General features: G+C 73.0%; 49 protein-coding genes (1 of these 49 running past the window's edge). 23 read left to right on the forward strand and 26 right to left on the reverse strand.

Features of this window, described 5'->3' with window-relative positions; all coding sequences use genetic code 11:
* Positions 1–104: 104 nt before the first annotated feature.
* Together ACFVX6_RS20645 and ACFVX6_RS20650 are read right to left on the reverse strand one after the other, a co-directional pair.
* On the reverse strand, positions 105–935 hold the full coding sequence (locus ACFVX6_RS20645) for a hypothetical protein (protein WP_389693409.1): 831 nt from the start codon (positions 933–935) through the stop codon (positions 105–107).
* Positions 936–939: 4 nt separating this feature from the next.
* On the reverse strand, positions 940–1,581 hold the full coding sequence (locus ACFVX6_RS20650; protein ID WP_389693412.1) for a papain-like cysteine protease family protein: 642 nt from the start codon (positions 1,579–1,581) through the stop codon (positions 940–942).
* A gap of 239 nt (positions 1,582–1,820) precedes the next feature.
* Between ACFVX6_RS20650 and ACFVX6_RS20655 the strand changes: the two genes are divergently transcribed.
* Positions 1,821–2,819 (forward strand): hypothetical protein, encoded by a 999-nt coding sequence (locus ACFVX6_RS20655; protein ID WP_389693414.1) that lies wholly within the window; start codon positions 1,821–1,823, stop codon positions 2,817–2,819.
* A gap of 26 nt (positions 2,820–2,845) precedes the next feature.
* Here ACFVX6_RS20655 and ACFVX6_RS20660 read toward each other — a convergent pair whose 3' ends face one another.
* Complete coding sequence (locus ACFVX6_RS20660) at positions 2,846–3,277, reverse strand: Rieske 2Fe-2S domain-containing protein (protein ID WP_389693416.1); 432 nt, start codon at positions 3,275–3,277, stop codon at positions 2,846–2,848.
* Between the two features lie 114 nt (positions 3,278–3,391).
* Here ACFVX6_RS20660 and ACFVX6_RS20665 point away from each other — a divergent pair, with 114 nt between their 5' ends.
* Positions 3,392–4,306, forward strand: a complete 915-nt coding sequence (locus ACFVX6_RS20665; protein ID WP_389693418.1) for a carbohydrate kinase — start codon at positions 3,392–3,394, stop codon at positions 4,304–4,306.
* On the opposite strand, the gene ACFVX6_RS20670 is transcribed toward ACFVX6_RS20665, so the two are convergent.
* A complete protein-coding gene (locus tag ACFVX6_RS20670) occupies positions 4,281–4,886 on the reverse strand; it encodes a TetR/AcrR family transcriptional regulator (protein WP_389693420.1) in 606 nt (201 codons plus the stop codon). The genes ACFVX6_RS20665 and ACFVX6_RS20670 overlap by 26 nt on opposite strands.
* A gap of 112 nt (positions 4,887–4,998) precedes the next feature.
* Here ACFVX6_RS20670 and ACFVX6_RS20675 point away from each other — a divergent pair, with 112 nt between their 5' ends.
* On the forward strand, positions 4,999–5,649 hold the full coding sequence (locus ACFVX6_RS20675; RefSeq protein WP_389693422.1) for an NAD(P)-dependent oxidoreductase: 651 nt from the start codon (positions 4,999–5,001) through the stop codon (positions 5,647–5,649).
* Positions 5,650–5,868: 219 nt separating this feature from the next.
* On the opposite strand, the gene uvrA is transcribed toward ACFVX6_RS20675, so the two are convergent.
* A complete protein-coding gene (gene uvrA, locus ACFVX6_RS20680; RefSeq protein ID WP_389693424.1) occupies positions 5,869–8,883 on the reverse strand; it encodes an excinuclease ABC subunit UvrA in 3,015 nt (1,004 codons plus the stop codon).
* Positions 8,884–9,069: 186 nt separating this feature from the next.
* On the opposite strand from uvrA, the gene ACFVX6_RS20685 reads away from it, so the two are divergent.
* The 3 genes from ACFVX6_RS20685 to ACFVX6_RS20695 all read left to right on the forward strand — a co-directional run bounded on the left by ACFVX6_RS20685 (position 9,070) and on the right by ACFVX6_RS20695 (position 11,936).
* Positions 9,070–9,759, forward strand: coding sequence for a maleylpyruvate isomerase family mycothiol-dependent enzyme (locus tag ACFVX6_RS20685; RefSeq protein ID WP_389693426.1), 690 nt, complete (start codon positions 9,070–9,072; stop codon positions 9,757–9,759).
* A 9-nt stretch (positions 9,760–9,768) separates the two neighbouring features.
* The gene (locus tag ACFVX6_RS20690; RefSeq protein WP_389693428.1) at positions 9,769–10,425 is read left to right on the forward strand and encodes an MBL fold metallo-hydrolase; all 657 of its coding nucleotides are present in this window, start codon (positions 9,769–9,771) and stop codon (positions 10,423–10,425) included.
* 194 nt (positions 10,426–10,619) lie between these two features.
* Positions 10,620–11,936 (forward strand): MFS transporter, encoded by a 1,317-nt coding sequence (locus ACFVX6_RS20695; RefSeq protein WP_389693523.1) that lies wholly within the window; start codon positions 10,620–10,622, stop codon positions 11,934–11,936.
* 13 nt (positions 11,937–11,949) lie between these two features.
* On the opposite strand, the gene ACFVX6_RS20700 is transcribed toward ACFVX6_RS20695, so the two are convergent.
* From ACFVX6_RS20700 to uvrB, 5 genes are all read right to left on the reverse strand, one after another.
* Positions 11,950–13,182, reverse strand: coding sequence for a serine hydrolase domain-containing protein (locus tag ACFVX6_RS20700; RefSeq protein WP_389693430.1), 1,233 nt, complete (start codon positions 13,180–13,182; stop codon positions 11,950–11,952).
* A gap of 75 nt (positions 13,183–13,257) precedes the next feature.
* Entirely contained in the window at positions 13,258–14,244 is a 987-nt protein-coding gene (locus ACFVX6_RS20705) for a TerC family protein (protein WP_389693432.1), read from the reverse strand.
* Between the two features lie 266 nt (positions 14,245–14,510).
* Entirely contained in the window at positions 14,511–16,478 is a 1,968-nt protein-coding gene (locus ACFVX6_RS20710; RefSeq protein WP_389693434.1) for a TerD family protein, read from the reverse strand.
* A gap of 137 nt (positions 16,479–16,615) precedes the next feature.
* On the reverse strand, positions 16,616–17,194 hold the full coding sequence (locus ACFVX6_RS20715; protein ID WP_250753038.1) for a TerD family protein: 579 nt from the start codon (positions 17,192–17,194) through the stop codon (positions 16,616–16,618).
* Between the two features lie 86 nt (positions 17,195–17,280).
* Positions 17,281–19,440 (reverse strand): excinuclease ABC subunit UvrB, encoded by a 2,160-nt coding sequence (uvrB, locus tag ACFVX6_RS20720; RefSeq protein WP_389693436.1) that lies wholly within the window; start codon positions 19,438–19,440, stop codon positions 17,281–17,283.
* 243 nt (positions 19,441–19,683) lie between these two features.
* On the opposite strand from uvrB, the gene ACFVX6_RS20725 reads away from it, so the two are divergent.
* From ACFVX6_RS20725 to ACFVX6_RS20735, 3 genes are all read left to right on the forward strand, one after another.
* Positions 19,684–20,568 (forward strand): glycerophosphodiester phosphodiesterase, encoded by an 885-nt coding sequence (locus ACFVX6_RS20725; RefSeq protein ID WP_389693438.1) that lies wholly within the window; start codon positions 19,684–19,686, stop codon positions 20,566–20,568.
* 85 nt (positions 20,569–20,653) lie between these two features.
* Positions 20,654–21,223 (forward strand): methylated-DNA--[protein]-cysteine S-methyltransferase, encoded by a 570-nt coding sequence (locus tag ACFVX6_RS20730; RefSeq protein WP_389693440.1) that lies wholly within the window; start codon positions 20,654–20,656, stop codon positions 21,221–21,223.
* A 139-nt stretch (positions 21,224–21,362) separates the two neighbouring features.
* Positions 21,363–22,670, forward strand: a complete 1,308-nt coding sequence (locus ACFVX6_RS20735) for an MFS transporter (protein WP_389693442.1) — start codon at positions 21,363–21,365, stop codon at positions 22,668–22,670.
* Here ACFVX6_RS20735 and ACFVX6_RS20740 read toward each other — a convergent pair.
* Positions 22,664–23,053: a cupin domain-containing protein gene (locus tag ACFVX6_RS20740; protein ID WP_389693444.1), complete on the reverse strand. Its 390-nt coding sequence runs from the start codon at positions 23,051–23,053 to the stop codon at positions 22,664–22,666. The genes ACFVX6_RS20735 and ACFVX6_RS20740 overlap by 7 nt on opposite strands.
* Before the next feature lie 674 nt (positions 23,054–23,727).
* Between ACFVX6_RS20740 and ACFVX6_RS20745 the strand changes: the two genes are divergently transcribed.
* On the forward strand, positions 23,728–24,696 hold the full coding sequence (locus ACFVX6_RS20745; RefSeq protein WP_389693446.1) for a pseudouridine-5'-phosphate glycosidase: 969 nt from the start codon (positions 23,728–23,730) through the stop codon (positions 24,694–24,696).
* Entirely contained in the window at positions 24,693–25,652 is a 960-nt protein-coding gene (locus tag ACFVX6_RS20750; protein WP_389693448.1) for a carbohydrate kinase family protein, read from the forward strand. The genes ACFVX6_RS20745 and ACFVX6_RS20750 overlap by 4 nt, the downstream gene beginning before the upstream one ends.
* Positions 25,653–25,694: 42 nt before the next feature.
* Here ACFVX6_RS20750 and ACFVX6_RS20755 read toward each other — a convergent pair whose 3' ends face one another.
* Entirely contained in the window at positions 25,695–26,345 is a 651-nt protein-coding gene (locus tag ACFVX6_RS20755) for a hypothetical protein (protein WP_389693450.1), read from the reverse strand.
* Between the two features lie 211 nt (positions 26,346–26,556).
* Entirely contained in the window at positions 26,557–27,243 is a 687-nt protein-coding gene (locus ACFVX6_RS20760; protein WP_389693452.1) for a uridine kinase, read from the reverse strand.
* A 91-nt stretch (positions 27,244–27,334) separates the two neighbouring features.
* Between ACFVX6_RS20760 and ACFVX6_RS20765 the strand changes: the two genes are divergently transcribed.
* A complete protein-coding gene (locus tag ACFVX6_RS20765) occupies positions 27,335–28,780 on the forward strand; it encodes a WGR domain-containing protein (RefSeq protein WP_389693454.1) in 1,446 nt (481 codons plus the stop codon).
* Between the two features lie 84 nt (positions 28,781–28,864).
* Here the strand turns inward: ACFVX6_RS20765 and ACFVX6_RS20770 are convergent, their stop codons facing one another.
* A complete protein-coding gene (locus tag ACFVX6_RS20770) occupies positions 28,865–29,254 on the reverse strand; it encodes a cupin domain-containing protein (protein WP_389693456.1) in 390 nt (129 codons plus the stop codon).
* A gap of 140 nt (positions 29,255–29,394) precedes the next feature.
* On the opposite strand from ACFVX6_RS20770, the gene ACFVX6_RS20775 reads away from it, so the two are divergent.
* A complete protein-coding gene (locus ACFVX6_RS20775; protein ID WP_389693458.1) occupies positions 29,395–30,078 on the forward strand; it encodes a DUF2293 domain-containing protein in 684 nt (227 codons plus the stop codon).
* Here the strand turns inward: ACFVX6_RS20775 and ACFVX6_RS20780 are convergent.
* Positions 30,071–30,877, reverse strand: a complete 807-nt coding sequence (locus ACFVX6_RS20780) for a chaplin (protein WP_389693460.1) — start codon at positions 30,875–30,877, stop codon at positions 30,071–30,073. The genes ACFVX6_RS20775 and ACFVX6_RS20780 overlap by 8 nt on opposite strands.
* Before the next feature lie 34 nt (positions 30,878–30,911).
* Between ACFVX6_RS20780 and ACFVX6_RS20785 the strand changes: the two genes are divergently transcribed.
* Entirely contained in the window at positions 30,912–31,457 is a 546-nt protein-coding gene (locus ACFVX6_RS20785) for a hypothetical protein (protein WP_389693462.1), read from the forward strand.
* On the opposite strand, the gene ACFVX6_RS20790 is transcribed toward ACFVX6_RS20785, so the two are convergent.
* From ACFVX6_RS20790 to ACFVX6_RS20800, 3 genes are all read right to left on the reverse strand, one after another.
* Entirely contained in the window at positions 31,438–32,646 is a 1,209-nt protein-coding gene (locus tag ACFVX6_RS20790; protein WP_389693464.1) for an SWIM zinc finger family protein, read from the reverse strand. The two genes, ACFVX6_RS20785 and ACFVX6_RS20790, sit on opposite strands and share 20 nt — an antisense overlap.
* Positions 32,643–35,528, reverse strand: coding sequence for a DEAD/DEAH box helicase (locus ACFVX6_RS20795; RefSeq protein ID WP_389693466.1), 2,886 nt, complete (start codon positions 35,526–35,528; stop codon positions 32,643–32,645). The genes ACFVX6_RS20790 and ACFVX6_RS20795 overlap by 4 nt, the downstream gene beginning before the upstream one ends.
* A 401-nt stretch (positions 35,529–35,929) precedes the next feature.
* Positions 35,930–37,267, reverse strand: a complete 1,338-nt coding sequence (locus ACFVX6_RS20800; RefSeq protein ID WP_389693468.1) for a helix-turn-helix domain-containing protein — start codon at positions 37,265–37,267, stop codon at positions 35,930–35,932.
* A 155-nt stretch (positions 37,268–37,422) separates the two neighbouring features.
* Here ACFVX6_RS20800 and ACFVX6_RS20805 point away from each other — a divergent pair, with 155 nt between their 5' ends.
* Together ACFVX6_RS20805 and ACFVX6_RS20810 are read left to right on the forward strand one after the other, a co-directional pair.
* Positions 37,423–38,067 carry a hypothetical protein gene (locus ACFVX6_RS20805; protein ID WP_389693470.1) on the forward strand — a complete coding sequence of 215 codons (645 nt, stop codon included), beginning with the start codon at positions 37,423–37,425 and terminating at the stop codon, positions 38,065–38,067.
* Between the two features lie 76 nt (positions 38,068–38,143).
* Positions 38,144–38,407 (forward strand): DUF6343 family protein, encoded by a 264-nt coding sequence (locus ACFVX6_RS20810; RefSeq protein WP_389693472.1) that lies wholly within the window; start codon positions 38,144–38,146, stop codon positions 38,405–38,407.
* On the opposite strand, the gene ACFVX6_RS20815 is transcribed toward ACFVX6_RS20810, so the two are convergent.
* The 4 genes from ACFVX6_RS20815 to rpsA all read right to left on the reverse strand — a co-directional run bounded on the left by ACFVX6_RS20815 (position 38,408) and on the right by rpsA (position 42,311).
* Entirely contained in the window at positions 38,408–38,803 is a 396-nt protein-coding gene (locus tag ACFVX6_RS20815; RefSeq protein ID WP_389693474.1) for a tetratricopeptide repeat protein, read from the reverse strand.
* 129 nt (positions 38,804–38,932) lie between these two features.
* Positions 38,933–39,541, reverse strand: a complete 609-nt coding sequence (coaE, locus tag ACFVX6_RS20820) for a dephospho-CoA kinase (RefSeq protein ID WP_389693476.1) — start codon at positions 39,539–39,541, stop codon at positions 38,933–38,935.
* A gap of 99 nt (positions 39,542–39,640) precedes the next feature.
* The gene (locus tag ACFVX6_RS20825) at positions 39,641–40,579 is read right to left on the reverse strand and encodes a PAC2 family protein (protein ID WP_389693478.1); all 939 of its coding nucleotides are present in this window, start codon (positions 40,577–40,579) and stop codon (positions 39,641–39,643) included.
* A gap of 214 nt (positions 40,580–40,793) precedes the next feature.
* Entirely contained in the window at positions 40,794–42,311 is a 1,518-nt protein-coding gene (gene rpsA, locus ACFVX6_RS20830; protein WP_389693480.1) for a 30S ribosomal protein S1, read from the reverse strand.
* Positions 42,312–42,669: 358 nt separating this feature from the next.
* Here rpsA and ACFVX6_RS20835 point away from each other — a divergent pair, with 358 nt between their 5' ends.
* The gene (locus ACFVX6_RS20835) at positions 42,670–43,518 is read left to right on the forward strand and encodes a class I SAM-dependent methyltransferase (RefSeq protein ID WP_389693482.1); all 849 of its coding nucleotides are present in this window, start codon (positions 42,670–42,672) and stop codon (positions 43,516–43,518) included.
* 19 nt (positions 43,519–43,537) lie between these two features.
* Positions 43,538–46,162 carry an ATP-dependent RNA helicase gene (locus tag ACFVX6_RS20840; protein WP_389693525.1) on the forward strand — a complete coding sequence of 875 codons (2,625 nt, stop codon included), beginning with the start codon at positions 43,538–43,540 and terminating at the stop codon, positions 46,160–46,162.
* Here the strand turns inward: ACFVX6_RS20840 and ACFVX6_RS20845 are convergent.
* From ACFVX6_RS20845 to ACFVX6_RS20855, 3 genes are all read right to left on the reverse strand, one after another.
* Positions 46,152–47,129, reverse strand: coding sequence for a DUF3068 domain-containing protein (locus tag ACFVX6_RS20845; protein ID WP_389693484.1), 978 nt, complete (start codon positions 47,127–47,129; stop codon positions 46,152–46,154). The two genes, ACFVX6_RS20840 and ACFVX6_RS20845, sit on opposite strands and share 11 nt — an antisense overlap.
* Positions 47,130–47,143: 14 nt before the next feature.
* Complete coding sequence (locus ACFVX6_RS20850) at positions 47,144–47,284, reverse strand: SPW_0924 family protein (RefSeq protein WP_327307299.1); 141 nt, start codon at positions 47,282–47,284, stop codon at positions 47,144–47,146.
* 273 nt (positions 47,285–47,557) lie between these two features.
* Positions 47,558–48,880 carry a lytic murein transglycosylase gene (locus ACFVX6_RS20855; RefSeq protein ID WP_389693486.1) on the reverse strand — a complete coding sequence of 441 codons (1,323 nt, stop codon included), beginning with the start codon at positions 48,878–48,880 and terminating at the stop codon, positions 47,558–47,560.
* A 252-nt stretch (positions 48,881–49,132) separates the two neighbouring features.
* Between ACFVX6_RS20855 and ACFVX6_RS20860 the strand changes: the two genes are divergently transcribed.
* Positions 49,133–50,020, forward strand: coding sequence for a DUF4184 family protein (locus tag ACFVX6_RS20860; protein ID WP_389693488.1), 888 nt, complete (start codon positions 49,133–49,135; stop codon positions 50,018–50,020).
* Positions 50,021–50,057: 37 nt separating this feature from the next.
* Here ACFVX6_RS20860 and polA read toward each other — a convergent pair whose 3' ends face one another.
* Positions 50,058–52,781 (reverse strand): DNA polymerase I, encoded by a 2,724-nt coding sequence (gene polA / locus ACFVX6_RS20865; protein WP_389693490.1) that lies wholly within the window; start codon positions 52,779–52,781, stop codon positions 50,058–50,060.
* Positions 52,782–52,939: 158 nt separating this feature from the next.
* Between polA and ACFVX6_RS20870 the strand changes: the two genes are divergently transcribed.
* The 4 genes in view from ACFVX6_RS20870 to ACFVX6_RS20885 are tightly spaced (at most 54 nt apart) and all read left to right on the forward strand, a layout consistent with a single transcriptional unit that may run on beyond the window.
* Positions 52,940–55,228 (forward strand): FdhF/YdeP family oxidoreductase, encoded by a 2,289-nt coding sequence (locus ACFVX6_RS20870; protein WP_389693492.1) that lies wholly within the window; start codon positions 52,940–52,942, stop codon positions 55,226–55,228.
* Positions 55,229–55,282: 54 nt separating this feature from the next.
* Positions 55,283–55,762, forward strand: coding sequence for a PaaI family thioesterase (locus ACFVX6_RS20875; protein ID WP_389693494.1), 480 nt, complete (start codon positions 55,283–55,285; stop codon positions 55,760–55,762).
* Between the two features lie 38 nt (positions 55,763–55,800).
* Entirely contained in the window at positions 55,801–56,202 is a 402-nt protein-coding gene (locus tag ACFVX6_RS20880) for a hypothetical protein (protein WP_389693496.1), read from the forward strand.
* Positions 56,199–56,216, forward strand: partial view of a Tat pathway signal sequence domain protein gene (locus ACFVX6_RS20885; RefSeq protein ID WP_389693498.1) — the 5' portion only. The gene runs 651 nt beyond the window's last position; the window shows 18 of its 669 coding nt (coding positions 1–18); the start codon lies at positions 56,199–56,201; its stop codon lies off the right edge, out of view. The genes ACFVX6_RS20880 and ACFVX6_RS20885 overlap by 4 nt, the downstream gene beginning before the upstream one ends.

Raw genomic sequence — 56,216 nt, forward strand, 5'->3', positions numbered from 1 at the left:
CTTTCGGATCTTGCCGGGTCCCGGCAAGATCCGAAAGAGACGGCCTCGGCCCGGCAGGGTCCGGCCGTCCGGCAGGCGGCCGGGCGGCCGGACCCCTCGGGTGGCTACGCCCGCACCACCCGCTGCCGCCGGGCGCGCCGCGCGGCCACCGCGCCGGCCGCGCCCAGCGCCAGAGCCACGGCTCCGGCGGTCATCGGGAGTCCGGCGGGGGCGGACCCGGGCCGGGCGGCGGAGGCGGAGGCTTCCTCGGCCGTGGCTTCCGTGGGGGCGAAGCCACCGGCCTTGCCGGACTTGCCGTAGGCGGATCCCGGCAGCTTGTCCGCGTAGGCCTTCACGACGCGCGACCGGTAGGCGGCCAGGCTCGTGCCCTGCGCGCCCACGGCCGTCGCCGCGTCCTCGTCCAGGGGCAGGACCCGGTCGCCGCCGGCCACGTACCAGGCGTCGATCTGCGGTTCGCGGAACACGGTCCCGCCGGGGAGTTTCGCCGCGCCGAGCTGCGCGTAGCGGAACTCGTCGTCGCCGGTGGCGATGTTCACCACCTGCCAGCCCGCCGCGGTCTGCGCGGTCCACAGGGCGGCCTGCTGTCCGTCCGAGGAGACGGCCTTGCTGGCGAGGAACTCCAGCCGGGCCACGCTCGCGCCGGCCTTCCCCGCGACGAACTCCGGAGAGAGGTAGTGCACGGGAACCGTCTCGCCCTCGATGCGGGGCTGCGCGGCGGCGAGCGAGACCTTGCCCTCGCGGGCGAAGAAGCGGGACAGGGTGGCGAGGGTGTCGGGGGCCGCCGCCGTCCGCCCCGCGGCGGCGAGGTTCTCGGCGGTGGCGGCCTGGGGCTGCGGAACGGGCGCCGCGGACGCCTGGGTGGGGGCCAGGGCCAGGACGGCGGTCGCGGCGACGGCCGCGGCGGCGAGTCGGCCGTTCATGAGGCGGGGAGCCATGAGGTCACGCCCCGATCCGGTAGAGCGAGTGGGTCCAGGAGAAGGTGCTGTTGTCCACGTACCAGGCGTGGGAGGCCCAGTTGTAGCGGTCGCTGGAGGGCCACGGGTCTCCCCAGTACACCCAGCTGTTCGCGGTGTCGTAGCCGTAGATCACGTGCATGTGGCCACCGCCGTTGGACCACTGGATGCGGGTCTCTATCGGGCGGTTGGCGTTGATCTCGGTCTGGACGGTGGAGTACTGGAGCCAGCCGTTCACGTAGGAGCCGGAGTTGATGCCGGCCCAGCGCAGGCCGGTCTGCACGTTGGCCAGGTTGGCCTGGTTGTTGGGGCAGTCGTAGCCCTGCTGGCGGTTGAAGGCCGCGTTGCAGAACTGGTTCTGGCTGTAGCTGCGGCCGAACCAGGTGGCGATGGTGTTGCCCGCGGCGGCCCAGCACCAGTTGGTCTTCTGCTGGGCCTGCATGGTGATGTTCAGCCGCTTGGACGCCAGGGCCGAGCTCTCGGCGGGTGCGGCGGCAGCGGAGGCGGAGGTGGCGGTCGTGGTGCCCGTACCGGCGGCGGTGGCGGCAGTGGTGGGCAAGGCGAGCAGGGCGGTGAGCAGGGCGGTGATGAAGGCGGCGTGGGTGAGCCGCCGGTTTCTGTTGCGCATCGCGTTCCTCCCGAGGTGGGGAGTGGGGGTGGAGGACCGCGTCCGGACGCTGTGGAGGAGCATCGGGGTGTTGTCGGGAACAGGTCAACACGCTTCAATACGGCGTGACATCGCGGTGTGAACGGTGGGGCCAGAGTGTGAACGTCCGCCGTCACCCCACCTGGACCCACCGGGACCACGGGCGTCACCCGCCGGACCGCCCGCACCCCGTCGCGTGAACGTTCACAGGAGGAGCCGCCATGCGGTCGAGCGCGAACGGCACGTTCTCGGACAGCGCCCCTGCGGACGGCTCCCCTTCGGACAGTGCCCGCGCGGACGGCGCCCGGGAGCTGCCGCACCTGCTGCGCGACGGCCCCTTCCACCTCGCGCTCCGCGCCGCACTCGCCGCCCGCGGCCTGCCCCTGCACCGGGTGCAGCACCGGCTCGCCGCCCGCGGCATCAAGCTCGGGGTGACCAGCCTCAGTTACTGGCAGCAGGGTGCCCGGCGGCCGGGCCGCCCCGAGTCCCTGAAGGCCGTACGGGCCCTGGAGCAGATCCTGGAACTGCCCGAGGGCGCCCTGCTGCGGCTGCTGGCCGCGCCGGAACCCGCCACCCCCGGGACGGCCCGCCCGCCCGCACGCTCGTACCGGGCGCTGTTCAGCGTCGGCGCGGCCGTGGAGGCGCTGCTCGCCGACATGGAGCTGCCCGTCGACGGCGGCCTGCACACCGTCGGCCACCACGAGCGGGTGCGGATCGGCCCCGCCGGGGAGCTGCTCGGCCGCGAATCGCAGCACGTCGTACGGGCCCACCGGGACGGGGTCGACCGGTACATCGCCGTCCACCACGGCGACCCGGGCTGCGATCCGGAGCGGATCCGGGTACGGGCCGTCGAGACCTGCCGGACCGGGCGGATCCGCCGCCACCCCGAAGCGGAGCTGGTCGTCGCCGAGCTGCTCTTCGACGCCCGGCTGCGCGCCGGGGACACCTACGTCTTCGGCTACGGCTTCGAGGACGGCACCGCAGGCCGCAGCACCGAGTACGTGCGCGGCTTCAGCTATACGGGCGGGCAGTACGTGCTCCAGGTCCGCTTCGACGAGGCGGCGCTGCCGGTGCGCTGCCGCCGCTTCACGCGCAGCGGGCCGGACGCGCCGCGCGGGCGGCTCGCGGACCTGAACCCGAGCGGACCGCACCGGGCCGTGCACCTGGTGGAGCAGGGGGTGCGGCGGGGGATCCTGGGGATCGGGTGGGACTGGGAGTGAGCGCCGGTGCGGCGCGCCCCGCGCCGTCAGCCCGCGATGAGCTTGCCGCCCTCGACCTTCACCGGGACCTCCGGCAGCGGGTCGGTGGCCGGGCCGCGCAGCACCTTGCCCGTGGTGACGTCGAAGCGGCTGCCGTGGCAGGGGCAGTTGCCCTCACCTTCGACAATCTTGTCCAGGACGCATCCGGAGTGCGTGCACTGGGCGCTGAAGGCCTTGTACTGGCCCGCCTCCGCGCAGCTGACCACCAGCTTCTTCTCCCGGAACAGCTTCGCGCCGCCGACCGGAACCTCGGCCTCTGCGCCCAGCTCGACGGGCTGGACGGGGACCGCCGGGGTGCCGGAACCGCTGTTGGTCTCGGTGGAACAGGCGGTGAGCGCCGCACCGCCGCCGACGGCTCCGACGATCGCGGCGGCGCCCTTGAGGACGGTACGGCGGGCGGCGGACTGCGAGGCGGACATGCGGTTCTCCCGGAACGAGGGCGGAGCGAGGATGCGGTCGGCCCGGATCGGCCTGGCCGGGCCCTGGCGGGCCCACCCGACGATACCCGCGCCCGATGGGATACCTTCCCCCGCGTGATCGTCGTCGGTGGAGAAGCCCTGATCGACCTGGTGCCCGTCGAACGGCCGCCGGGCGCCCTGCTGCCGCGGCCGGGCGGCGGACCGTACAACACCGCGCTCGCTCTGGGCCGGCTCGGCGCACCGGTCGCCTTCTGCTCCCGGATCTCGACGGACGGCTTCGGCGCCTCGCTGCTCGACGGGCTGCGCACGGCCGGGGTGGACCTCTCCCTGGTCCAGCGCGGACCGGAGCCGACCACGCTGGCGGTGCCCTCGCTGGCCGCGGACGGCTCGGCGGCGTACGGGTTCTACGTCGAGGGCACGGCCGACCGGCTGTTCCGGCTGCCGCCCGCGCTCCCCGAGGGCGTACGGGCCCTCGCGCTCGGCACCTGTTCGCTGGTGCTGGAGCCCGGGGCGAGCGCCTACGAGACCCTGCTGCGCCGGGAAGCCGGGCGCGGGCTGCTGACCCTGCTCGACCCCAACATCCGCCCGGCGCTGATCGCCGACCCGGCGGCCTACCGGGCCCGCTTCCTGTCCTGGCTGCCCCACGTCGGCGTGCTGAAGCTGTCGGAGGAGGACGCGGCGTGGCTGGGCGGCCGTCCGGCCGACTGGCTGGCGGCGGGGCCCTCGGCGGTGGTGCTCACCCGGGGGGCCGATGGCCTGACCGTGTGGACGCGGGAGGGGGCGGAGCACTCGGTGCCCGCGCGCCGGGTCGCGGTGGTGGACACCATCGGCGCGGGCGACACCGTGAACGCGGCCCTGCTGCACCGACTCACGGCCGGAGCGCCGGGGCCGGGGGCGGGACCGGGCAGCCCGGTCGACTGGCCCGAGGTGCTGTCCTACGCCGCCGCGGCAGCCGCGCTGACCTGCACCCGGGCGGGCGCGGAGCCTCCGTACGCCTCCGAGCTCAGCGGAGGGCGGCCCACACCGTAGCCGCCACCGCGGGGGCGAACTCCTCGACCGGCCCGACCGTGTCGGGACCGGAGAAGTGCAGGAAGAAGGCCCGCTGGAAGCAGGCGCCGAGCAGCAGCGCGGCGGCGGCCGCCGGGTCGGCGTCGGGGCGCAGCCGGCCGCGTTCGAGCTCGCGGCGCAGATGGCCGGTGAGGGCCTCCAGCACCACGTGCGGACCCGCGCCGATGCTCCGTACGCCCTCGCGGTGGCGGGTGAGCAGGACGGGATCGGCGAAGAGCGAGGCGGACATGGGCATGGCTTCGGCGTAGAAGAGCGAGGCGTACCGGGCGATCTCGGTCAGCCGCTCCTCGACCGACTGGTCCCCCGGGTCGGTGGTCAAAGCCGCCATCATCGCGCCGGCGTTGGGGCGGCGCTCCATCAGCACGCGGACGAACAGCTCTTCCTTGTTCGCGAAGTACTTGTAGAGCGCGGCCTCCGAGCAGCCCGCCTCCCGGGCGATGGCCTTCGTGGTGGCGCCGGCCAGGCCGGTCGTGCGCATCAGGGTTTCGGCCGCATCGAGCAGGCGTTCCGGGGTGGACCGGCTTGACTTTGGGGTGAGCATTCACTCACCATAACGGAAACAGGGGTGAGTGAGCACTCACCCACCCCATAGTGCGTCACACCACACACGCCATGCCTCACACGTCATGCGTCACATGAATGCGGGAGCCAGGATGAAACTCACGGTGTTCGGAGCCACGGGCGGGATCGGCCACGAGGTGGTCCGACAGGCACTCGAAGCGGGCCACGAGGTGACGGCGGTCGTCCGCGACCCGGCGCGACTGGACGTACCGGCGCACGAGCGGCTGCGGGTGACGGTGGTACGGGACCTGTCCGACGAGGACGCGCTCGTGCGGGTGCTGGAAGGGCAGGAGGCGGTGGTCTCCGCGCTCGGCCCGGCGAGCAACAAGCAGGCCAGGCTCACCCCGATCGCGGGTCCGGCCCTGCGGTCGATCGTCTCCGCGATGGACCGGGCCGGGGTGAGCCGCCTGTCGGCGGTCAGCGCGGCGCCGCTGGGTCCGCAATCGCCGCAGGACGGGGCGCTCACCCGGGTGCTGGTCTATCCGTTGCTGCGCAAGGCGCTGCGGGACGTGTACGCGGACCTCACGGTCATGGAGGCGGCGATCGCCGCCAGCCGTACCCAGTGGACGGTGATCCGGCCGCCGCGACTGCTGGACCGGCCGTTCACGGGGACGTACCGGCGCGCGGTCGACGCCAACGTCCCGGGCGGCAAGGTGATCGCCCGGGCGGATGTCGCCGACGCGCTCCTGACCACCCTGTCCGACCCGTCGACCGCGGGCCACGCCATCGGCGTCGCCGCCTAGGCCGTCTCTTTTGGATCTTGTCGGTCAGGTCCGCGTCGTTCGGTGCCGTGCCTCGGCGCGCTGCCGGGGCTCCCGCGTACTGGACGTACTCGGGTGCCCCGGCAGTGCGGCGAGGTGCGGTGCCGGGCGGCGCGGGCCCGGCAAGATCCGAAAGAGACGGCCTAGCCGCGGCTCCCGGCCCCCGCCCGGCATCACGCCGGAGCGGGGGCTTCTGCCGTGCTACGCCTTGCGGGCCCGGGCGGTCTTCTTCGCGGCCGGGGCAGCTGCCTTCTTGGCCGCTGCCGGGGCAGCTGCCTTCTTGGCCGCTGCCGGGGCCGCCGCCTTCTTGCGCGCGGCCGCCTTCTTCGCCGGCTTCGCCGGAGCCGCCGCCGGGGCACCGGCCTCCAGGACCCGGTCCGCGCCCAGGATGTCGCGCAGGAATTTGCCCGTGTGGCTCGCGCCCACCGAGGCGACCTGCTCCGGCGTGCCCTCGGCGACGACGAGGCCGCCTCCGTACCCGCCCTCGGGGCCCATGTCCACGACCCAGTCCGCGGTCTTGACGACGTCGAGGTTGTGCTCGATGACGATCACCGTGTTGCCCTTGTCGACCAGCCCCGACAGCACCTTGATCAGCTTCGAGATGTCCTCGAAGTGCAGACCCGTCGTCGGCTCGTCCAGGACGTACACCGTCCGCCCCGTCGACCGCTTCTGGAGCTCCGAGGCCAGCTTCACGCGCTGCGCCTCGCCGCCCGACAGGGTCGGCGCCGACTGGCCGAGGCGGACGTACCCGAGCCCCACCTCGTTCAGCGTCTTCAGGTGCCGCGAGATCGTCGGGACTGCCTCGAAGAAGCCCGCGGCCTCCTCGATCGGCATGTTCAGGACCTCGGCGATGGACTTGCCCTTGTAGTGGACCTCCAGCGTCTCCCGGTTGTACCGGTCGCCGTGGCAGACCTCGCACGGGACGTACACGTCCGGCAGGAAGTTCATCTCGATCTTGATCGTGCCGTCGCCGGAGCAGTTCTCGCACCGGCCGCCCTTCACGTTGAAGGAGAAGCGGCCCGGCAGGTAGCCGCGCACCTTCGCCTCCATCGTCTCCGCGAAGAGCTTGCGGACGTGGTCGAAGACACCGGTGTACGTGGCCGGGTTGGACCGGGGGGTCCGGCCGATCGGCGACTGGTCCACGTGCACGACCTTGTCGACGAGGTCGTCGCCGTCCACCCGGGTGTGCCGTCCCGGCACCGACCGCGCACCGTTGAGCTCGCGGGCCAGGTGCGTGTACAGGATGTCGTTGACCAGCGTCGACTTGCCGGAGCCCGATACGCCCGTCACCGCCGTGAGCACGCCCAGCGGGAAGGACACGTCGATGTCCCGCAGGTTGTTCTCCTTGGCGCCGTGGACCGTGAGCTTGCGCGACGGGTCCACGGGACGGCGTACGTCCGGGAGCGGGATGGACCGCTTGCCGGACAGGTACTGACCGGTGATCGACTCGGGGTTCTTCAGCAGCTCCTTCAGCGAACCGCTGTGCACGACCTTGCCGCCGTGCTCGCCGGCGCCCGGGCCGATGTCCACGACCCAGTCGGCCACCTTGATGGTGTCCTCGTCGTGCTCGACGACGATGAGGGTGTTGCCCATGTCCCGCAGCCGCACCAGGGTCTCGATCAGGCGGTGGTTGTCCCGCTGGTGGAGGCCGATGGAGGGCTCGTCCAGCACGTACAGCACGCCCACCAGGCCGGAGCCGATCTGGGTGGCGAGGCGGATGCGCTGGGCCTCGCCGCCCGACAGGGTGCCGGCGGCGCGGTTGAGGGAGAGGTAGTCCAGGCCGACGTCGACGAGGAAGCGCAGCCGCTCGTTGACCTCCTTGAGGACCCGCTCGGCGATCTTCTTGTCGCGGGCGTCGAGCTTGAGGCGCCCGAGGAAGTCCGCGCACTCGCTGATCGACATCGCGGCGACATCGGCGATCGAGCGGTCCATCACCGTCACCGCGAGCACGATCGGCTTGAGCCGAGTGCCCTGGCAGGTGGGACAGGGCACCTCGCGCATGTAGCCCTCGAAGCGCTCGCGACTGGCGTCGCTCTCGGACTCCGAGTGGCGCCGCTTCACGAACGGCACCGCGCCCTCGAAGGCCGTGGTGTAGGCCCGCTCGCGGCCGTACCGGTTGCGGTAGCGGACCTCGATCTGGGTCTTGTGGCCGTACAGCAAGGCCTTCTTCGCCCGCAGCGGCAGTCCGGCCCACGCGATGTCGGTGCGGAAGCCGAGCTCCCCGGCGAGCGCGCCGATCAGCCGCTGGAAGTAGTCCTTGGTGTGGCCGAGCGCCCACGGCGAGACCGCGCCCTCGTCCAGGGACTTGTCCTCGTCCGGGACGATCAGCTCCGGGTCCACCTCCATGCGCGTACCGATGCCGGTGCACTCGGGGCAGGCGCCGAAGGGCGAGTTGAAGGAGAAGGAGCGCGGCTCCAGCTCCTCGAAGGAGAGGTCGTCGTACGGGCAGTAGAGGTGCTCGGAGTACATCCGCTCACGCTCGGGGTCGTCCTCCGCGAGGTCGACGAAGTCCAGGATCACCATGCCGCCCGACAGCCCGAGGGCGGTCTCCACGGAGTCCGTCAGCCGGCGCTTGGCGCTGTCCTTGACGGTGAGGCGGTCGATGACCACCTCGATGGTGTGCTTCTCCTGCTTCTTCAGCGTGGGCGGCTCGGAGAGCTGGATCGTCTCCCCGTCCACCCGGGCCCGGCTGTAGCCCTTGGTCTGGAGGTCGGCGAAGAGGTCGACGAACTCGCCCTTGCGCTCGCGCACGAGCGGCGAGAGCACCTGGAAGCGGCTGCCCTCGGGCAGCGCGAGCACCTTGTCGACGATCGCCTGCGGCGACTGCCGCGAGATCGGCCGGCGGCACTCGGGGCAGTGGGGCTTGCCGATGCGCGCGAAGAGCAGGCGGAGGTAGTCGTAGACCTCGGTGATGGTGCCGACGGTGGAGCGCGGGTTGCGCGACGTGGACTTCTGGTCGATGGAGACGGCCGGGGAGAGGCCCTCGATGAAGTCGACGTCGGGCTTGTCCATCTGCCCGAGGAACTGGCGGGCGTACGAGGAGAGCGACTCGACGTAGCGGCGCTGGCCCTCGGCGAAGATCGTGTCGAAGGCCAGGGAGGACTTGCCCGACCCGGAGAGTCCGGTGAAGACGATGAGCGAGTCGCGCGGCAGGTCAAGAGAAACGTTCTTGAGGTTGTGCTCGCGAGCGCCACGAACGATGAGACGGTCGGTCACGCCGGTCCGCACCTTTCTTGAGAGAGCGGGGCACTGGCCCCCGTCCCAGGGTATTGGGGGGCGCCTCTGCGATGGACTTGGAGACTGGACTCCGAGCGTATAGCACGTGCATTCGATTTTCGGCACTCCGCAGCCCTCTTCACCCGATCGTGTGTGGAGGACCCCTCGGCCACTAGGCTCGGCCGCATGATTGATCATGCGCACGACCTGCGATCCGTTCATGAGGCCACCGACCGACTGCTGACCGCGGTCGCGAAGCTGGACAACGCGAAGCTGGCCGAAGAGTCACTTCTCCCCGGCTGGACCCGCGGCCACGTCCTGGCCCACCTCGCCCGGAACGCGGACGCCCTGGTCGAGGTCTTCGATGGCCGCCCGATGTACGAGAGCGCCACCTCCCGGGAATCCGACATCGAGCGCGATGCGGGGCGTCCCCTGCTGCAACAGCTCGAGGACGTCCGGAATTCCGCGGACCGCTGGCAGGCCGTCGCCGACCGCCCGCAGGACTGGACCCGCACCGTGGAACTGCGCAACGGGGTCACCGACACGGCGGCCCGGGTTCCCTTCCGGCGCCTGATCGAGGTCGAGCTGCACCACGTCGACCTGAACATCGGCTACGAGCTCTCCGACCTCCCCGAGGAGTTCACCGGACGGGAGATCGAGTTCCTCGCGGAGCGCTGGTCGGGGCGCCCGGAGGTACCGCCCACCGCCCTGTCCGCCACCGACGGGCGCCAGTGGCGGACCGGCTCCGCCGGCGACCCGGTCGTCACCGTCACCGGCACCGCCGCCGCGCTCCTGGGCTGGCTGGCCGGCCGCGCGGACAAGGGCGCCTCCCTGACCACCGAGGGCGGACCCCTGCCGGTCCTCCCTCCGCTCTAGGATCGGTCCATGACGTACAGCGGAGCGGTCAAGGTCGGCGGTCCGGCCGACGTGCACGAACTCTCGGACCTCATGATTTCCAAGGTCGCGGTGGGGGGCATGAACAACAACGCCTACCTGCTGCGCTGCCGGGCCACCGACGAGCAGCTGCTGATCGACGCAGCGGCCGAGCCGGAGACCCTGCTGAGCCTGATCGGTGACGGCGGCATCGCCTCCGTGGTCACCACCCACCGGCACGGCGACCACTGGGCCGCGCTGGCGGACGTGGTCGCGGCGACCGGCGCGCGGACGTACGCGGGCGCCCACGACGCGGAGGGCATCCCGGTCGCCACCGACGTGCTCGTCGAGGACGGGGACACCATCACGGTCGGCCGGGTCACGCTGACCGCCCGCCACCTGGTCGGCCACACCCCCGGCTCGATCGCGCTGGTCTACGACGACCCGCACGGCCACGCGCACGTGTTCACCGGCGACTGCCTCTTCCCGGGCGGCGTCGGCAACACCTCGGGCGACGGGAAGGCCTTCACGAGCCTGCTCGACGACGTGGAGAACAAGCTGTTCGGCGAGCTGTCGGACGAGACCTGGGTCTACCCGGGCCACGGCAACGACACCACGCTCGGCGCCGAGCGCCCCCACCTGGCCGAATGGCGCGAGCGCGGCTGGTAGCGGGCGGCGAAGAAGGGGGCGCCGGCCCGTCAACCTCGCGCCGGACCGCACTCCCTTCCGGTCATTGACTGCCGAACGCACCTCCCGAGGGGGCGGGGCGGGGTAATTGCTGCACCATGCAACAGGACCCCTCCCCCGCTCCCCTCCCCCAGGCCGCCCCGGCCGACGCACCGCCCCCCGCCCCGTCCCCCTCGATGTTCCGGATCGCCGCGGCCTCCCTCGTCGGCACCGCCATCGAGTTCTACGACTTCTTCGTCTACGGCACCGCCGCCGCCCTGGTGCTCGGCCGGCTCTTCTTCCCCTCCTTCTCCCCGCTCGCCGGGACCCTCGCCGCCTTCGGCACCTTCGGCGTCGGTTTCCTCGCCCGGCCCCTCGGCTCCGCCGTCTTCGGTCACATCGGCGACCGGTACGGCCGCCGCCCGGTGCTGCTCGCCTCGCTGCTGCTCACCGGCCTGGCCACGGTGGCGGTGGGTTGCGTGCCCTCGTACGCCTCCATCGGGATGGCCGCGCCGGTCCTGCTGGTCCTGCTGCGCTTCCTCCAGGGTCTCGGCCTCGGCGGGGAGTGGGGCGGCGCGGTGCTGCTGACCTCGGAGCACGCTCCCGAAGGGCGGCGCGGACTGTGGTCGAGCTTCCCGCAGATGGGTCCGGCGGTGGGGTTCTTGCTGGCCAACGGCCTGATGCTGACCCTGTCGAGCACACTGTCCGACGGGCAGTTCGCCGCCTGGGGCTGGCGGGTGCCGTTCTGGGTGGCGGGGCTGCTCGCCCTGACCGGGCTGTGGCTGCGCCGGTCGGTGGAGGAGACCCCGCAGTTCCGGGCGCTGGCCGAGACCGGCCACCGGGCCGACGCCCCGCTGTCCGAGGTCCTACGGGGCCACTGGCGCCTGCTCCTGCTGACCGGCGGCGCACTGGCCGTGGGCTACGCCGTCTTCTACGCGGTCACCACCTGGTCCCTCGCGTACGCCACCGAGCACCTCGGCGTGCACCGCTCCGTGATGCTGGCCTGCATCATGGTCGCCGTCGCCCTCAAGGGGGTGGCGACCCCGGTGATCGCGGTGCTCGGCGACCGCTACGGCCGGCGCCCGCTGTGCCTGGCGGGCTGCACGGCGTCCGCGCTGTGGATGTTCCCCTTCGTGGCGCTGCTGCGCACCGCGGACCCGCTGCTGATGACCCTGGGGCTGCTCGGCGCCCTGCTCGGCATGGTGACGATGTTCGCGGTGGTGGGCGCGTACCTGCCCGAGCTGTACGCCCCGCGGATCCGCTGCACCGGCGCGGCCGTCGGCTACAACCTCGGCGGCGTGCTGGGCGGTGCGCTGACCCCGATCGTGGCGACGGCGCTGGCGGACGGCTCCGGCCCGCCGTGGGCCGTCGCCGTGTACCTGACGGCGATCGCCCTGGTCTCGCTGGCCTGCTTCGCGCTGCTGCCGGAGACCAACCCCGTGGTCGTACGGCAGCGGACGGGCGCGTACGCGAACGCGGAGAAGGGGGCGGCCGAAACGACCGCCCCCGCCTAGACCGCTCAGCCGCTCAGCCGCTCTTGTCCGCGGTCGTCGGCTTGTGTCCCGGGTACACGTGGCCGGGGGTCACGATGCTGGTGACGGCCTCCCCGAAGAGGGTGCTGGGCTCCTGGCCCTTGTACAGGTCGTCGGTGGTGAGCACGATGACCATGGTGGCCTGCTCCTCCGGCAGGTAGACGGTCAGCGTCTCGTACCCGGGCAGCGAGCCGTTGTGGCCGATCCAGCCCTGGACGTTGAAGATGCCGAGCCCGTAGCCCGCGCCGGGGATGATGCCGATCGGCTGGGTCTTCAGCCGCTCGGCCTGGGTCGCGGGGGTCAGCAGGGTGCCGGTGGCGAGGGTCTTCGCCCAGCTGCGCAGGTCCTCCAGGTCGGAGACCATCGCTCCGGCGGCCCAAGCCCAGGACGGATCGAAGTCGGTCGCGTCCACGATCTTCCCGCCGGGCAGGTCGTTGGTGTACCCGTGCGCGTGCGGCTCGGGGAACTCCCGGCCGACGGGGAAGAGCGTGCGGCCGCTCAGCCCGGCGGGCTTCACCACGTCCTGCCCGATGACCTCGTGGATCGGCCGGCCGGTGATCTTCTCCACCAGCAGGCCGAGCAGGATCAGGTTGGTGTTGGAGTACTCGAACTGCGCGCCCGGTGCGAAGTTCACCGGGTGCTTGAAGGAGATGTCGAGCAGCTGCTGCGGCGTGAAGGTGGAGGTGCCGCTGAGCTCCTTGTCGAAGCCCGGGTCCTCGCTGTAGTTGAAGAGCCCGCTGCGCATGCCCGCCAGCTCGCGCAAGGTGATGCGGTCCCCGTTCGGCACACCGCTGATGTACTTGCCGATCGGGTCGTTCAGGGAGAGCTTGCCCTGATCGACGAGCTGGAGGAGGGCGGTGACCGTGAACGTCTTGGTCTCGCTGCCGATGCGGATCCCGAGATCGGGTTTCATGGGCGCGCCGGTGGCCTTGTCGGCCACCCCGAAGGACTTCACGTAACTGCCCTTGCCGGGGGCCCACAGGCCCACGGTCACGCCCGGCACCTTCGCCAGGTCCATCACCTCTCGCACGGCCGCGTCCAGTCGTGCCGCGACGGCCGGCGTGAGCTGCGGGAATTCCGTGTCGCCGTCCGGTGACGGAGCGGCGGACACGGAAGGCGCCGGGGCGGTCGCCCCGTACGCATCGCCCGCGGCGACCGGGGCGAGGAGGACACCTGCGGCCGTGGCGGCCAAGCAGGCCCTGCGCATACGCGTGCGGGTCGACCTCATGGCACTGCCTCCTGTCGCAGACGACCAGGGCAACAGCACCAGCGTAGGCCCGGGCATCCCCGGTCGCGCGGCGGATCAGGCGTCGATGCGCTCCGGGCCGGCCGCGGCGGCCTCGGCCTCCGCCTGCTTCTTCGAAGCGATCAGGCTGGTGATCGTGGTGATCACCAGGACACCGCAGATGACGCCGAGGGAGACCGGGATGGAGATCTGCGGGACGTGCAGGCCCGACTCGTGGAGGGCGTGCAGCACGAGCTTGATGCCGATGAAGCCGAGGATGACGGAGAGCCCGTAGCTGAGGTGGACCAGCTTCTTGAGCAGGCCGCCGATGAGGAAGTACAGCTGGCGCAGACCCATGAGGGCGAAGGCGTTGGCGGTGAAGACGATGTACGGGTCCTGGGTGAGGCCGAAGATCGCGGGGATCGAGTCCAGGGCGAACAGCACGTCGGTGGTGCCGATGGCGAGCATGACGACCATCAGCGGGGTCAGGACGCGCTTGCCGTTGCTCTGGATGAAGAGCTTGGTGCCGTGGTAGCGGTCGGCGACGCCGAACTTCTTCTCGATGGACTTGAGGAGGCGGTTCTCCTCGAACTCCTCTTCCTCCTCGTCCTTGCGGGCTTCCTGGATCAGCTTCCACGCGGTGTAGATGAGGAACGCGCCGAAGATGTAGAAGACCCACGAGAAGTTGGTGATGATCGCGGCGCCGGCGGCGATGAAGATGGCGCGCAGGACGAGGGCGATCAGCACACCGATCAGCAGCACGCGCTGCTGGAGCTGTGAGGGGACCGCGAACTTCGCCATGATCAGGACGAAGACGAAGAGGTTGTCCACGCTCAGGGACTTCTCGGTGATGAAACCGGCGAAGAACTCCTGTGAGGCCTGGCCGTGGCCGAACACCAGCAGGCCGAGTCCGAAGAGCACCGCGAGGACGATCCAGACGACCGTCCAGATCCCCGCCTCCTTCATGGAGACGTCGTGCGGCTTGCGGCCGATGAAGAAATCGGCGCCGATGAGGATGCCCAGACCGAGAATGGTCAGCACCCAGAGGGTCAACGAAACGTCCACTATGAACACGCCTCCGGCAGATGGCTCAGAACTTTGTCAGCGTCATCGCTGCCGGAGGTCTCTTCCACCCGGACGGCCAGGAGGCCACGGGCCGGCGCCCCGGGACCGATTGCAGTCCGTATTGACGGGCACGCCGTAGCAGGAAAGCAGGAATACTCCCCTCCGCACTCACCAGGGTACCCGTGGTAGGCCCATAAGGTAAAGGGGAACCCAAGAACTGGTCACCGGACGGTCATCAGGCCGGGCGGCGGACCGCCCGGCCGCCGCTACCGGGCGCGGCCGCGGGCCGCCGCGACCCGCTCCAGTGCCTGGTCCAGGACCCGGCTGCCCTGCGGGGGCAGATCCGGCTCGAAGATCCAGGCGTGGTGGACCCAGGGGTCGGCGAGGTGGTTGTCCGGTACGGGTGACAGCCGCATCAGCGAGCGCCACAGCGGGTCCAGCAGCGGCCCGTAGGCCGAGGCTTCGTCACGGTCCGCGACCATCAGGAGGTGCACGCCGACCGCCGGGCCCTCGTCGGCGAGGTAGCGCAAACGGGTGACGGCGCGGTCGTCGAAGCCGTGCGGGAAGTCGTGCACGATCAGCAGCTGGTCGGAGGTGTCCACATCGGGCGGCAGGTCCTCGGGAGCCCCGGCCCGCACGGCCATCTGTACGAGGTCCACCCGGCGGGTCAGCCGCTCCAGGGTCTCGGTGACCCCCGCGGCCCCGGCGGCGGGCGCCCCGGCCAGCACTCCGGCACGCACCAGCGGGGCCAGCGAGGCGGCTCCGGCTCCGGCCGCGTCGATGACGTGGACGGCGAACCGGTCGGCGGGGTGCGCGGCCAGCATCCGCGCCGCGTGCGCGACGGCCATGTCCATGGCGGCCCGGCGCAGCCGGTCGGTGTCCATCGCCATGGCCGCCTCGGAGCCGGTGCGGCCGTTGTCGATCCACAGGCCGCGCTCCAGCGGGACCCGGACCAGCATGGGGATGCGCAGATCGGGCCGCTCGGGCAGGTGGAGGTCGCCCAGGCGCAGGGCGAGCGGGGCCTCGGCGGGCACGGAGTGCGCCTGCCAGACCGGGTTGTCCCAGCGCGCGTACGCGGCGGGCAGCGCGGGCTCGACCACCTCGGACTCGGAGGTGAGCTGGACCAGGTCCCGGTCGAGGACGTCCTGCGCCCGCGCGACCAGTTCCTCGCGGCGGCCCCGGGCGGCGTCGCGGGCGGCGTTTCCGGAGCCGCCGAGCCGGTGGCGGGGGTCGGACAGCGCCTCGTCGAGCTCGCGGTCCATCCGGGAATCGGCGAACTCGACGGCGCCGCGATAGGCGGCGACGGAGCGGGCCAGGTCCTCGAACATGCCCCAGACCTGGTTGTAGAGCCGCTCCTCCATGGACCAGCCGCTCGCGTCCCCGGCGACGGGGCGGGGCTGTTCCCCGGGCCGCGGCGGCGCGGCGGGGCGCGGCGCGGGCTCGGGCGGCTCGGTGCTGGTGCGGCGGCGCGGGTGGGCGTAGCTGATGGTGGGCGGACCGCCGGCGGTGTCCGCTCCCGATTGCGGTTGCGGTTGCGGTTGCGGGGGCATCGGCGGGGGCGTGGGCGCGGCCGGAACGTCCTGCGGCGTCGGCGCCGGCGCCGGCGTCTGGGCCGTTGCCGGGGCACGGAGCCCGCGCGGAACGGTCGGGGCCGGGCCACCGGGCATGACGGCCAGGGTGATGTCCCCCGCCGGCGCCGTGCCCAGGGCGGCTGCGGCCAGTTCGGCTGCGGCCGCCGCGGGCAGCCCGGCGTCGGTCAGGAGCGCGCCGAGGCCGGCGGCGTACCCCTGGCCGACGGCGCGCACCTTCCAGGCGTCCTGGCGCCGGTACAGCTCCAGGGCCACGACGGCGGTCTCCGACTCCAGTCCGGTCAGCGTGTACCCGGCGAGCTCCGCGCCCTCCGGGTCGGCCACGGAGACGTAGGAGGCGGGGACCGCGCCGAAGTGCCCCGGTCCGCCGGGCGGCAGGACCAGGACGAGGCCGACCCGGTGGACGGCCGGTGCGACCGCGTCGAGGTCGACCGCTATGCGGTGCTGCCCGGAGGCCGCCCCGGGCACTTCCAGCCCGGGGAGGGTGCGGGCGCCCGGGTGGGCGACCGCCCCGGGGCCGGCGAGCCGGCCCGTGTCGTCGCCGAGCTGGGCCAGGGCGAGCACGGGTGTGCCCGCCGAGACCCTGATCTCCACCCGGCTCCGGGACAGGGGGTGGTTCTGCCCCCGGACCAGTTCGGCCGTCATCGTGCAGCCCCTCCCCCGTACCCGTTCTTCCGCCGGGCCCTCGATCGCGCCCGGTCCTGCTGTGCCGTGTTTCTGTTCTGTTGTGCTGTGCTGCTGTCCTGCTATGCCGTGCTGTGTTGCCGTGCTGCCGGTCCTGCTTACAGGTGCGGCAGGATCGCCGGCATCAGGTCCTGGAAGGTACGGCCGTTGGCCGGGTTTCCGAGGGCCGTCATCTGCCAGCCGCTGCCGACGCGCGACACCTTCGCCATGATCTGAGCGGTGTACTGGCCGCCACCGTCCAGCGTGTAGCGGGCCAGCTCCTGGCCGTTGGTCTCGTCGACGATGCGGCAGAAGGCGTTCTCCACCTCCTGGAACGTCTGGCCGGTGAAGGAGTTCACCGTGAAGACGATCTGGTCGATGTGCACCGGCACGCGCTGCAGGTCGACGAGGATCGACTCGTCGTCCCCGCCCTGGCCGACGCCGCCGACGAGGTTGTCACCCGTGTGCTTCACCGAGCCGTCGTCGCTCTGCAGGTGCCGGAAGAAGACGACGTCCACGGGCTGCTTGTCGGCGAAGAGCACTGCCGACGCGTCGAGGTCGATCTCCCGGGTCCGCGAGCCGAACAGCCCCCGGCGCTTGGCCGCCTGCCAGCCGAGGCCCATCCGGACCGCGGTCAGCGTGCCTCCGTCCGCCTTCTGCAGACTGATGGCCTGACCCTTGGTCATGTTGACCGTCACGCGCTGTCCCCTCTCCATAGCCCTCCCCCGATGGGGGTGCGCAGCGTGTACCTGCGGCTGTGCCAACCCTACTGACCGCCTCCGGGTCAGGCGAGGCCCGCTTCCTTCATCTGTCGCAGCTCCTTCTTCAGCTCGCCGACCTCGTCGCGGATCCGGGCCGCCACCTCGAACTGGAGCTCGGCCGCCGCGCCCCGCATCCGCTCGGTCATCTGCTCGATGAGCGCGGCCAGTTCGGCGGCGGGACGATCGGTCGCCACCACGGGACCCTTGGCGCCCTTGGCGCCCTTCGCCCCGGCCTTGCCGCCCGACGCGGCCTGCGCCGCCTTGCCGCCCAGCGCCGGGACGGGCGCCTTGAGGGCCTTGCCGTCCTTCGTCTGCCGGTAGCCGGTACCGAGGAGCTCCTCGGTGTCGAGCTCCTCGCGGGCGATCGTGGCCACGATGTCGTTGATCTTCTTGCGCAGCGGCTGCGGGTCGATGCCGTGGGCCGTGTTGTAGGCGACCTGCTTCTCGCGGCGCCGGTTCGTCTCGTCGATCGCCTGGGCCATCGCCGGAGTGATGCTGTCCGCGTACATGTGGACCTGGCCGGAGACGTTGCGCGCCGCGCGTCCGATGGTCTGGATCAGCGAGGTCCCCGACCGCAGGAAGCCCTGCTTGTCGGCGTCGAGGATGGCCACCAGCGACACCTCGGGCAGGTCGAGGCCCTCGCGGAGCAGGTTGATGCCGACCAGGACGTCGTACTCTCCGGCCCGCAGCTCGCGCAGCAGCTCGATGCGGCGCAGGGTGTCCACGTCGCTGTGCAGGTAGCGGACCTGGATGCCGAGCTCCAGGAAGTAGTCGGTGAGGTCCTCGGCCATCTTCTTGGTGAGGGTGGTGACCAGGACCCGCTCGTCCTTCTCCACCCGCTGCCGGATCTCGTGCACCAGGTCGTCGATCTGGCCCTCGGTGGGCTTGACCACGACCTCCGGGTCGATGAGCCCGGTCGGGCGGATGATCTGCTCGACGAAGCCGTCGCCGCGCGAGAGCTCGTACTTCCCCGGAGTGGCCGACAGGTAGACGGTCTGGCCGATCCGCTCCTGGAACTCCTCCCACTTCAGCGGCCGGTTGTCGAGGGCCGACGGGAGCCGGAAGCCGTGGTCGACCAGGGTCCGCTTGCGCGAGGCGTCGCCCTCGTACATCGCGCCGATCTGGGGCACGGTGACGTGCGATTCGTCGATGACGAGGAGGAAGTCCTCGGGGAAGTAGTCGATGAGGGTGTTCGGGGCGGAGCCGCGCTCGCGGTCGTCCATGTGCAGCGAGTAGTTCTCGATGCCGGAGCAGGAGCCGATCTGGCGCATCATCTCCAGGTCGTAGGTGGTGCGCATGCGCAGGCGCTGCGCCTCCAGCATCTTGCCCTGCTTCTCCAGCTCGGCGAGCCGCTCGGCGAGCTCGGCCTCGATGCCGCGGACCGCCTTCTCCATCCGCTCGGGGCCGGCGACGTAGTGGCTGGCGGGGAAGACGTAGAGCTCGCGGTCCTCGCTGATCACCTCGCCGGTCAGCGGGTGCAGCGTGGACAGGGCCTCGATCTCGTCGCCGAACATCTCGATCCGGACGGCCAGTTCCTCGTACACCGGGAAGATCTCGATGGTGTCGCCGCGCACGCGGAAGGTGCCGCGGGTGAAGGCCACGTCGTTGCGGGTGTACTGGATGTCGACGAAGCGGCGCAGGAGCTGGTCCCGGTCCATCTCCTCACCGACCTTGAGGGGGACCATCCGGTCGACGTACTCCTGCGGGGTGCCGAGACCGTAGATGCAGGACACGGAGGCGACGACGATGACGTCGCGCCGGGTGAGGAGGGAATTGGTCGCGGAGTGGCGCAGCCGCTCCACCTCCTCGTTGATGGAGGAGTCCTTCTCGATGTAGGTGTCCGACTGCGGTACGTAGGCCTCGGGCTGGTAGTAGTCGTAGTACGAGACGAAGTACTCGACCGCATTGTTCGGCAGGAGCTCGCGGAACTCGTTCGCCAGCTGGGCGGCGAGCGTCTTGTTCGGCGCCATCACCAGGGTGGGCCGCTGGAGCTTCTCGATCATCCAGGCGGTCGTCGCCGACTTGCCGGTTCCGGTCGCGCCGAGCAGCACGACATCCTTCTCACCTGCACGGATGCGCTTCTCCAGCTCGGCGATGGCCGCCGGCTGGTCGCCGCTGGGCGTGTAGGAGCTGACGACCTCGAAAGGCGCCACCGTGCGTTCGATCTTCGATACGGGCCGCATGGGTCAACCGTACGACCACCCACTGACACTCGACGCCCGCCCGCCCCGTGCGGAGCCGTGCGGGCCTGGTCCGTTTGTCGTAGTTCGGTGGCGGCCCGGTGATCGTCAACCCCATGATCGCCGTACGCGGCTCTCCCTGAAAGTGCGTCGGAAACGCATCGCCGCCAGTGCATCGCCGCAACGAATGCCGCTCCGCGCCCGTTTGACGGCAGGAGCAGGGCCCATGACCCGAGGAGAACGCGCATGTACGTCCGATCCGCCGCCGCGGCCACCGCCGCCTTCCTGGGACTCGCCCTGAGCGTGTGCGGTGCGGGCTCCGCCTCGGCCGCACCCGGTCCGGACTGGCTGTCCAACCCGATCGTGTACGCCCACCGGGGGGCTTCGGCGTACGCCCCGGAGAACACCCTGGAGGCGATCGACCTCGCCATGGAGATGGGCTTCGACTGGGTGGAGAACGACGTCCAGCGCACCAAGGACGGGGAGCTCGTGGTCATCCACGACGACACCCTGGCCCGGACGACCGACGTCGAGCAGGTGTTCCCCGACCGCAAGCCCTGGCGGGTGAAGGACTTCACCGCGGCGGAGATCGCCCGGCTGGACGCGGGCAGCTGGTTCGGCCCCGAGTTCGCCGGCGCCCCCGTACCGACGCTGCGGCAGTACATGAACCGGGTCCAGCGCAACCAGCAGCGCCTGCTCCTGGAGATCAAGAAGCCGGAGCTCTACCCGGGGATCGAACGGCAGACCCTGGACGTGCTGGGCGAGACCGGCTGGCTCGAGGAGAACCGCGTGGCCCGCCGGCTGGTGGTCCAGAGCTTCAGCGCCGCCTCGGTCCGCACCGTGCACGAGCTGCGCCCCGACCTGTTCACGGCCTTCCTCGGCACCCCGGCCCTCGCCGACCTGCCGCGGTACGCCGAGTTCACCGACCGGATCAACCCCTGGTACACCACCATCGACGGAGACTGGGTCGCCGCCGTGCACAAGCTGCTCGGCGCCCACGGCAAGGCGCTGGAAGTGGACACCTGGATCGTGGACGACGCCGCGACCGCCCTGAAGGTCCAGGACATGGGCGTGGACGGGATCATCACCGACAAGCCCGACGTCGTACGGGAAGCGGTCGGCGGCTACTGACGCGGCCGATGCGCGCTGCGCTGTTCGCGGGGCCACCACTGTCGGCGCTGTCAGCGCTGTCAGCGGGGAGCCGTACCGTGAAGGGGTGGACACCTCTGAGCCCCGCGGGCCGCACCTCGAATGGACCGTCGTCGACAGCGGCGGCATCGGCATCGGGCCGCTGCTCCTCGCCGCCACCCCCGAGGGCCTGGTCAAGGTCGAGTTCCATGCCGAACCGGACCGGGCCGAGAAGTTGATCGGCGCACTGGTCTCCCGGCTCGGCGCCGACGCCCGGCGCCCGCCGCCGGGCGAGGAGGTCCTGCTGGCCGAGCCGATACGCCAGCTGAACGCCTACTTCGCCGGTACGCTGCGCCGCTTCGATCTGCCGCTGGACTGGCGGCTCAGCTCCGGCTTCAACCGGCAGGTCCTGCTGGAGCTGGACCGCACCGTGCCCTACGGGGCGGTCGTGGGCTACGGCGAGCTGGCCGCCCGGGCCGGGGCCCCGGGCGCGGCGCAGGCCGTCGGCAACGCCATGGGCTCGAACCCGCTGCCGCTGGTGGTGGCCTGCCACCGGGTCGTGGAGAACGACGGGGGCATCGGCGGCTTCGGCGGCGGCGTGGAGACCAAGCGCCGCCTCCTCGCCCTGGAAGGGGTACTCCCCCAGCCGCTCTTCTAGGAGCCGTCGTGCTCCCGGTGCTCCCCGTGCCCCCGGAAACCCTGTTCCGCCCGGCCTGCGAGGGGTGCGAAACTGCGGCGGTGACCACACCTTGCGCCGCGCCCGCAGCCCCTCCGCATCCCTGTCGGAGGTGGACCGCGTGAGCACCGCGCCCGGCACCGACCGGCCCGCCGTCACGGTCACCGCCGCCGACCTGCCCCGACTGCGGCGCCGCACCTCCGGGGTACTGATCGCCGGCCAGGTGCTGGGCGGGATCGGCGTGCCCATCAGCATCGCCCTGGCCCCGGTCCTGGCCACCGAGGTCAGCGGCACGGAGTCGCTCTCCGGCTTCGCCTCGACCGCCTCCGTGATCGGCACCGCGGCCGTCTCCCTGCCGCTCGCCGCGCTGATGACCGCGCGCGGCCGCCGGCCCGGACTGGTCCTCGCCTACGTGATCGGCGCGGCCGGAGCCGCCCTCGTCGTCCTCGCCGCCTCGATCAAGAGCTTCCCGCTGCTGATGCTCGGCATGGCCGCCTTCGGGGCCGCCTCCTCAGCCAACCTCCAGGCCCGCTTCGCCGCCGCCGACCTCGCCGAGCCCGACCACCGGGCACGGGCGATCTCCGTGGTCGTATGGGCCTCCACCATCGGCGCCGTGCTCGGCCCCAACCTCTCCGCCCCGGCCAGCCGCAGCTTCACCGGCACCTCCATACCCCCGACGGCGGGGCCCTTCATATGGGCCGGCGCCGTCTTCCTGCTCACCGCCACGCTGATCGGCGTGCTCCTGCGCCCGGACCCGCTGCTGACGGCCCGCGCGCTCGCCCCGGCCGAGGACCAGACCCGCGCCGGCCGTTCGCTGCGTGCCGGCTTCGCGGCCGTCAAGGCCTCCCCCCGGGCCCGGCTCGCGCTGCTCACCATCGCGGTGTCACACACCGCCATGGTCTCGATCATGGTGATGACCCCGGTCGACCTCGGGCACCACGGAGCCGGGCTCCAGCTCATCGGGCTGGTCATCAGCGGGCACATCGCCGGCATGTTCGGCTTCTCGCCCGTGATGGGCTGGCTCGCGGACCGGATCGGCCGGCTGTCCGTGATCGGGCTCGCCGCCGGGCTGCTGTCCGTCGCCGCGCTGCTCGCCGGCACGGCCGACGGGAACCACGCCCAGAGCGGCGCCGGTCTCTTCCTGCTCGGGCTGGGCTGGTCCGCCGGCATGGTGTCCGGCTCCGCGCTGCTGACCGACTCGGTGCCGCAGCCCGCGCGGGCCGCCGTACAGGGGCTGGGCGACCTCACCATGAACACGGCCGCCGGGGTCGGCGGCGCCGCCGCCGGCCTGGTCATGTCCCAGGCGGGCTACGGCTGGCTCAACGCGGCCGCCGCCGCCCTGCTGCTGCCGATGGCGGCGCTCGCGCTGTTCACCTCGCGCCGCCGTCCGGTGAAGGCGACGGACACCGGGACGGGCACCGCTCAGTAGCTGATGTGGTAGGCCTTGCGGAGCGTCTCGTGGACGGTCCAGGTGGTCTTGTCGCCCTCCCGAAGGACACAGGCGGAGCCCGGGCCGACCTCCAGGGTCTCGCCGCCCTCCACCTCGACGGTGGCCCGGCCGCTCACCACCACGAACAGCTCGTTCGCCTCGGTGTCGGTGACCACGCCCGGGGTGATCTGCCAGATCCCGCGCACCTGCGAGCCGTCCGGCGCCTCCCACAGCACCTTGCCCGTCACCACGGGATTCCCGGAGACGATCTGCGCGGGGTCGAGCTCGTCCACTTCCAGCTCGGAATCGGGAAAGTCCGGGACGGAGACGGCGAAGGAAGCGGGGGCCGGGGCGGGAGTATCAGCGTGATCATTCGTGCTCATGGTCCGGGAGCCTAATCGGGCTGTGCGGCGGACCGGGGTGATCAGAGCGTCCAGCGCGCGCCCGCCCCGCGCGTCATCCTGTCGCCCCCTTGACGCGCCGCTTGCGCGGCTCGGCCCCTGGGGGCCTCCCCGGCTTCGCGCCGCTGCGCCGGACTCCGTCCGGCGGTGGCCCGGCGGGATGCCCTCCACCGCGGTCCGGGAGTACGGCCGGTGGGCGGGTGCGGGGGGTGCGGCCCTGCGGGGCGGAGTCCCCCACCCGCCCTTCGCCCGTTCCCCGGGCTCTGCCCGGACCCGGTCCTCGAACGCCGGACGGCTGAAAGACCGGCCGCCGGCCCGCACGTGCAGGCTGGCACCGGCCAAAATCCAGCCCCTCCGGCGTTCGAGGAGCGGGGGGTCCGGGGGCTGGCCCCCCGGGAACGGCGCCGCACCCGGAAACGGATCCGGGACGGAGCCCCGGGCCTTTCGGGTCCGGTCCGGCCCGGGGAACGGTGGAAGGGCGGGTAGGGGACCTCGCCCCGCGCAGCGGCACACCCGCGGAGGTCCGGGCCGCCGCGGCCACCCCCAGGCCCCGGGGGGCGTCCTGAGGGCTCGGGCGTGCACGGGACCGGGGCGGGTTCGCGCCGGTGCGGCGTCCGGGCGTTTGGGGTGCCGGATCGCGTGCCAGGGATGGGGACATGTCACAGCACACAGCATCCGAGCCCACCGCATCGTCCTCGGTCGGAGCAGCGCTCCCGGTACCGGTCCTGTCGGAGGAGGTGCGCGAGGCGCTCGACCGCCGGCAGCCCGTCGTGGCACTGGAGTCCACGATCCTCGCCCACGGTCTGCCCCGCCCCCGCAATCTGGCGGTGGGTCTGGAACTGGAGGAGCTGGTCCGCGCCGAGGGCGCCGTCCCGGCGACCATCGCGGTCGTCGACGGGGTGGCGTACGCCGGGCTCGACAAGGCCCGGCTGGAACGGATCGCGGGCGGCGAGGGCGTGCGCAAGCTCGGCCACCGGGATCTGGCCCCGGCCCTCGCCACGGGGGCGACCGGCGCGACGACGGTCTCGGCCACGGCCTTCCTCGCCGCGCGGGCGGGGCTGCGGGTCTTCGCCACCGGCGGGCTGGGCGGCGTACACCGGGACTGGACCCGGGCGCAGGACGAGTCGGCGGACCTCGCGCTGCTGGCGCGGACCCGGATCACCGTGGTGTGCGCGGGGGTGAAGTCGATCCTGGACGTGCCCGCGACGCTCCAGCGGCTGGAGACGCTGGGGGTGACGGTCCTCGGGTACGGGACGGATCGTTTCCCCGGGTTCTACCTGGCCGATTCCGGCGAGCCGGTGGACTGGACCGTCCACCGCCCGGAGGAGGCGGCGGCCGTGATGGCCGCTCAGGACCTGCTCGGCGGCGCGGAGTCGGCGCTGCTCGTGGCCAACCCGGTGGCGCGGGAGCGGCAGCTCGATCCGGAACTCCACGACCGGGTCCTGGCCGAGGCCCTGGCGGAGTGCCGGGAGCGGGGCATCACGGGGCAGGCGGTGACACCGTTCCTACTGGGGTTCCTGGTGCGCGCGACGGGTGGCGCCTCCCTGGAGGCCAACCTCGCGGCGGTACGGGGCAACGTGCGCCTCGGGGCCCGGATCGCGCGGGCCTGGGCGGCGCGGCCGTGACCGCCGCACCGGCCGCTCCCGCCGGGCCGGGGGCGCTGCTGGTCGTCGGGGACGTGGTGACGGACGTCGTGGCGGTCCATACGGAACCACTGGCTCCGGGTACCGACACCCCGGCCCGGATCCGGACCCTGCCGGGCGGCGCCGGAGCCAACGCGGCCTGCTGGGCCGCCCACGCGGGAGCCCCGGAGGTACGCCTCCTCGCGCGGGTCGGCGCCGACTCGGCCGGGTGGCACGAGCGGGCCCTGCTCGACGCGGGGGTGCGGCCGAGGCTGGTGGTAGATCCCGCCGAGCCGACCGGGACGGTGGTCGCGCTGGTCGGAGCGGACGCGGAGCGGACCTTCCTGACCGACAGCGGCGCCTCGCTGCGGCTCTCCCCTGCCGACTGGGAGCCCGGACTCCTGGACGGGGTCGCCCATCTCCACCTGTCGGGCTACCTGTTCTTCGCGGACGCGAGCCGGGAACTGGCCCTGGTCGCGCTACGGGCCGCCCGTGCCCGGAACGTACCGGTGAGCGTGGATCCGGCGTCGGCGGGGTTCCTGGCCGCGCTGGGTCCGCAGCGCTTCCTGGCCGCCGCGGCGGGGGCCGGCGTACTGCTGCCGAACGAGGACGAGGCGCTGCTGCTCGCGGGGTCGCCGGGGCCGACCGGAGCGGCTGGAACGACCGGGCCGCCGGGGCGGGCGGCCGCGGTCGCGCGGGCGGCGGCAGAGCTGAGCCGGCGGGTGCCGTTGGTGGTGGTCACCCGGGGCGGGGCCGGAGCGCTCATCGCCGAGGACGGCCGGGTGACGGCCGAGGTCGCGGCGGAGAGCGCCGAGGCGGTGGATTCCACGGGCGCCGGTGACGCCTTCACCGGCGCCTTCCTCGCGGCCCGGCTGGCGGGAGCGGGCTCGGCGTGGGCCGCGGGCGCCGGCTGCCGGGCGGCCGCGCTGGCGGTGACCCGGCTGGGCGGGCGGCCGTAGGGGGAAGGGACAAGGGAGACCGTACGGCCGCGCCGGTGGGTGTTACGACGTGTACTGCTGGTCCATCCAGTCGATCACGCCCGCACCGTCCAGGTGGTAGCGGAAGACGCGGCCCTGGTTCGGGTGGGCGATCAGCCAGTCGATGAGTTGCTGGAGCGTGATCGGCTGGCTCAGCGGGCTGGCGATGACGGGGGTGACGGCCGTGATCTTGGCGTCCTCGGCGATGTTGAGGAAGGTCTCCTTGCCCACCGTGTCGAAGGGGGCGGCGTCCATGCCGGGGGCGGCGCAGCCCCAGTTGCCGTGCTTGACGATCATGCTGTGGACCCCGCCCTCGGGGGTGTAGCGGTAGACGGCGACCTCGTCGGGCGAGATCGGCATCTTGTGGTCGCAGGCGGAACCGGGCGCCGGCGGCTTCTTCGTGCCCGCCGGGGTGACGGTCGAAGGGGCGGTGGGAGTCGGCTTCTTCGACGGGGCCGAGGAGGGCGATGCCGAGGCCGACGGGGAGGCGGCGCCCGTGGCCGTCGCGCCGGCGGAGGGGCTCGCGGAGGGGCTCGCGGGGGTGCCCGCCGCACCGGTCTCGTCGTCACCGTTGCACGCGGTGAGGGTCAGGGTCGCGCACAGGGCCAGCGCGGCGAGCGCCGCCTGTGTGCGCAACCGTCTCGCGTCCCGAACCATCGCGCCGTGTCCGCGCATTGCCTTCTCCCTCTGCCAAGGCGCCACCGGAGTGGCCGCCGTCGAAGCGTGCCGTCAACGTAGCGCGCGGTTCCGGCCGGAGCGATGGCCGGAACCGATCGTCACCGTGCCGGAATCCCCCTGTTGCGGTTCCCGGACCTCCGTGACGGGGCGGGGTTCGCGGAGGTGCACGCGGAGGTGCGCCAGAGGTGCGCGCGGCGGCCTCGTGCGGTCAGCCGGTGCCCCCTCCGCGCAGGCCCGTCCAGGCCGGATGGCGCGGATCGTCGGCCCGGACCAGGGCGTCGGCCCGGTCCGCCGGGCCGGTCTCGGCCTCGTAGCGCGCGAAGGCGGGGAGGGTCCAGCGGGCGGACTCCTCGGTGCGGCGGGCGAGTGCGCCCGGGGAGAGCCCGATGTGGACGCTGAGGTCGAAGGGGAACCAGTGGCCCAGCAGCAGCGGCCCGTGCACGATCAGCACACCGCCGGGCGGCAGTTCGGCGTACGGGCTGCGGGTCGCCCGGTCGGTGACCGGGTCCCAGAGGTCGGGCAGCACCCGGCCCGTGCCGCCGGGGTCGGTCGGGCCGAAGACCTCCCGCCAGAGCGCGGCCGTGTCGTACCAGCCGTCGAGGTACGAGTCCACGTCCTCGCGCCCGAACTCGAAGCGGAGGGAGGCCGGGCGCAGGAAGCCCTCGGCCGCCACCACCAGGACCGAACGCCCGCGCAGGCGCAGCGCGTCGGCCAGCTCCGCGGCGAGCACGCCGGTGCGGGCGGCGGGCGCCCCGTCGATGCCCACCCGCCGCCATCGGCCCTCCGGGCCGCTCCCGCCCTCGCCCCCGTCCTCGCCGCTGTCCTGTTCGTTGTCGTCGAGGTGACCGGCGAGCCGCTCGGCCATCCGCTGCCATGTGATCGCTTCCAGCTGCACCAGCCCATTGTCAGTGGTGCCCCCTAACGTTTTTCAGGAGGGATCACCGGCGCACAGGGGCCGGCGGCCCGGCCTTGGGGAGGGGTCTGTCATGGCTCGGGAGACGACGTATCTGGAGCTGTCCCAGGAGGACGGCGGTGCCCACAAGTTCTACGAGGTCACCGTCGACGGGACCTCCGTCTCGGTGCGGTACGGCCGCATCGGCGCGGACGGCCAGCTGCAGAGCTCCTCCTTCCCGACCATCGAGAAGGCACGGGCCGCCGCCGCCAAGAAGGTCGGGGAGAAGGTCCGCAAGGGCTACGCCCCCGCGGTGCAGGGAGGCCGCGCGGCCCGGTCGGTGACGCGCCGCCAGGTGACCTCGACCCCGTCCACCGCTCGCGCGACGGCCCCGGTGCTGTGGCGGTTCCGTACGGGGTCCTCCGCCTTCGGGATCCACGTGGACGAGGACCGCTGCTGGGTCGGCAACCAGGCCGGGGACGTCTACACGGTGAGCCACGACGGTGAAGTGCTCGCCCGGTACTCGCTGCCGGACGGGGTTAAGTGCCTGGTGGCCGACGAGTTCTGGATCTACGCGGGCTGTGACGACGGCACGGTGTACGACCTGTCCTCGAAGGTGCCGTTCGGGGCGTACGACATCGCCGCCGACGTGGACATCTTCTGGCTGGACATCCGCGAGGGCGTGCTGAACGTGTCCGACCGCAACGGCGGGCTGACGGTCATCGACCACGAGGACGAGTTCCAGTGGTCGCGGCGCTCGGCCGGAACGAACGCGTGGATGGTGCGCGCGGACGAGCGGGCGGTCTACCACGGCCACGGCAAGGGGGTCACGGCCTACGCCCCGGACGGCGGGCGGGAGTTGTGGCACACGCAGACCGACGGGTCGGTGCTGTTCGGCTGGCAGGAGGACCACGCGGTGTACGCGGGAACCGGCCGCAACACCGTGCAGCGGCTGTCGAAGGCGACGGGCGCCCTGGAGGCCACGTACCGGTGCGACGCGGCGGTCTACTCGTGCGCGACCTCGCCGGACGGCCGGCACGTCTTCGCCGGCGACCTCGCGTCGTCCGTGTACTGCTTCGACGCCGACGGGCGGCGGCTGTGGAAGCTGGGCACCGGCAGCGGGGCCGCGCTGTCCATGCAGTATCTGGACGAGCGGCTGTACTTGGTGACCACGGACGGTTCGCTGGTGTGCGTGGACGCGAGCGAGGCCGCGATCGCGGCCGCCCGGGAGGGGTCGGTGCCGACGGCCGTGGACGTGAAGTCGGCGGCGGCCCTGCCCGTCTTCACCCCGGCCGCCACGCCCTCCGCGGTGGCGACGGTGTCGGTGGCCTCGGTGCCCGCGGGCGGTGTGGTCGTGGAGTGCGTGCAGCAGGGCCAGCGGATGCGCGTACAGGTGGTGTCGGGCGGGTTCGAGCCCTCCTGGAACGTGCAGTTCCCGCGCGGGATACGGGAGCCCGGCGCCCGGTACGTGGTGGACGGCCTGCACCCGGCGGCCGGAGGCTTCTACCGCGTGCGCGGGGAGATCCGCCGACTCGTCTGAGCGGTGACCCGGTTCACGGGCCGGGGTCACCGCTCACGGGGCGGGGTCACCGCTCAAGGGGGGGCGGGGTCACCGCATCGGCCCTCACCGCGTCCGCGTGGGGCACGCGCAGGGCGTGGCCCCGGAGGGGGCCTTCGCGGGAAGCGCGAAGGGGTCGCCCTCGGGCAGGGCGGCGGTCACGCAGAGCACGACCCGCTCGCTGCCGAGGTTGCGGCCGAGGTGGACGTGGCGCCGCCCGGCGGGCTCGACGAAGCTGGTGCCGGTGTGATGCACCTCGACCGTGCCGTCGCTCAGGATCCGGGTCAGGGTGCCGGACTTGACCACCGCTATCAGCGGGACGCGGTGGTAGTGCCAGCCGGTGCAGCCGCCGGGCTCTATCTCGACCTCTCTCACCACGAGGTCGGAGGCCACCTCCGCTTTCGGGCGCCGGCCCGCAGTCCTCGGGCGCCCGGCCGTCGCCTGCCGTCCAGCCATGTTTCCCTCCTCCATGGACCGGACGCGGCCCACTCGACTCACGGTAGGAGGACACCATGAGGTCAGGGAAGACTTTGTGAAACCGCAAGTACCCATACGTACAAGGTGATATACGGCCTGAACGGCGGTATCACTTCGACATGAGCCTGGTCGTTTTCGAGTCGACGAAGCAGATCCACTGCGCGGAGTGCAGGCAGGGACCACTGCGCCGCCTCGTCCGCGAGACCGGCGTGCCCCGCTGCCTGGACTGCGCCGACCTCGGACACCTCGTCTACCTTCCGCGCGGCGACACCGCCCTCACCCGCCGGGCCCACGAAGCCAGTTCGCTGTCCGCCGTGGTGGTCCGCTTCCACCGGCGCCGCCGCCACTACGAGCGCATGGGAATCCTCGTCGAGGACGCCGCCCTGGCCCGAGCCGAGCGCGCCTGCCTCGCGGACGCCGAGGCGCGGGCCCGCCGCCGGGAGCGCGACCGGCTGCGCCGGGCGGCCGAGGACACCCGGTTCACGGCGGCCTTCGCCGCCGAGATCCTGCGCCTGTTCCCCGGGTGCCCCTCCGACCGGGCCCGGGCCATCGCCGCGCACGCCTCGGTGCGCGGCAGCGGTCGGGTGGGCCGCAGCGCGGCGGGCCGGGCCCTGGACCCGCCGGCCGTGTACGCGGCGGTACGGGCGGCCGTGCGGCACCTCGACACCGAGTACGACTCCCTGCTGATGGGGGGCGTGCCCCGGTTCGCGGCCCGGGCCCGGCTGGCGCCCCGGATCGACGCGATCCTGGACGGCTGGCGGGCGGCCTCGGACGCCTCCGACACGCCCGCGCAGGCTAGTTGAGCCGGAACCGGCGGTAGAGCAGCACTCCGCCGAGCAGCATGGCGCCGCCGCCGGACAGCAAGTAGCCGGCGCCCTCGGCCCCGGTGTGGGCGAGCGCCGAGGGGTGGCTGCGGGGCGGGGCCGGCGGGGTGACCGGCCGTACGGCGACGGGCGGCTGGACGGGCGGCTGGACGGGCTTGCCGACGACCGGGGTCGAGCCGTTGACGGAGGTGTTGCCCACGGAAGAGTTGCCGACGCCGACGACGCTCACCGAGTTGCCGCTGATGTTGACCGGTACGTCGACGGGGAGTTGGAGCCCGTTGCCGGACAACAGCCCCGGAGAATCCTTTCCGCGCCCATCGGCCACCGCACCCCGGCCGTGCCCGCTCTGGCCGCCGTTCCCCGCACCGTTTCCGGCGCCGGGTTTCGAGGGGTCCGACGGCCGCGGCCCGGGATGACCCGGCTTCCCGGCGCCCTGGTCCGCATTGGCGCACCGGTTCCCGGCGGCCGAGTTGAGCACGCCGACCACGCTTACGGTGTTCCCGCACACGTTCACCGGTGCGTGCACCGGCAGTTGCAGCAGATTCCCCGACAGCACCCCCGGCGAGCGCACGGCCTGTCCGCCCGCCTCCGCATCGGCATGGGCGAAGCCGCCCGCACCCGCGACCGCGAGTCCACCCCCCGCAACCACCGCCGCGATCAAGCCATTCCGACGACTGTGACGCATCAGATTTCCTGCCTTCCGGAAGGGTCCACGGGCCTTGCACCCGTACCGGAAACAACGCCGTAACCCCATTCGGGTTATAGCGCCGGTAGGCATTTCACTCCATCGTGTACTGGGTAATCCCTACTTCATGACTCGCCCGCTGCTCCTCCTCGACGTGGACGGCCCCCTCAATCCGTTCCGGTCCCGCCTCGCAGGTCTCCGCGGATACACCAGCCACCGGATGCGTCCGAGCATCTGGCTGTCCTACCGCGCACCGGAATCCCGCAGCACCAGGCGCGGGCTGCGGGTGCGCCTGCACCCGACCCACGGCGCCCGGCTGCTGGCCCTGCCCTACGAACTCGCCTGGGCCACCGCCTGGACGCACGAGGCCAACACGCTGATCTCCCCGCACATCGGACTACCCGCTGATCTTCCTGTCATCGAATGGCCGGAACCCTTCACCCGCGACCCCGACGGCCTCTTCTGGAAGACCCGCCCCCTCCTGGAATGGGCGGCCGGCCGGCCCTTCGCCTGGGTCGACGACATGATCACGCACCGGGACCGCGCCTGGGTCTCCGCCCACCACCCGGCCCCGGCCCTGCTCCTGCGCATCCACCCCCGCCACGGCCTGCGCCCGCAGGACTTCGCCACCCTCGAGCGCTGGGCGGCCGGGCTCAGCCCAGCAGGGCCGTGACCGGGTCCGGGGAGGGGCGGCGGCCCGTGGGCCACCAGTCGTCGTCGCCCAGGCGGTTCTCGTAGGAGTACCAGAGGGCGTCCCGGCCGAGCCGGAGCTGCCGGCCGGTGCCCGTGAGCCGGTTGCGGTCGGGGCGGAACGAGCCCTGGGCGGCGGCGAGGAGCGCCGGGCGGGCCCGGTCGAAGGGGCCGGCGGGCGGGTCCCAGGGCTCTTCGAGGGCGAGCAGGGCGGGCAGACCGCCCTGCCGCCAGGCTGCCGCCCCCCGGGCCAGGTCGGTGGTGCTGCGACCCGTGGCGCGGGCCAGCTCGCGGTAGAGGGCGCGGGCGGCGCCGGTGAGCCCGGCCGTGGGGTGGGCCGAGGCCAACCGGACGGCGTCCTGCCAGCGGCTCAGTCCGGCCATCGGATCCTCGGCGGTGCGCAGCAGCGCCAGGGCGCGGGCGGCCGCGTCCGCGGCGAGCTGGTCCAGGGCGAGCGGGTCCGGGGCCGCCGGGTCGGCCGGATACGCGGGCGGCATCCCGACGGCGGAGGGCGCCGCCAGTGGAGCGGGCAGCGGCGGCAGGACGGTGCGGACGAGCGCGGCACGGGCCGGAACGCCGGGGAAGTCCGGCGCCTCATCGGGCTGTTCGCGCGCGGCATGGGCGGCATTGCGCCGGGTGAGCTCCTCCAGCAACTCCCGCTCACCGCGGCCGCGCAGCAGGAGCAGGACGAAGGGATCGGAGTCCAGGAGCCGGGCCGCGCGGTAGCACAGGGCCGCGGCGTGCTTGCAGGGCGGACGCCCGACGTCCGGGCAGGAGCAGCGCGGCACGAGCTCTCCCGCACCGGGCAGGACCGACTCGGAGAGTGACTCCGGGACCTCCCGCTCCAGGAGCGCGGCGAGCGCCGTCGGATCGGCCACCACCGATTCCAGCAGCTCGCTCCACTCGGCGTCCGAGAGGGCGGGCAGGGACAGCTCGGTGCGGTACGGCCGCGGCCGGCTGCCCCGTACGTAGGCCACGATCCGGCCCGGGGTGATCGTGACGGCGTCGACGTGCCCCTCGGCGGCGTACGTCCGCCCCCGGGTCAGGCGGGCTCCGTCGTGGGCCACCGCCTCCAGCGCGGACACCCAGGCCCGGCCCCACCAGCTGACGGCCTCCAGCCCCGGCGGCACGGTCTCGAAGGTGCGGCGGCGGTCGTCCCGCGCGGTGATCATCCGGGCCTGCGCAGGGAGACGAGGTCGGCCAGCTCGCGGTCGGTGAGCTCGGTCAGCGCCGTTTCGCCGGAGCCGAGGACGGCATCGGCCAGCGCCCGCTTGGCCTCCAGCATTTCGGCGATGCGGTCCTCGACGGTGCCCTCGGCGATGATGCGGTGGACTTGGACGGGCTGGGTCTGGCCGATGCGGTAGGCGCGGTCGGTGGCCTGTTCCTCGACGGCCGGGTTCCACCAGCGGTCGTAGTGGATGACGTGCCCGGCTCGGGTGAGGTTGAGGCCGGTGCCCGCGGCCTTGAGGGAGAGCAGGAACACGGGGACCTCGCCCGCCTGGAAGCGGTCCACGAGCTCCTCGCGGCGGGGCACGGGCGTGCCCCCGTGCAGCAGTTGGTGGGAGATCCCGCGGGCGGTGAGATGACGTTCGATGATGCGGGCCATCGTCACGTACTGCGTGAAGACCAGGACCGAGCCGCCCTCGGCCAGGATCGTGTCGAGCAGCTCGTCGAGGAGGGCCAGCTTCCCGGAGCGGTGCGCGATCCGGGGCTCCGCCTCCTTCAAATACTGCGCCGGGTGGTTGCAGATCTGCTTGAGCGAGGCCAACAGCTTCATGATCATGCCGCGCCGCTCGATTCCCTCGCTCGCGCCGATCACGGCCATCGCCTCGTCGACCGCCGCCTGGTAAAGGGAGGCCTGCTCGCGGGTGAGGGACACGGGGTGGTCGGTCTCCGTCTTCGGCGGCAGCTCGGGCGCGATCCCGGGATCGGACTTCTTGCGCCGCAGCAGGAACGGCCGGACCAGCGCGGCCAGTCGGGCGACCGCCGCCTCGTTGCCCCCGTCCTCCTCCGTCTGGTGCTCCACGGGCCGGGCGTGCCGGGCCCGGAACGCCGTGAGCGGGCCGAGCAGTCCGGGCGTGGTCCAGTCGAGGAGCGCCCACAGCTCGGAGAGGTTGTTCTCCACCGGGGTGCCGGTCAGCGCCACCCGGGCGGGCGCCGGGATCGTGCGCAGCGCCTTTGCGGTCGCCGAGTGCGGGTTCTTGACGTGCTGGGCCTCGTCCGCGACGACCATGCCCCAGGGCTGTTCGGCCAGCCGGGCCGCTCCCGCGCGCATGGTTCCGTAGGTGGTGAGGACGAATCCCCCGGCGGGTTGGTCGGCCAGCCCCTCGAGGCTGCGGCCGGCGCCGTGGTAGCGGCGCACCGGCGTGCCGGGGGCGAACCTCTCGATCTCCCGCTGCCAGTTGCCCAGCAGCGAGGCCGGGCAGACCACCAGCGTCGGCTCGGGACGGTCGCGGTGCAGGTGGAGCGCGATCAGCGTGACGGTCTTGCCCAGGCCCATGTCGTCCGCGAGGCAGCCGCCCAGTCCGAGCGAGGTCATCAGGTCGAGCCAGGCCAGGCCGCGCGCCTGGTAGTCGCGCAGGGTGGCCTTGAGCCCGGCCGGCTGGGGCAGCGGTGCCAGCTCCCCGGTCAGCCGGTCCCGCAGGGCGGCCAGCGCCCCCACGGGAACCGCGGCCACCGACTCCCCCTCGATCTCGACCTCGGCCGTCCCCGTCAGTGCTGCGGCCAGCGCGTCCACCGGGTCCAGCAGGCCCAGCTCCCGCTTGCGCGCCTTGCGCACCAGCTCCGGATCGACCCGCACCCACTGGTCGCGCAGCCGCACCACGGGCCGGTGGGCCTGCGCGAGCGCGTCCATCTCCCCCGGGGTGAGCCGATCGCCGCCGAGCGCCAGCTCCCAGGAGAAGGCGAAGAGGTGCTCGGCATCGAAGAACGCGGTGCCGTCGGTGGCGGAACCGGGCGCGGTGGACCGTACGACGGCGGTCGCCGACAGCGTACGAGCCAGCTCGCGCGGCCAGTGGACCAGGACTCCGGCCTCCGCCAGCCGGGTCGCGGCCCGGCCCAGCAGGTCTTCGAGCTCGGGGTCCGACAGGGCCAGGACATCGGGGACCTGCTGGTCGAGCAGCCGCAGCAGCGGCGGCCAGACCCGGGCCGCCCGGCGCAGCGCGAGGACGGCGTCGATCCGGGCGCGGGGTCCGAACCCGGCCGCGGCGGCGCCCGCCCAGAGCATCGCGGCGTCCGTGACCAGGGTCGGGTCGGCGAGGCTGTGGACCTGGACGACTGCGGCCCCGGCGCGGCGCACGTCCTCCTCCGGCTCCGTGCCGCTCTCGGCCTCGTCGAAGAGGCGGAAGGAGGACAGGTCGAGGCGGAGCGAGATCCCGACTCCGGTGTCCGCGCCCGAGGCGACCTGCGCGGCCCAGTCCCGTATCCCCGGGACCTGCTGCGGCTCGCGGGCCGCGAACGGCCGGCCCGCGGCGAAGGGGGCCGCGGGGGTCCGGGGCAGACTGTCGGCGACGGCGTCGAGGAACGCCCTGACCAGCGCCTCCGGTTCGGGCAGGTGAAGCGGGCGGCGTCCGGCGAGCGGTGTGGCGTACCCCTCGTGGGGCAGGGCGGCGGCGACCGCGCGCAGATGCGCGATGTCCTCGGCGTCCAGGGGCCCGGCCCGCCAGGCGTCGACCCCGTCTGGGGTCAGCCCGGGCAGCAGACGGCCCCGCGCGACGAGGGACAGCGCCTGGACGGCGGCGGTCCCCCAAGCGCGGGTCGCGGGATGCGTGGCGGGCCCGCGGGCCGCGCGGACCGCGCGGACGAGCACGGGCAGGGCGGCGGTGACCGTCAGCGTGACGGCGGGCACCGTGCGGGTACGGATGCCCTCGCCATGGGGACGGACCACCTGAAGCGTGGCCGGGACGCCTTCGGCGGGCAGGGGGTCCCCGTCGGGGGCCCAGAACGCGATGCGGCTCTCGCGGGGCACGGCAGCGGGCAGGAACACGGCGGCGTGCCGCGGCAGAGCGGACACGGTCACGGCCGGCTGCCCCGGTGCGCGCGACGTCGTCGGCATGTCCATCGTGCTCCCCCTCTCGCCCTCCCCGCGGCCGCCGTGACCTTCGCGGCCGGACGAATCCCCTCTGCCACCGAGTCTAGGCGGGCCCACTGACAATCCCACTGAGCTGCACGTTTCCCAAAGCTCGGGGGCTCCGGCGGCGCGGTGACCCGGCGGCGCCGTGGGCGGGTGCGGGTGGTAGGCCCTGCGGGGCGGAGTCCCCTACCCGCCCTTGGCCCGTTCCCCAGGGCTGCGCCCCGGACCCCCGGTACCGGCGCCGCACCCGGCAACGGGTCCGGCCGAGCCCGGGGAACGGGGGAAGGGCGGGTAGGGGACAGCCCCGCAGGGCGCGCCACCCACACCCGCCCGCCGGACCCTGCGCCGGGCCGACGGCGCAGCCGCACCGGCCGCGGTGCCGTTCAGCGGCTCCAGCGGCCCCGTTCGTGGGCGTAGCCGTAGACCGGACGGTCCGGGGAGGCTGCGGAGATGCGCCAGGGGCGGCCGGACTCGTCGAGGCGGAGGGTGCCGGAGCCGGTGGGGGCGCTCCAGCGGAGGTCCAGGTACCAGTCGCAGTCGCATCCGGTGCTGCTCGCCACCACCCGCAGGACGGCCGGTTCGGTGGCGGAGACCTTGAGCGGGAAGGCGGGGGCCTCGATCTTCTCCCCCTGGTCGTTGCCGGCCACCGGCCGCGCCAGCGGGCGCGGCGCGTCCAGGTTGACCGTGAACGCGGCCGGGGTGATCCCTCCGCCGCAGCCCTGCGACATCTCGTACACGTTCCACCGCAGCGGGGCCCGCCGCCCGACCACCCGTACCTCCAGGTCCTCCAGGACCACCGGGTCCGGACCCGTGCCCAGCAGGGTGACCTCCACGATCTGCGTCCCCGCGTGGACGGCCCTCCGCCCCGCCGCCCACGCGGGCGCGTCCGCCTCCAGGGGCGGCGGGGGCACCGCGGAGGGAGCCGGCTCGGCTAGGTACGCGTGGTCGCAGCCCGCCGCCCACACGTGCGACCGTACGGCCGCGCGCAGGGGCGGGGAGGCCGGCGAGGGTCCGCCCGTCGCCGCGGGACCGGTCGGCGTTCCCGTCGCTCCCGCCGACGTACCCGCCGCCGTGCCGCTCTCCGTCGGCGTCGCCGCGGGACCGGTCGGGGTTCCCTGCGCGGCCTCCGACTCCGTCGGCCCGGTCGCCGGTCCTGTCTCCGTGGCCCCGCCCGTGGCCGTAGCCGTACCGGGAGCCCCCACCGTCGGGCCCGCCTGGGCTGCCCGGCCGTCCCGGCCCGTCTGCGGAAGCCACCCGACGCCCACGCCGAGGGCCACGACGGCGGCCGCCGCCACCCCGGCCAGCAGCAGGCGGCGCCCGGTCCGGCGCGGCGCAGGCGCCCCCGGCACACCGATGTCCGCAGCCACCACCTCCGGGTCCCGGTCCCCCTCGTCCACGGGCGGCGCCGCCTCCACCGCCGCCACCTCCACCTCCACCGCCACCGCCACCGCCCGCCGCCGCGCATCCGCCAGCAGCCAGGCCCGGTGCAGTTCCACCGCGTCCGTCGGCAACGCCCCGCAGGCCCGGGCGAAGCGGTCGACCACCGCGAACTCTGCGGGCAGAGCCTCACCGCTGCAGTACCGGTGCAGGGTCGACGTGCTCGTGTGGAGGACGCGGGCGAGGGCCCCGTAGCTCTGCCCGCTCCGCTCCTTCAGTTCCCTCATCGACCGCGCGAACGCCTGCGCCTCGGCCGATCTCCCCGTCCCGGAGTTCCGTTCCATGCCAACGATGTTCCCGCAGCTGACGGTGCGTACGGCCGTTCCATTGTCCCGAGTTCGTCCCGAACCGTCGGCTCGGGCCCGGGCCGGGGTACAGCCTTCTCCAGAAGCACCGCCACACCGCCGCACCGGCACGGACCACACGGGGAGAACCGACCATGTTCCGACGCACCGCCCGCACCGCCGCCGCCCGCACCGCCCGCACCGCCGCCGCCCTCGCGGCCACCGCGGCCGCCGCCACCGCCCTCGTACTCGCCGCCTCCACCACCTCCACGGCCGCCGTCACCGCGCCCGGGTTCCTGGCCGGCACCGACCTGCCCCCGCACCCCGGCTCCGCCTGGTACGCCGGGAAGGTCACCAAGGGGCTGCCCGAGTTCGCGCCGTTCTGCGTGGAGGGCGTCCTCCCCGCCACCGGAAGCTGGTACCGCGACTTCTCCACCGAGTTCGACACGGGCGCGGTCCAGGTGTCCGTACGCACCTCCTCCGACGCCGCGGCCGTCAAGCTCGCGGCGGCCCTGGAGCGCAAGGTCGCGGCCTGCGCCGCCGACTGGCTGCGCAAGACCCCGGGCGGTACGGCCTCCTGGCAGGACTACGGGAAGCTCAGCGTCGAGGAAGGCGCACACGTCTACGGGGTGCACACCTCCATGCCGGAATCCGAGCCCGGCGTCCACCTGTACGGCATCGGCCGCGACGGCTCCACCGTGACGATCGTGAAGTGGGGGCAGATGGGGTACCTGAACGAGGCGCCCCTCCCGGCCTTCAAGAAGACGACCGTCAAGGCCGTGAACAAGCTCAACCCCTGACGCACCGCGCCCCCGGTGGGACTATGGAAGGGACGGGGGGAGCCCGGGTGGGCGACACGTCGAGGCGGTGATGGCCGTGCGCACCGGAAACGAGCCGGTGACCGCCCGCAGCGCGCTGCGGCTGCGCTTCTGGCTGAGCCTGTGGGGGCTGGTCTGGTCCGGCGCCGGGGCGGCGGCGTTCGCGCTCGCCGCCCGGCCCGGGTGGGCCGCGGCCTGCGCCGCCGTCACCGTGCTCGCGGCCGTGGACCTGGCCGTGGTGCTCCACCGCATCCACCAGGGCCCGCACTACCAGCCGGGCCGCGACGTCCCCCCGTACGAGCCCCCGGCCACCAAGCCGTAGCTACTTCTCGAAGCGGGCCGCCGCCAGGTAGTCCGGCTGGGGGTCCAGGGCGGCCGCGAGGCGGAAGTGCTTGCGGGCCTGTTCCGGCCGTCCGGCGCGCTCGTGGGTGCGGGCCAGCGCGAAGTGGGCGAAGGCATTGTCCGGCTCCCGCTCCAACACGATCTCGAACTCCAGCTCCGCCGGCCGCAATTGGGCGGCGGCGAAGAAGGCCCGGGCGCGCAGCAGCCGGGCCGCCGTGTTCTCCGGGTGGGCGGCTATGACCGAGTCGAGCAACTTCACCGCACCGCGCGGATCACGCGCGGCGAGGAGCTGCTCCGCGGCCCGGTAGTCGATGACGTGCGTCTCGGGCGACGAGGACCGCGACGGCGGCGGGAGCTGTGGCGTGGTGTCGGACACGGTCTGTTCCTTCCCTCTACAGCCGCGTTCAACGCCCCGCGCACTGCCCGCTATTCCGTGAACACGTCACGCGTCACGCGTCAACCAGCACGCGTCAACCAGCACACGTCAAACGTCACGCACCCTGCGTCAGGCCCCGCCGCCGGCCGCCCGCGCCGTGAGCTCGTCCCACACCTTGCGCACCTGCGGCTCCAGCGCCTCCAGCGGCCCGTCGTTGTCGATCACGAGCGTGGCCACGGCCAGCCGCTGTTCCCGCGTGGCCTGCGCGGCCATCCGGGCCCGGGCTTCCGACTCCTCCATGCCCCGCAGCCCCGTGAGCCGGGTCAGCTGGGTGGCGGGCGCCGCGTCCACGACGACGACCAGGTCGTACAGCGGCGCGAGCCCGTTCTCCGCGAGCAGCGGTACGTCGTGCACCACGATCGCGTCGGGTCCCGCGGCGGCTTCCAGCTCGGCGGACCGGGCCCCGACCAGCGGGTGCACGATCCCGTTGAGGATCCGCAGCTTCTCGGGGTCGGCGAACACGATCGACCCCAGCTTGGGCCGGTCCAGCACGCCCACCGGAGTCAGTACGGACTCCCCGAAGGCGGCCACCACCGCGGCGAGCCCGGGCGTACCCGGCTCCACGACCTCCCGCGCGATCCGGTCGGCGTCCACGACGACCGCCCCGTACCCCGCCAGCAGCCGCGAGACCTCGCTCTTGCCGGCGCCGATTCCGCCTGTCAGGCCAACTTTCAACATGCCGGGCAGACTAGCCCCCGCGCCCCGGGCCCCGTACAGCCCCCCGACCGGACCCCGACCGCAACCCCAGCCGGAGGCCCCGGAGGCCCTACCTCAGCCCTAGCCCTCGCCCTCGCGCTCCGCCAGGAACCGCTCGAATTCGAGGCCGATCTCGTCCGCCGACGGAATCTCCGCGGGCTCCGCGATCATGTTGCCCCGGGTCTCGGCGCCGGCCGCAGCGTCGTACTGGTGCTCCAGCCCCTGCACCAGGCTGACCAGCTCCTCGTCGCCCTCCCGGATCTGCCGGTCGATCTCCGTCTGCGTGCGGTGCGCCTCGGTGCGCAGCGCGTGCGCGACCGACGGCAGGACCAGCCCCGTCGCGGCGGTGATCGCCTCCAGGACGGTCAGCGCGGCGTCGGGATACGGGGAGCGCGCCACGTAGTGCGGTACGTGGGCCGCGACGCCCAGCACGTCGTGCCCGGCCTGACCGAGGCGGAACTCGACCAGCGACTCGGCGCTGCCGGGGACCTGGGCCTCGTCGAAGGGGCTGCGGTGTCCCGGCATGAGGTCGGTCCGGTTGCCGTGCGGGGTGATCCCGACGGGACGGGTGTGCGGGACGCCCATGGGGATGCCGTGGAAGTTGACGGAGAGCCGCACGCCCAGGCGCTCGACGATCTGCCGGACGGCGACGGAGAAGCGCTCCCACTCCACGTCCGGCTCGGGGCCGGACAGCAGCAGGAAGGGCGCGCCCGTGGCGTCCTGGACGAGGTGCACCTCGAGCAGGGGCTCCTCGAACTCCGTCCAGTGGTCGCGCTGGAAGGTCAGCAGCGGACGCCGTGCCCGGTAGTCCACCAGACGGTCCGCGTCGAACCGGGCCACGACCTGGTGGGGCAGCGTGTCGAGCAGCCGCTCGACGATCTGCTCGCCGGTCTCGCCCGCGTCTATGTACCCCTCGAAGTGGTAGAGCATGACCAGCCCGGCCGAGTCCTGGGCGAGCGCCAGGTCGGCCACCGCCAGGCCCTTGGCGTCCCATTCGTACAAACCCTGTGGATCAAGCACCGCCACCACTCCTCCTCCGCCGCGTTCTCTGGCAAGAACGTTCAAGGACCCGTGACCATTCCCCAGTTGACGGTATTCACGAGGCGGTGTTCACGGGAAGGCCCGACGTTCGGCACGGCGTGCGGCGCGGCCGCACGACGCGGTAAGGCCCGCCCCCCAGAGGGGACGGGCCTTACCGGTGAAGATCAGCTCAGCTCACGCTGCGCTGCTGCGATCAGCTCTGGCCGCCGGCCAGCTTCTCGCGGAGCGCGGCGAGGGCCTCGTCCGACGCCAGGGCGCCAGAGGTCTCGTCCGCACCCTCGGAGGAGTACGAACCACCCGAGATGCCCGCACCGGCGCTGCTGCTGCTGCCCGCGGCCGGAGCGGCCGCACCCTCGGCAGCGGCGGCCTCGTCGGCCTCGCGGCTCTTGATGACCTGAGCCTGGTGCTGCTCGAAGCGCTGCTGCGCCTCGGCGTACTGGCCCTCCCAGGCTTCGCGCTGCTTGTCGAAGCCCTCGAGCCAGTCGTTGGTCTCGGGGTCGAAGCCCTCGGGGTAGATGTAGTTCCCCTGGTCGTCGTAAGACGCGGCCATGCCGTACAGGGTCGGGTCGAACTCGACCGACGCCGGGTCGGCACCGAAGGACTCGTTGGCCTGCTTCAGCGACAGCGAGATCCGGCGACGCTCGAGGTCGATGTCGATGACCTTGACGAAGATCTCGTCGTTGACCTGGACGACCTGCTCCGGGATCTCCACGTGGCGCTCGGCCAGCTCGGAGATGTGGACCAGACCCTCGATGCCCTCGTCCACGCGGACGAACGCACCGAACGGAACCAGCTTGGTGACCTTACCCGGGACGACCTGACCGATCTGGTGCGTCCGGGCGAACTGCTGCCACGGGTCTTCCTGCGTCGCCTTCAGCGACAGGGAGACGCGCTCGCGGTCCATGTCGACGTCGAGGACCTCGACGGTGACTTCCTGGCCGACCTCGACAACCTCGGACGGGTGGTCGATGTGCTTCCAGGACAGCTCGGAGACGTGCACGAGACCGTCGACGCCACCCAGGTCCACGAAGGCACCGAAGTTGACGATCGAGGAGACGACGCCGGAGCGGACCTGACCCTTCTGCAGGGTGGTGAGGAACGTCTGGCGAACCTCGGACTGGGTCTGCTCGAGCCAGGCGCGGCGGGACAGGACCACGTTGTTGCGGTTCTTGTCCAGCTCGATGATCTTCGCCTCGAGCTCCTTGCCCACGTAGGGCTGGAGGTCGCGGACGCGACGCATCTCGACGAGAGAGGCCGGCAGGAAGCCGCGGAGGCCGATGTCCAGGATGAGACCACCCTTGACGACCTCGATGACGGTACCGGTGACGATGCCGTCTTCTTCCTTGATCTTCTCGATGGTGCCCCAGGCACGCTCGTACTGAGCGCGCTTCTTCGAGAGGATCAGGCGGCCTTCCTTGTCCTCCTTCTGGAGAACCAGGGCCTCGATCTCGTCGCCGACCTTGACGACCTCGTTCGGGTCGACGTCGTGCTTGATCGAGAGCTCGCGGCTCGGGATGACGCCTTCGGTCTTGTAACCGATGTCGAGGAGAACCTCGTCCCGGTCAACCTTGACGATGACGCCGTCGACGATGTCGCCATCGTTGAAGTACTTGATCGTCGCGTCGATCGCCGCGAGGAACGCGTCCGCGTCGCCGATGTCGTTGACCGCAACCTGCGGGGTGGTTGCGGTGGTCTCGGTGCTGCTCGTCATGTGGGTAAGGGCTCCGGTTACGGACAGAAAGTCGTAGGTACTGCTACGCCGGGAGCCCTTATCGGCATCTGCCGAAGAAGCCGGACAGCCAAGGAAGCCCCAGTTCCGCGACGTGCGGGGTGGGGGCCTCGAAAACCGAGGGGACATCAACAGATACAAGCGCAGCCTGCTAGGTCTGAGGAGCACAGGCTCGCAGCGCAACTTGTAGCATACGGGGGCAGCCGGACAGGGTCAATGCGCGAAGGCGCACACCCCGGGCGGATCACCGCACAACCGGCACAATTAGCGGGCAGGCAGGCGCCGATGGCCCTTCCAGCCCGCTTTCCGCAGACATTCGCAGACTACGACGACGGGCCCCATGAACCAAGAGGACTGCGCCCCCGAAGAGGCGTACGAAGCCGGATCGGCCGCCGAAGACGATTCCGAGGCCACGCGGCGTGACGCGGGGGAAGCGGAGAGCAGCCGGGCGAGCCGGGGCTGGTGGGACCGCAACGCCGACGACTACCAGAGCGAGCACGGAGCGTTCCTCGGCGACGACCGCTTCGTCTGGGGACCCGAGGGCCTGGACGAGGCCGAGGCGGCCCTGCTCGGCCCCGCCTCCTCCCTCAAGGGCAAGGACGTCCTGGAGATCGGCGCCGGCGCCGCCCAGTGCTCGCGCTGGCTGGCCGCCCAGGGCGCCCGTCCCGTCGCCCTGGACCTCTCCCACCGCCAGCTCCAGCACGCCCTGCGGATCGGCGATGACGTCCCCCTGATCGAGGCCGACGCCGGACGCCTCCCCTTCCGCGACGGCTCCTTCGACCTCGCCTGCTCCGCCTACGGGGCCGTCCCCTTCGTCGCCGACCCCGTGAACGTCATGCGCGAGGTGCGCCGCGTCCTGCGCCCCGGCGGCCGCTGGGTCTTCTCCGTCACCCATCCCATCCGCTGGGCCTTCCCCGACGAGCCGGGCCCCGAGGGGCTGTCCGTCTCCGCCTCCTACTTCGACCGCACCCCGTACGTCGAGCAGGACGAGCAGGGCCGCGCCGTATATGTGGAGCACCACCGCACCCTCGGCGACCGGGTACGGGACGTGGTCGCGGGCGGCTTCCGCCTCGTCGACCTGGTCGAGCCGGAGTGGCCCGCGTGGAACAGCCAGGAGTGGGGCGGCTGGTCCCCGCTGCGCGGCAACCTCATCCCCGGTACGGCGATCTTCGTGTGCGAGCGGGACTGAGCCGGTGACGGGACAGCGCGTGATCCGTACGGCCGACCTCGACTCCCTTCCCGTACGGGAAGCCCTGCCCGCGCTCGCTTCGGCGCTCGACGCCCACGGCGCAGCCGTGCTCTGTGCCCCGCCCGGCACCGGCAAGACCACGCTGGTGCCGCTGGTGCTGGCGGGGCTGGTGGGGGGCGGACCGCGCCGCCGGGTCGTGGTCGCCGAACCCCGCCGGATCGCCGCCCGCGCCGCGGCCCGGCGGATGGCCTGGCTGCTCGGTGAGCAGGTCGGCGCCTCGGTGGGCTTCACGGTGCGCGGTGAGCGGGTGGTCGGGCCGTCCACCGTGATCGAGGTGGTCACCACCGGCGTGCTGCTCCAGCGGCTCCAGCGGGACCAGGAGCTGTCCGGGACCGACCTGGTCATCCTGGACGAGTGCCACGAGCGGCACCTGGACGCCGACACGGTCGCCGCCTTCCTCCTGGACGTACGCGCGACCCTGCGCCCGGAGCTGCGGCTCCTCGCGGCCTCGGCGACCACGGACGCGGCGGGCTGGGCCCGCGTTCTGGGGGACGCCCCCGTCGTGGAGGCCGCCGGCGTCTCCCACCCGGTGGAGACCGTGTGGGCCCCGCCGGCCCGCCCGGTGCGGCCGCCGCACGGGATGAGGGTGGATCCGGCGCAGCTGACGCACGTGGCCTCGGTGGTGCGGCGGGCGCTGGCGGAACGTTCCGGCGATGTCCTGTGCTTCCTGCCCGGCGTCGGTGAGATCGCCCGGGTCGCCGGGCAGCTCGGCGCCGTCGACGCGGAGGTGCTCCAGATACACGGCCGCGCCCCGGCCTCCGTCCAGGACGCGGCGCTGTCCCCCGCGCCGCACCGCCGGGTCATCCTGTCCACCGCCGTCGCGGAGTCCAGCCTGACCGTGCCCGGCGTACGGATCGTCGTGGACTCGGGGCTGGCCCGCGAACCCCGGGTCGACCACGCCCGGGGCCTGGGCGCGCTGGCCACCGTACGGGCGTCCCGCGCGGCCGGCCGCCAGCGCGCGGGCCGGGCCGGGCGCGAGGCCACGGGCACGGTGTACCGCTGCTGGGCCGAAGCGGAGGACGGGCGACTGCCCGCGTACCCCTCCCCCGAGATCCGGATCGCGGACCTCGCGCAGTTCGCCCTCCAGGCCGCCTGCTGGGGCGACCCGGACGCGACCGGCCTGGCCCTGCTCGATCCGCCGCCGGCCGGAGCGATGGCCGCGGCGCGGGAGGTGCTGCTCGCGGTGGGCGCGGTGTCCCCGGCGGGGCGGCCGACCCCGCGCGGGCTGCGGATGGCCCGGCTCGGCCTGCACCCGCGCCTCGCCCGGGCCCTGCTCGACGGCTCCGCCGCGCTGGGGCCCCGGCGGGCGGCGGAGCTGGTGGCCCTGCTGAGCGAGGAGCCGCCGCGGGAGTACGGAGACGACCTGGCCGCGGCCTGGCGCCGTGCCCGCGCGGGCGGCGACCCGTACGGCTCCCGCTGGCGGGCGGAGGCCCGCCGCCTGGAGCGCGCGGCGGCGGAAGGCAGCCCTGCGGGGCGTTCCCCCACCCCGCCCCTTCCCGATTCCCGGGGCTCCGCCCCGGCCCCGGCGTTCGATGGCACGGGCGCGAAGCGCACGTACGAGGCCCGGGGCGGAAGGGGCGGGGTGGGGGAAGGCTCCCTCCCCGACGACGGCGCCGCCGGGCTCGTGGCCGCGCTCGCCTTCCCCGAGCGGGTCGCCAGGGCCAAGGGCCAGGGGGCCTTCCTCATGGCCTCCGGGACCGGGGCCGAGCTCGGCGAGGGGTCGGGGCTGCGCAGCGCGCCCTGGCTGGCCGTCGCAGTCGCCGACAGGCCCCCGCACTCGGCGTCCGCCCGTGTCCGCCTCGCCGCCCTCCTCGACGAGGACACCGCCCGCACGGCGGCGGGCCACCTGTTCCTCGAGGGCGAAGAGGTGCACTGGGAGGACGGCGACCTCGTGGCCCGCAGGGTCACCCGGCTCGGTGCCATCGAGCTCGCCGCGCGACCGCTGCGCGACCCCGACCGCGCCCTCGTCAGGGCCGCATTGCTCGACGGACTGCGCACCGAGGGGCTCGGCCTGCTGCGCTGGACCCAGGACTCACAGGCGCTCCGGGCCCGGCTCGGATTCCTGCACCGCACCCTCGGTGCACCCTGGCCCGACGTGGCGGACGACGGGGAGCTGCTGGAGCGGGCCGACGACTGGCTGGAGCCCGAACTGTCCCGGGCCCGCCGCCGCGGCGACCTCGCGCGGATCGACGCCGGGCAGGCGCTGAACCGGCTGCTGCCCTGGGCCACGGGCGAGGCCGCCCGGCTCGACGAGCTGGCCCCGGAGCGGATCGAGGTGCCGAGCGGCTCCCGGATCCGCGTCGACTACGCGGCCGAGCACGGGCAGCCCGTCCTCGCGGTCAAGCTCCAGGAGCTGTTCGGGCTGGCCGAGACCCCCCGGGTCGCGGGGGTCCCCGTACTCGTCCATCTCCTGTCGCCCGCCGGCCGGCCCGCCGCGGTCACCGCCGATCTGGCGTCCTTCTGGCAGGGCGGCTACCGCGCCGTCCGCGCCGAGCTCCGGGGCCGCTACCCCAAGCACCCGTGGCCCGAGGACCCGGCGACCGCCGAGCCCACCCGGCACACCAACGCCCGGCTCAAGCGCTGAACGGCTCCTCTTGGCGGGGGCGCCGGCCGCGCGCCTCCAGCCAGAGCGCGAGCCCGAAGAGCGCGAGCCCGCCGGCCGCCAGCCCGATCGGGGCGTACGTGTGCAGCCCGAGGACCATGACCCGGTTCGACTTGACCAGGTCGACGGTGTAGTCGCTGTAGTCCTCGCGGATCTTCACGTGCCCGGCGAAGACGGTGATCTTCCCGTCGGGCGCGCTTCCCGCGAGGCTCCCGCCGCGCATCTCCTGCTGGATCTCCTGCTCGGCGTTGACGGGCGCCCCGGTCACCGGGTCGACCCAGAACATCGCCTTGGTCGTGTACCAGAGGCTGGTTCCGGTGGTCTGCTCGAACGTCGCCGGGTCGATGCCCTCGAACGGCATCTTCTTCGGCAGCCCGACCTTCGTCCACGGCACGGTCTGCTCGTAGTAGTAGACGTCCATGCCCTTGAACTTGCGCGGCCCCACGTAATGGATGGGCGAGGAGGTCCGGGTCTGCGCGTCGAAATAGAGGTAGTCGCGCGGCTCGGTGAAGAACGGCCACTTGAACTCGATGCCCTCGCGCTTGACCGGGTCCCCGTCCACGGCCTCGCCGGTGGCGTGCACCGGGTCCTGGCTGTGGGCGTCGAAGATGTAGCGCTCGGGGATCTGGGAGACCATCTTCCCGTCCGGGCCCATGATGTGGGTCAAGGTGTCCCAGACCACGACGTCCTTGCCGGCGCTGGCCTCTATCTCCTTCGACGCCTCGACGTTGCCCTTGAGGGTCTGGACGATGGTGACCTTGTCGACCTTCTTCGGCTGCATGGTGGCGTAGTCGACGAGGGTCGCGTCCTTCGCCTCCAGCACCATCTCCTGGTACTGGCTCGGCGGGATCTTCGCGAGCCTGGGGTACGCGTACCAGCGCAGCAGCGGTGCGAGGGCTGCACAGAACACGGCTACGGCTAGCAGGACGAGGCTTGCTCTACGTCGCATGACCGGGCCCTCCTCTACTTTCCGGGCGCGGCGGGCGCGGTGGTGAGCAGGGGCTTCGGTGAGGTCTTGCCTTCCGGCGCCCCCGTCGCCGTGATGGCGAAAACGAGGAGCGCCGCGAGGACGAGACCGCTGGCGGCGGCGACGATTGCGCGCATGCCGGGGCCTCCGGAATCTGATTGGTCGTCAGGGCGGTGGCACCGTAGCAATGCGGGTGACAGATGAGAACCGTTTGAGCCACTGCTCGCGAGGTGACCTCGCGGCGGCCCGGGGGAAGGGCGCTTCAGCGGGGAACACGAGGAGCGGACCCGCCGCGCCCACCCGGGCGGTCGGCGGGTCCGCGTACGCGAAGACCTCGGCCGGACCCTCGACCCGTACGGGCCGCCACGCCAGGGCCCGCCCCCGCTCAGGGGGGCGGGCGGCGGTGTGCGTCAGAGGGTCGCCGTGGGCGCCGGACCGACGGCGGACGCGGACGGCGACGGCTTGGCCGACGGCTTGGGCTTCGGCGACGGGGAGACCGAAGCCGTGGGCTTCGGAGAGGGCTCGCGCGTCGGCGACGGGGTCGGGGTGGGCTTCGGAGTCGGGGTGGGGCTCGGGGTGGGCTTCGGGCTGGGCGTGGGGGTCGGGGTGGGGCTCGGCGTCGGGGTAGGGCTGGGCGTGGGCGTGGGGCTCGGCGTCGGCGTGGGGCTCGGCGTGGGCGTCGGCGTCGGCGTCGGCTTGGGACTCGGGGTGGGACTCGGCGTCGGCGTGGGCGTCGGCTTCGGCGAAGGGGTGGGTGAAGGCGTGGGCGTGGGCGTCGGCTTCGGTGTCGGGCTCGGGCTCGGCTTCGGAGGTGTGACCCCCGGAGTGCCGCCGCTGCCGCTGCCGCCACCACTACCGGTACCGCCACCGCTGCCACGGCCGTCCGGGACCTCGTGCGCGCCCTTCAGGTAGTACGTGAACCACGAGCGCACCGTCCGCAGGTACGCGGAGGACTGGTTGTACGACAGCACGGCCCGGTCCAGATCCGCGTCCACCCGCAGGTCACGCGTACCGGCGCACAGGTAGCGGCCCGCCGCGAGCGCGGCGTCGTGCACGTTGTTGGGGTCGCGCCGGCCGTCGCCGTTGGCGTCCTGGCCCCACGAGGCCCAGGTGGACGGGATGAACTGCATCGGCCCGATCGCACGGTCGTAGCGGGAGTCCCCGTCGTAGGCCCCGCCGTCGGTGTCCGAGATGTTCGCGAAGCCGTTGCCGTCGAGCACGGGCCCCAGGATCGGTCGCAGCGTCGTACCGGCGGCGTCGACCTGCCCGCCGCGCGCCTGCCCGGACTCGACCTTGCCGATCGCCGCGAGGAGCTGCCAGCGCAGTCCGCATCCGGGGTCGTTCCTGCCGACCGCCTGCTCCGCGCCCCGGTACGCGGCGAGCACGCTCGCCGGTATCCCCTGCGCGCCCTCGGCCCCGCCCGTGGCCGCGGGCTCGGTGTGCGGCCCCGGATCCGCGGCGGCCGGTACCACGGGCGGCGCCGGGGCCGCCCCGTCCTCGGGCAGCAGCACGGCCGGCGGCTCGGGGCTCACCAGCGGCGGCAGGGCGGTGAAGTAGGAGCCGTCCCCCGCGGAGCCGTCGGGCACGGGTGCGGGCGCGGGCTCCGCGACCGGTGACGCGTCGGCGCCGGCCGCGACCGGCCCCTGCGAGGCGGTCAGCACGGCGGCCACGAGGGCGGAGACGAGCACGGCGGCCCCGCCCTTGCGCACCACCCGGCCGAACCGCGTCGACATCCCCGCGGACGCGCGTGCCGATATCCGAACCGGTATCCGAATCCGAGCCGTCATGAGCCGGACCCCCCTCCCCCTCGACGTCCGCGTGACCCTACGTCAACTCGCTGGACAGGGCACGCATCGCGAGCCGGAATTCACGATTTCCTCATGTGTTCCGCAGGCCGCCCATACTGGACACACCGATCGCACCGGGCCGCACAGGTCCTCACCGGTCCGCACCAGTCGATGAGTCGAGCCCCGGAGACAAGGCCCATGCCGTTCACCCTCAGCCACGCGGCCGCCGTTCTTCCGGCCGTCCGCCGGTCCGGTCGTGCGCGCGGCCCCCTCGTCGGATCGGCGCTGGTCCTCGGGTCGTTCGCTCCGGACAGCTTCTATTTCGCCGACACGGTCGTCTCGGGCCTCAAGCCGTACGGCACCTTCACGCACTCCCTGCCCGGCGTCCTGACCGCCGACGCGGCGCTGACCGCCGTCCTCGCGGCGTGCTGGCTGCTGCTGCGCGAGCCGCTGATCGCGCTCCTGCCCCGCGGCCGGCAGGGCAGGGTGCACGCCTTCGTCCGGGGCGAGGACTGGCGCGGGCGCCGACTGCCCTCGCTGGCCCTCTGGTTCTACCTCTCGGCGGTCGTCGGCTCGCTCACGCACGTGGTGTGGGACGCCTTCACGCACGTCGACCGCTTCGGGACGCGCACCCTGCCGGAGCTGGGCGAGCCGCTCGCCCTCGGGCTGCCCCTCTACTCGTACCTGCAGTACGGGACTTCGGCGCTCGCGGCCTGTTTCCTGGTCTGGTTCACGGCGACCGCGCTGCGCCGGCTGCCGGACGCGCCGGCCCCCGCGTCCGTCCCGGTGCTCGGCCGGGCCGAGGTGTGGGGCGCGCTCGCGCTGGTCCTCGGATGCGTGGCGGTCGGGGTCACCCTGCGCGTGCTGCGCTTCTTCACCTTCTTCGACCGGATCCGCACCCCGCTCGACATCATCCCGACCGTCTGTTTCGGCGCGGGCGGCGGCCTCGTCGTGGGGCTGCTGCTGTACGGGGTCCTCGTGCGCCTGCGCCACCGGCCGGTCCGCGCCCGCTCGGACACAGACACGGCCGCAGACACGGGCCCGGGCACGGACGCAGACGCGAAAACGCCCGTCCCCACCGCGTAGGCGGGGACGGGCGCTGCCGGACCACAGGTGCGGGCGATCAGTGCGCGGCGGACTCCCAGTCGGGGCCGACGCCCACGGACACGTCCAGCGGGGCCCGCAGGTCGACGGCGGCGGCCATCTCGCGGCGCACCAGCTCCTCCACCTGCTTGCGCTCCCCCGGCGCGATCTCCAGCACGATTTCGTCGTGGACCTGGAGCAGCATCCGCGACTTGAGCCCTGCCCCGGTGATCGCCTGGTCCACGCGCAGCATCGCGACCTTGACGATGTCGGCGGCGGTGCCCTGGATCGGGGCGTTCAGCGCCATCCGCTCGGCGGCCTCGCGGCGCTGGCGGTTGTCGCTGTTGAGGTCCGGGAGGTAGCGGCGGCGGCCGAAGACGGTGGCCGTGTAGCCGGTGGCGCGGGCCTCCTCGACGACGCGGCCCAGGTAGTCCCGGACCCCGCCGAAGCGCTCGAAGAAGGTCTCCATCAGGCCGCGGGCCTCGCCGGGCTCGATGTTCAGCTGCTGGGCGAGGCCGAACGCGGAGAGCCCGTAGGCCAGACCGTAGGACATGGCCTTGATCTTGCGCCGCATCTCGGCGTCGACCTCGGAGCGCTCGACGCCGAACACCTGGGAGGCGACGGTGGTGTGCAGGTCTTCGCCCGACTGGAAGGCTTCGAGCAGGCCCTCGTCCTCGGACAGGTGGGCCATGACGCGCAGCTCGATCTGGCTGTAGTCGGCGGTCATGAGGGACTCGTAGCCCTCGCCGACGACGAAGCCGCGGCGGATGGCCCGGCCCTCGTCGGTGCGCACCGGCACGTTCTGCAGGTTCGGGTCGGTGGAGGACAGTCGGCCGGTGGCGGCGACGGTCTGGCTGAAGCTGGTGTGCACCCGGCCGTCCGCGGCGATCATCTTGACCAGGCCCTCGACGGTGACGCGCAGCTTGGCCTGCTCCCGGTGGCGGAGCATGAGCACGGGCAGTTCGTGGTCGGTCTGGGTGGCCAGCCAGGCGAGCGCGTCGGCGTCCGTGGTGTAGCCGGTCTTGGTCTTCTTCGTCTTCGGCAGGTCCAGCTCGCCGAAGAAGACCTCCTGGAGCTGCTTGGGCGAGCCGAGGTTGAACTCGTGGCCCACCGCGGCGTGCGCCTCCTTCACCGCCTGCTGCACGGCCGCGGCGAACTGCTGCTCCATCGCTTCCAGGTGGCTCTGGTCGACGGCGATGCCGGCCCGCTCCAGGCGGGCGAGCAGCTCGGAGGTGGGCAGCTCCATGTCGTGGAGCAGCTCGGCGGCGCCCACCTCGGGCAGCTTGACGGCGAAGGCGTCGCCGAGGTCCAGGACGGCGCGGGCCTGCGCCATCAGGGCTTCGGCCTCGGCGGTGTCGTCGGCGCCGAAGGCGAGCTGCCCGTCGGCGGCGGCGGGCGCCAGCTCCCGGTGCAGGTACTCCTGGGAGAGCACGTCCAGGGCGAAGGACCGGCGGCCCGGCTTGACCAGGTAGGCGGCGAGCGCGGTGTCCGTGGCGACCCCGGCCAGGGTCCAGCCGTGCTCCGGGAACACCCGCATCAGGGCCTTGGCGTTGTGCACGACCTTCGGCTTGGCGGCGTCGGCGGCCCAGGCGGCGAAGGCCCGCTCGTCGGCCTCGTCCAGTGCGGACGGCTCGAACCAGGCGGCGGCGCCGCCGGCCGAGGCCAGCGCGATCTCGGAGACGTTGCCGGTGCCGAGCGCCCAGCTGTCGACGGTGGAGATGCCGAGCGGGGCGCCCGCGTGGCTCTCCAGCCACGGCGCGAGCTCGCCGGCGCCCAGCACGGAGCCGTCCAGCTCCACGGCGGCGGCCGCCGGGGCCGGGGCCTCCTGCTCGGCGGCGCCCGGGTCCACGGCGAGCAGCCGCTCGCGCAGGGAGGCGTTGCGGATCTCCAGTACGTCCAGGACTCCGGTGACGGCGGTCCGGTCGTAGGGGGCGCGGGCCAGGTCGGCGGGGGTCTTGGGCAGGGCGACGTCCTTGACCATCTCGGTCAGGACCCGGTTGAGCTTCACGGCGTCCAGGTGGTCGCGGAAGTTCTGCCCGGCCTTGCCCTTGACCTCCTCGGCGCGCTCGACGAGCTCCGCGAAGGACCCGAACTGGGTGATCCACTTGGCGGCGGTCTTCTCGCCGACGCCCGGGATGCCGGGGAGGTTGTCGGACGGGTCGCCGCGCAGCGCCGCGAAGTCCGGGTACTGCTGGGGGGTGAGCCCGTACTTCTCTTCGACCTTCTCGGGGGTGAAGCGGGTGAGCTCGGAGACGCCCTTGGTCGGGTAGAGCACGGTGGTGTGCTCGGAGACGAGCTGGAAGGAGTCCCGGTCACCGGTGACGATCAGCACGTCGAAGCCGAGGGCCTCGGCCTGCGTGGCGAGCGTCGCGATCACGTCGTCGGCCTCGAAGCCGTCGACCGCGAACCGCGGCACGCTCATCGCGTCGAGGAGCTCGCCGATCAGCTCCACCTGCCCCTTGAACTCGTCGGGGGTCTTGGAGCGGTTCGCCTTGTACTCGGGGAACTCCGCCGAGCGCCACGTCTTGCGGGACACGTCGAACGCCACCGCGAAGTGCGTGGGCGCCTCGTCGCGCAGCGTGTTCGCCAGCATCGACGCGAACCCGTAGATGGCGTTGGTCGGCTGCCCCGTCGCGGTGGTGAAGTTCTCCGCGGGCAGCGCGAAGAACGCCCGGTACGCCAGGGAGTGCCCGTCCATGAGCATCAGGCGGGGGCGGTCCGCTGCGGTCGGCTGGTCGGTCTTCTTCGATGCTGAATCTGCCACGCCCTCGATCCTAGGCGCCCCCACTGACAAATCCGGACGGGCTGCGCGGCGGGGCAAAGAGGCCGGGTGAGGAGGTGGGGTAAATCCGGCGTCGGCGCCACGGGCGGGGCGTGACAGGATCGGACGTGTAAGAAGAGGACTGCTCAAAGGGGAGCGACATGGCCACCAAGCCGCCCACAGGTGATCCGGTACAGGACGCACCGCAGGTAGCGCCCCCCAAGCATGCCGCCGCAGGCCTGCCCGCGATCGGGCACACCCTGAGGATCGCGCAGGAGCAGATGGGTCTGGCCCGTACCGCCCGCACCCTCCTCAAGGTCAACCAGAAGAACGGCTTCGACTGCCCCGGCTGCGCCTGGCCCGAGGGCGACAAGCGGCACACCGCCGAGTTCTGCGAGAACGGCGCCAAGGCCGTCGCGGAAGAAGCCACCCTGCGCCGGGTCACCCCCGCGTTCTTCGCCGAGCACCCCCTGTCCGACCTCGCCGGCCGCTCCGGATACTGGCTGGGCCAGCAGGGCCGGATCACCCAGCCGATGCTCATGGAGGCCGGCGGCGACCGCTACGAGCCGGTCAGCTGGGAGCGCGCCTTCGCGGTGATCGCGGAGGAACTGCGCGCCCTGGACTCCCCCGACGAGGCCCTCTTCTACACCTCGGGCCGCACCAGCAACGAAGCGGCCTTCCTCTTCCAGCTGTTCGTCCGCGAGTTCGGCACCAACAACCTCCCCGACTGCTCGAACATGTGCCACGAGTCCTCGGGCTCCGCGCTGAACGAGACCATCGGCATCGGCAAGGGCAGCGTCTCCCTCGAAGACCTCCACCAGGCCGACCTGATCATCGTCGCCGGGCAGAACCCGGGCACCAACCACCCGCGCATGCTCTCCGCCCTGGAGAAGGCCAAGTCCACCGGCGCGAAGATCATCTCGGTGAATCCGCTGCCCGAGGCCGGCATGGAGCGGTTCAAGAACCCGCAGACGCCCCTCGGCATGCTCAAGGGAACCGCCCTCAACGACCTGTTCCTCCAGATCCGCATCGGCGGCGACCAGGCCCTCTTCCGCCTCCTGAACAAGCTGGTCATCGAAGCCGACGGCGCCACCGACGAGCAGTTCATCCGCGAACACACCCACGGCTACGAGGAGTTCGCGGCCGCCGCCAAGGACACCGACTGGGACGAGACCCTCACCGCCACCGGCCTGACCCGCCCCGACATCGAGCGCGCCCTGGCCATGATCCTGGCCTCGGAGCGCACCATCGTCTGCTGGGCCATGGGCCTCACCCAGCACAAGCACTCCGTCGCCACCATCCGCGAGGTCGTCAACCTGCTGCTCCTGCGCGGCAACATCGGCCGTCCCGGCGCCGGCGTCTGCCCCGTCCGCGGCCACTCCAACGTCCAGGGCGACCGCACGATGGGGATCTTCGAGCGCCCCGCGCCCGCGTTCCTCGACGCCCTCGACAAGGAATTCGGCATCACCTCGCCCCGCGAGCACGGCTTCGACGTGGTCCGCTCCATCCAGGCCCTGCGCGACGGCGAGGCCAAGGTCCTCTTCGCCATGGGCGGCAACTTCGTCGGCGCCACCCCCGACACCGAGGTCACCGAGGCCGCGATCCGCCGCGCCTCCCTGACCGTGCACGTCTCCACCAAGCTCAACCGCTCGCACGCGGTCACCGGCAAACGCGCCCTGATCCTGCCCACCCTGGGCCGCACCGACAAGGACGTCCAGGCGCCGGCTCCCGGTAAAAAGGGCACAGCGCAGTTCGTGACCGTCGAGGACTCCATGGGCATGGTCCACTCCTCCCGCGGCAACCTCGCCCCCGCCTCCCCGCACCTGCTCTCCGAGCCCGCGATCGTGGCCCGCATGGCCCGCGCCGTCCTCGGCGAGGCCTCCAAGACCCCCTGGGAGGAGTTCGAGCGGGACTACGCCGCCATCCGCGACCGGATCTCCCGCGTCATCCCCGGCTTCGAGGACTTCAACGCCCGCGTGGCCCGCCCCGGCGGCTTCCAGCTCCCGCACGCCCCGCGCGACGAACGCCGCTTCCCCACGAAGACCGGCAAGGCGAACTTCACCGCCGCCCCCGTGGAGTACCCGCACCTCCCGGCGGGGCGCCTGCTCCTGCAGACCCTGCGCAGCCACGACCAGTACAACACCACCATCTACGGGCTCGACGACCGCTACCGCGGGATCACCGGCGGCCGCCGGGTGGTCATGGTCAACCCCGAGGACGCCGCCGAACTCGGGCTCGCCGACGGCTCGTACACCGACCTCGTCGGCGAGTGGCGCGACGGCGTGGAACGGCGCGCCCCCGGCTTCCGCGTCGTGCACTACCCGACCGCCCGCGGCTGCGCCGCCGCCTACTACCCCGAGACCAACGTGCTGGTGCCCCTCGACTCCACCGCGGACACCAGCAATACCCCGGCGAGCAAGTCCGTCGTCGTGCGCTTCGAGCCGTCCTGATAGAACGACCCCAGGAAAAGATGGTTAACGAGCGTTGACGAACGGAGTCGGCCCATGGGCGAGCAGCAGCACGCGGTGAAGTTCCCGCAAGAGGTCCTCGACGAGTACACGGCCCTGGGCATCGACCTGCCCGCGCTGTTCTCGGCGGGCGACCTCGGCAAGCGGATGGACATCCGCATCCTCGAAGCCTCCGCCGAGCGCGTCGTCGCCACCATGCCCGTCGAGGGCAACACCCAGCCCTACGGCCTCCTCCACGGCGGGGCCTCCGCCGTGCTCGCCGAGACCCTCGGCTCGGTCGGCGCGATGATGCACGGCGGCATCACCAAGGTCGCCGTCGGCGTCGACCTGAACTGCACCCACCACCGCGGCGCCCGGTCCGGCCTGGTCACCGGCGTCGCGACCCCCGTGCACCGGGGCCGCTCCACCGCCACCTACGAGGTGGTCATCACGGACGAACAGGACCGCCGCGTCTGCACCGCCCGCCTGACCTGCCTGCTGCGCGACGTGAACCCGCAACAGGACGGCAACAACTAGCCGTTGCCCTCGCAGCGGCGCCGGTCTAGCGTTCCCGCATGGGATCCGGACCGGCGCCGCTGCGCGCCTTGGCCGCGGCGGCGACGACGGCGCTGCTGGCCGCCGCACCGCTCGGCTGCGCCGGCGGCGATCCCGGGACCCCTCCCCCCACCACCTCCGCCCCACCGGCGCCCCAGGACGTCTGCACCCGCCTGATCACCCACTGGGCGGGCGTCATCCTCGACGCGGGCGAGGGCCGCGACGCCGTCGCCCTCGACTACCAGTCCATGGGCCTGTCCGGCGGCCAGAACGACATCCTGCGCGCCGTCCTCGCCGATGCCCGCGCCGAGCGGGACGCCAAGGGCCCGGCGGCCGCGCGCGAGCTCACCGCCCGGGAGGCGGAGCGCCGCTGCGCGGACCGCTACCGGTCGGGCACCCCGACGGGCGGTCCCTGGCAGTGAGCGGCGGCATCGGC

Origin of the sequence: Streptomyces sp. NPDC058289 (assembly GCF_042880975.1) — a bacterium.
GTDB classification, from domain to species: domain Bacteria; phylum Actinomycetota; class Actinomycetes; order Streptomycetales; family Streptomycetaceae; genus Streptomyces; species Streptomyces stoeckheimensis.

Coding starts and splice junctions, on each gene's coding strand:
- ACFVX6_RS20645 (WP_389693409.1), bottom strand. CDS start 935: ATGGCTCCCCGCCTCATGAACGGCCGACTCGCCGCCGCGGCCGTCGCC.
- ACFVX6_RS20650 (WP_389693412.1), bottom strand. CDS start 1,581: ATGCGCAACAGAAACCGGCGGCTCACCCACGCCGCCTTCATCACCGCC.
- ACFVX6_RS20655 (WP_389693414.1), top strand. CDS start 1,821: ATGCGGTCGAGCGCGAACGGCACGTTCTCGGACAGCGCCCCTGCGGAC.
- ACFVX6_RS20660 (WP_389693416.1), bottom strand. CDS start 3,277: ATGTCCGCCTCGCAGTCCGCCGCCCGCCGTACCGTCCTCAAGGGCGCC.
- ACFVX6_RS20670 (WP_389693420.1), bottom strand. CDS start 4,886: ATGCTCACCCCAAAGTCAAGCCGGTCCACCCCGGAACGCCTGCTCGAT.
- ACFVX6_RS20675 (WP_389693422.1), top strand. CDS start 4,999: ATGAAACTCACGGTGTTCGGAGCCACGGGCGGGATCGGCCACGAGGTG.
- ACFVX6_RS20685 (WP_389693426.1), top strand. CDS start 9,070: ATGATTGATCATGCGCACGACCTGCGATCCGTTCATGAGGCCACCGAC.
- ACFVX6_RS20690 (WP_389693428.1), top strand. CDS start 9,769: ATGACGTACAGCGGAGCGGTCAAGGTCGGCGGTCCGGCCGACGTGCAC.
- ACFVX6_RS20695 (WP_389693523.1), top strand. CDS start 10,620: ATGTTCCGGATCGCCGCGGCCTCCCTCGTCGGCACCGCCATCGAGTTC.
- ACFVX6_RS20700 (WP_389693430.1), bottom strand. CDS start 13,182: ATGAGGTCGACCCGCACGCGTATGCGCAGGGCCTGCTTGGCCGCCACG.
- ACFVX6_RS20710 (WP_389693434.1), bottom strand. CDS start 16,478: ATGACGGCCGAACTGGTCCGGGGGCAGAACCACCCCCTGTCCCGGAGC.
- uvrB (WP_389693436.1), bottom strand. CDS start 19,440: ATGCGGCCCGTATCGAAGATCGAACGCACGGTGGCGCCTTTCGAGGTC.
- ACFVX6_RS20725 (WP_389693438.1), top strand. CDS start 19,684: ATGTACGTCCGATCCGCCGCCGCGGCCACCGCCGCCTTCCTGGGACTC.
- ACFVX6_RS20740 (WP_389693444.1), bottom strand. CDS start 23,053: ATGAGCACGAATGATCACGCTGATACTCCCGCCCCGGCCCCCGCTTCC.
- ACFVX6_RS20745 (WP_389693446.1), top strand. CDS start 23,728: ATGTCACAGCACACAGCATCCGAGCCCACCGCATCGTCCTCGGTCGGA.
- ACFVX6_RS20755 (WP_389693450.1), bottom strand. CDS start 26,345: ATGCGCGGACACGGCGCGATGGTTCGGGACGCGAGACGGTTGCGCACA.
- ACFVX6_RS20765 (WP_389693454.1), top strand. CDS start 27,335: ATGGCTCGGGAGACGACGTATCTGGAGCTGTCCCAGGAGGACGGCGGT.
- ACFVX6_RS20770 (WP_389693456.1), bottom strand. CDS start 29,254: ATGGCTGGACGGCAGGCGACGGCCGGGCGCCCGAGGACTGCGGGCCGG.
- ACFVX6_RS20775 (WP_389693458.1), top strand. CDS start 29,395: ATGAGCCTGGTCGTTTTCGAGTCGACGAAGCAGATCCACTGCGCGGAG.
- ACFVX6_RS20780 (WP_389693460.1), bottom strand. CDS start 30,877: ATGCCTACCGGCGCTATAACCCGAATGGGGTTACGGCGTTGTTTCCGG.
- ACFVX6_RS20785 (WP_389693462.1), top strand. CDS start 30,912: ATGACTCGCCCGCTGCTCCTCCTCGACGTGGACGGCCCCCTCAATCCG.
- ACFVX6_RS20790 (WP_389693464.1), bottom strand. CDS start 32,646: ATGATCACCGCGCGGGACGACCGCCGCCGCACCTTCGAGACCGTGCCG.
- ACFVX6_RS20795 (WP_389693466.1), bottom strand. CDS start 35,528: ATGCCGACGACGTCGCGCGCACCGGGGCAGCCGGCCGTGACCGTGTCC.
- ACFVX6_RS20800 (WP_389693468.1), bottom strand. CDS start 37,267: ATGGAACGGAACTCCGGGACGGGGAGATCGGCCGAGGCGCAGGCGTTC.
- ACFVX6_RS20805 (WP_389693470.1), top strand. CDS start 37,423: ATGTTCCGACGCACCGCCCGCACCGCCGCCGCCCGCACCGCCCGCACC.
- coaE (WP_389693476.1), bottom strand. CDS start 39,541: ATGTTGAAAGTTGGCCTGACAGGCGGAATCGGCGCCGGCAAGAGCGAG.
- rpsA (WP_389693480.1), bottom strand. CDS start 42,311: ATGACGAGCAGCACCGAGACCACCGCAACCACCCCGCAGGTTGCGGTC.
- ACFVX6_RS20835 (WP_389693482.1), top strand. CDS start 42,670: ATGAACCAAGAGGACTGCGCCCCCGAAGAGGCGTACGAAGCCGGATCG.
- ACFVX6_RS20845 (WP_389693484.1), bottom strand. CDS start 47,129: ATGCGACGTAGAGCAAGCCTCGTCCTGCTAGCCGTAGCCGTGTTCTGT.
- ACFVX6_RS20850 (WP_327307299.1), bottom strand. CDS start 47,284: ATGCGCGCAATCGTCGCCGCCGCCAGCGGTCTCGTCCTCGCGGCGCTC.
- ACFVX6_RS20855 (WP_389693486.1), bottom strand. CDS start 48,880: ATGTCGACGCGGTTCGGCCGGGTGGTGCGCAAGGGCGGGGCCGCCGTG.
- ACFVX6_RS20860 (WP_389693488.1), top strand. CDS start 49,133: ATGCCGTTCACCCTCAGCCACGCGGCCGCCGTTCTTCCGGCCGTCCGC.
- ACFVX6_RS20870 (WP_389693492.1), top strand. CDS start 52,940: ATGGCCACCAAGCCGCCCACAGGTGATCCGGTACAGGACGCACCGCAG.
- ACFVX6_RS20875 (WP_389693494.1), top strand. CDS start 55,283: ATGGGCGAGCAGCAGCACGCGGTGAAGTTCCCGCAAGAGGTCCTCGAC.
- ACFVX6_RS20880 (WP_389693496.1), top strand. CDS start 55,801: ATGGGATCCGGACCGGCGCCGCTGCGCGCCTTGGCCGCGGCGGCGACG.